The 45,208-nt window shown below is 68.2% G+C and carries 33 protein-coding genes; 17 read left to right on the forward strand and 16 right to left on the reverse strand.

Going from position 1 to position 45,208, the window contains the following annotated elements; all coding sequences use genetic code 11:
• Window positions 1-390: 390 nt before the first annotated feature.
• Together KEG57_RS49605 and KEG57_RS49610 are read right to left on the reverse strand one after the other, a co-directional pair.
• A complete protein-coding gene (locus KEG57_RS49605) occupies window positions 391-2,541 on the reverse strand; it encodes a PEGA domain-containing protein (protein ID WP_272425281.1) in 2,151 nt (716 codons plus the stop codon).
• A 316-nt stretch (window positions 2,542-2,857) separates the two neighbouring features.
• A complete protein-coding gene (locus KEG57_RS49610; protein ID WP_272425280.1) occupies window positions 2,858-5,536 on the reverse strand; it encodes a hypothetical protein in 2,679 nt (892 codons plus the stop codon).
• A 955-nt stretch (window positions 5,537-6,491) separates the two neighbouring features.
• Here KEG57_RS49610 and KEG57_RS49615 point away from each other — a divergent pair.
• The 7 genes from KEG57_RS49615 to KEG57_RS49645 all read left to right on the forward strand — a co-directional run bounded on the left by KEG57_RS49615 (window position 6,492) and on the right by KEG57_RS49645 (window position 12,654).
• A complete protein-coding gene (locus KEG57_RS49615; RefSeq protein WP_272428406.1) occupies window positions 6,492-6,821 on the forward strand; it encodes a four helix bundle protein in 330 nt (109 codons plus the stop codon).
• Window positions 6,822-7,035: 214 nt separating this feature from the next.
• The gene (locus KEG57_RS49620; RefSeq protein WP_272428405.1) at window positions 7,036-7,578 is read left to right on the forward strand and encodes an RNA polymerase sigma factor; all 543 of its coding nucleotides are present in this window, start codon (window positions 7,036-7,038) and stop codon (window positions 7,576-7,578) included.
• Window positions 7,579-7,721: 143 nt separating this feature from the next.
• Complete coding sequence (locus KEG57_RS49625) at window positions 7,722-8,528, forward strand: protein-L-isoaspartate(D-aspartate) O-methyltransferase (RefSeq protein WP_272428404.1); 807 nt, start codon at window positions 7,722-7,724, stop codon at window positions 8,526-8,528.
• A 175-nt stretch (window positions 8,529-8,703) separates the two neighbouring features.
• Window positions 8,704-9,405 carry a hypothetical protein gene (locus KEG57_RS49630; RefSeq protein ID WP_272428403.1) on the forward strand — a complete coding sequence of 234 codons (702 nt, stop codon included), beginning with the start codon at window positions 8,704-8,706 and terminating at the stop codon, window positions 9,403-9,405.
• A gap of 436 nt (window positions 9,406-9,841) precedes the next feature.
• Window positions 9,842-11,185, forward strand: coding sequence for a hypothetical protein (locus KEG57_RS49635; RefSeq protein ID WP_272459838.1), 1,344 nt, complete (start codon window positions 9,842-9,844; stop codon window positions 11,183-11,185).
• A gap of 237 nt (window positions 11,186-11,422) precedes the next feature.
• A complete protein-coding gene (locus KEG57_RS49640; protein ID WP_272459839.1) occupies window positions 11,423-12,103 on the forward strand; it encodes a hypothetical protein in 681 nt (226 codons plus the stop codon).
• An 11-nt stretch (window positions 12,104-12,114) separates the two neighbouring features.
• On the forward strand, window positions 12,115-12,654 hold the full coding sequence (locus KEG57_RS49645; RefSeq protein ID WP_272459840.1) for a GNAT family N-acetyltransferase: 540 nt from the start codon (window positions 12,115-12,117) through the stop codon (window positions 12,652-12,654).
• A gap of 6 nt (window positions 12,655-12,660) precedes the next feature.
• Here KEG57_RS49645 and KEG57_RS49650 read toward each other — a convergent pair whose 3' ends face one another.
• The gene (locus KEG57_RS49650) at window positions 12,661-13,311 is read right to left on the reverse strand and encodes a class I SAM-dependent methyltransferase (protein ID WP_272428401.1); all 651 of its coding nucleotides are present in this window, start codon (window positions 13,309-13,311) and stop codon (window positions 12,661-12,663) included.
• A gap of 53 nt (window positions 13,312-13,364) precedes the next feature.
• Window positions 13,365-13,826 carry a SpoIIAA family protein gene (locus tag KEG57_RS49655; protein WP_272428400.1) on the reverse strand — a complete coding sequence of 154 codons (462 nt, stop codon included), beginning with the start codon at window positions 13,824-13,826 and terminating at the stop codon, window positions 13,365-13,367.
• A gap of 64 nt (window positions 13,827-13,890) precedes the next feature.
• Between KEG57_RS49655 and KEG57_RS49660 the strand changes: the two genes are divergently transcribed.
• Both KEG57_RS49660 and KEG57_RS49665 read left to right on the forward strand, forming a co-directional pair.
• Window positions 13,891-14,217 (forward strand): hypothetical protein, encoded by a 327-nt coding sequence (locus tag KEG57_RS49660; protein WP_272459841.1) that lies wholly within the window; start codon window positions 13,891-13,893, stop codon window positions 14,215-14,217.
• Entirely contained in the window at window positions 14,214-14,798 is a 585-nt protein-coding gene (locus KEG57_RS49665; RefSeq protein ID WP_272459842.1) for a hypothetical protein, read from the forward strand. Before KEG57_RS49660 ends, KEG57_RS49665 begins: the two co-directional genes overlap by 4 nt.
• Window positions 14,799-14,841: 43 nt before the next feature.
• On the opposite strand, the gene KEG57_RS49670 is transcribed toward KEG57_RS49665, so the two are convergent.
• Window positions 14,842-15,729 (reverse strand): archaemetzincin, encoded by an 888-nt coding sequence (locus tag KEG57_RS49670; protein ID WP_272428397.1) that lies wholly within the window; start codon window positions 15,727-15,729, stop codon window positions 14,842-14,844.
• 128 nt (window positions 15,730-15,857) lie between these two features.
• On the opposite strand from KEG57_RS49670, the gene KEG57_RS49675 reads away from it, so the two are divergent.
• Together KEG57_RS49675 and KEG57_RS49680 are read left to right on the forward strand one after the other, a co-directional pair.
• Window positions 15,858-16,370 (forward strand): YciI family protein, encoded by a 513-nt coding sequence (locus KEG57_RS49675; protein ID WP_272428396.1) that lies wholly within the window; start codon window positions 15,858-15,860, stop codon window positions 16,368-16,370.
• A 1-nt stretch (window position 16,371) separates the two neighbouring features.
• Window positions 16,372-17,079 carry a hypothetical protein gene (locus tag KEG57_RS49680; protein WP_272459843.1) on the forward strand — a complete coding sequence of 236 codons (708 nt, stop codon included), beginning with the start codon at window positions 16,372-16,374 and terminating at the stop codon, window positions 17,077-17,079.
• Here KEG57_RS49680 and KEG57_RS49685 read toward each other — a convergent pair whose 3' ends face one another.
• Genes KEG57_RS49685 through KEG57_RS49695 form a run of 3 tightly spaced genes read right to left on the reverse strand, consistent with a single transcriptional unit; the run spans window position 17,080 to window position 20,040 of the window.
• Window positions 17,080-17,766 carry a DUF3750 domain-containing protein gene (locus KEG57_RS49685; protein WP_272459844.1) on the reverse strand — a complete coding sequence of 229 codons (687 nt, stop codon included), beginning with the start codon at window positions 17,764-17,766 and terminating at the stop codon, window positions 17,080-17,082.
• Window positions 17,763-18,560, reverse strand: coding sequence for a hydroxyethylthiazole kinase (gene thiM, locus KEG57_RS49690; protein WP_272459845.1), 798 nt, complete (start codon window positions 18,558-18,560; stop codon window positions 17,763-17,765). Before thiM ends, KEG57_RS49685 begins: the two co-directional genes overlap by 4 nt.
• Before the next feature lie 55 nt (window positions 18,561-18,615).
• Entirely contained in the window at window positions 18,616-20,040 is a 1,425-nt protein-coding gene (locus KEG57_RS49695) for an L-serine ammonia-lyase (RefSeq protein WP_272428392.1), read from the reverse strand.
• Window positions 20,041-20,392: 352 nt separating this feature from the next.
• Between KEG57_RS49695 and KEG57_RS49700 the strand changes: the two genes are divergently transcribed.
• The gene (locus KEG57_RS49700; RefSeq protein ID WP_272459846.1) at window positions 20,393-24,277 is read left to right on the forward strand and encodes an ATP-binding protein; all 3,885 of its coding nucleotides are present in this window, start codon (window positions 20,393-20,395) and stop codon (window positions 24,275-24,277) included.
• A 12-nt stretch (window positions 24,278-24,289) separates the two neighbouring features.
• Here the strand turns inward: KEG57_RS49700 and KEG57_RS49705 are convergent, their stop codons facing one another.
• The 4 genes from KEG57_RS49705 to KEG57_RS49720 all read right to left on the reverse strand — a co-directional run bounded on the left by KEG57_RS49705 (window position 24,290) and on the right by KEG57_RS49720 (window position 30,842).
• Window positions 24,290-24,913, reverse strand: coding sequence for a hypothetical protein (locus KEG57_RS49705; RefSeq protein ID WP_272459847.1), 624 nt, complete (start codon window positions 24,911-24,913; stop codon window positions 24,290-24,292).
• A gap of 186 nt (window positions 24,914-25,099) precedes the next feature.
• Complete coding sequence (locus tag KEG57_RS49710; protein WP_272459848.1) at window positions 25,100-26,260, reverse strand: sensor histidine kinase; 1,161 nt, start codon at window positions 26,258-26,260, stop codon at window positions 25,100-25,102.
• A 30-nt stretch (window positions 26,261-26,290) separates the two neighbouring features.
• Complete coding sequence (locus KEG57_RS49715) at window positions 26,291-29,395, reverse strand: PAS domain S-box protein (protein ID WP_272428388.1); 3,105 nt, start codon at window positions 29,393-29,395, stop codon at window positions 26,291-26,293.
• A 478-nt stretch (window positions 29,396-29,873) separates the two neighbouring features.
• On the reverse strand, window positions 29,874-30,842 hold the full coding sequence (locus KEG57_RS49720) for a ThuA domain-containing protein (protein ID WP_272459849.1): 969 nt from the start codon (window positions 30,840-30,842) through the stop codon (window positions 29,874-29,876).
• A 137-nt stretch (window positions 30,843-30,979) separates the two neighbouring features.
• Between KEG57_RS49720 and KEG57_RS49725 the strand changes: the two genes are divergently transcribed.
• Window positions 30,980-33,184 (forward strand): multiheme c-type cytochrome, encoded by a 2,205-nt coding sequence (locus KEG57_RS49725; protein WP_272459850.1) that lies wholly within the window; start codon window positions 30,980-30,982, stop codon window positions 33,182-33,184.
• A 121-nt stretch (window positions 33,185-33,305) separates the two neighbouring features.
• Window positions 33,306-33,812, forward strand: coding sequence for a DUF3421 domain-containing protein (locus KEG57_RS49730; RefSeq protein ID WP_272428385.1), 507 nt, complete (start codon window positions 33,306-33,308; stop codon window positions 33,810-33,812).
• Window positions 33,813-34,795: 983 nt separating this feature from the next.
• On the opposite strand, the gene KEG57_RS49735 is transcribed toward KEG57_RS49730, so the two are convergent.
• A complete protein-coding gene (locus KEG57_RS49735) occupies window positions 34,796-36,505 on the reverse strand; it encodes an ATP-binding protein (protein WP_272429046.1) in 1,710 nt (569 codons plus the stop codon).
• A gap of 181 nt (window positions 36,506-36,686) precedes the next feature.
• Window positions 36,687-38,294, reverse strand: coding sequence for a hypothetical protein (locus KEG57_RS49740; protein ID WP_272459851.1), 1,608 nt, complete (start codon window positions 38,292-38,294; stop codon window positions 36,687-36,689).
• Between the two features lie 56 nt (window positions 38,295-38,350).
• Here KEG57_RS49740 and KEG57_RS49745 point away from each other — a divergent pair, with 56 nt between their 5' ends.
• Complete coding sequence (locus KEG57_RS49745; protein WP_272459852.1) at window positions 38,351-40,609, forward strand: ArnT family glycosyltransferase; 2,259 nt, start codon at window positions 38,351-38,353, stop codon at window positions 40,607-40,609.
• On the opposite strand, the gene KEG57_RS49750 is transcribed toward KEG57_RS49745, so the two are convergent.
• Window positions 40,606-40,896 carry a hypothetical protein gene (locus KEG57_RS49750; protein WP_272429051.1) on the reverse strand — a complete coding sequence of 97 codons (291 nt, stop codon included), beginning with the start codon at window positions 40,894-40,896 and terminating at the stop codon, window positions 40,606-40,608. The two genes, KEG57_RS49745 and KEG57_RS49750, sit on opposite strands and share 4 nt — an antisense overlap.
• Before the next feature lie 5 nt (window positions 40,897-40,901).
• Entirely contained in the window at window positions 40,902-41,321 is a 420-nt protein-coding gene (locus tag KEG57_RS49755; RefSeq protein WP_272429053.1) for a hypothetical protein, read from the reverse strand.
• Window positions 41,322-41,470: 149 nt separating this feature from the next.
• Between KEG57_RS49755 and KEG57_RS49760 the strand changes: the two genes are divergently transcribed.
• Together KEG57_RS49760 and KEG57_RS49765 are read left to right on the forward strand one after the other, a co-directional pair.
• A complete protein-coding gene (locus KEG57_RS49760; protein WP_272429055.1) occupies window positions 41,471-41,893 on the forward strand; it encodes a mannose-binding lectin in 423 nt (140 codons plus the stop codon).
• A gap of 625 nt (window positions 41,894-42,518) precedes the next feature.
• Entirely contained in the window at window positions 42,519-44,582 is a 2,064-nt protein-coding gene (locus KEG57_RS49765) for an FG-GAP-like repeat-containing protein (RefSeq protein ID WP_272429056.1), read from the forward strand.
• The last annotated feature ends 626 nt before the right edge of the window (window positions 44,583-45,208 follow it).

Genomic DNA, 45,208 nt, shown 5'->3' on the forward strand with positions numbered 1-45,208 from the left:
CCCGGGCCCCGCGGGGGCTGTTCGCCCCTCGACCCGAACCAGGGCAAGCCCTGGACCGTTCGTGGAAGAACTGCGCATCGCGCAGTTCTTCCAACAGGCCGGTGGCAAGACCAGGAAGGTGCGTTGCACGCTGGCGACGGGCACGTTGCCTGTTGAATCGTCAGCGCCGCGGTCTTGATGGGCAGGGTCGTCGTTGGTCTTGACCTGGCCTGTTCGATGAACTGCGCGTTGCGCAGTTCATCGACCCCGGGTCCAGCGCTTGCGCTGGTCCAGGTCCAGGGGCGGATAGCCCCGGTGGGGCCTGGGGCAAAGCCCCAGCGCAGCGCCTCCCAGATGAGATTAATGCTCAGCTGCGAGGGAGAGGGGAGGAGAGCGAGGTGAGGGGCAGGTTCACTTGAACTTGACGGCGGCCGTCTTCGTCTCGCCGGCCTTCACGGTCACGCTCACCGTCTGCTTGCCCTTGTCGGGGTGGATGAACGTCACCGTGTGCGTACCGGCCGGCACGCTCACGCCGACCTTGGGCGTGCTGCCGAGCGGACGACCGTCGAGGACGACCTTCGAGACCGGGATCGAGTTGATGTTGAGCGTCCCGTTGCCCGTGGCCGGCGCCTTGTCGCCGCCCGACGCTGTCGACGCGGTCGCGGACGTGCCGCTCGACGTCGAGCCGCTCGACGTCGAGCCCGTCGCCGAGCCCGTGTCGGTCGCGGAGCCGCTCGCGGAGCCGCTCGCCGAGCCGCTCGCCGAGCCGCTCGCCACGGCGTCGTTCGTCGGCGCCTTGCCCGGCTCGTAGAGCGCGATGCGGATCGGCTTCTCGGCGAGGCCGTCGTCGAAGGTGAGATCTTGCGAGAAGTCGTCGAGGCCCTTCTTCGTGGCGACGAGCTTCCAGCCGGCCGTGGGATCGAGGTCGATCTTGACGGGCTGGTTCTTCCACTCCTTCTCGGGGATCTTCTTCTCTTCCTTCTTCGCGTTGACCAGCTTGACGGCCGCGCCTTCGGTCGCGAGCTCGAGCACGATCTGCCCGCGCAGCACCTTGAGCTTGATCGGGCCGATCTCCTTCAGCTTGCCGGCCTCGATGTCGACCGTCTGCTCGAGCCTGTCGTAGCGGTCGCCGGCCTCGAACTTGAGCTTGTGCGAGCCGGCCGTGATGTCCTTCAACTCGACCGGGAGCACGCCCTTATCCGTGCCGTCGATCCACACCTTCGTGTTCGGCGTCGCGGCGAGGATCTTCAGGCCCGTCACGTTCGCGCTCGCCGTTGCCGGCGCGGACGACGTCCCGGGCGCAGCGCCGCTGGTCTCGAGCGTGACCATGACGGGCGTCTCTTTGCCGGCCTCGACGACGGCCGAAACCTTCTCGTCCTTGCCGAGGTCCGTGACGATGACACGCACCGTTTTCTCGCCGGGGCCGAGCTCGGCGACCACGCAGGGCGTGGTGTCGCACTTCTTCTGGCCGTCGACGAAGATCTCCGCCTTGCTGATCGACGCGCCCTTCGACTGGATGTCGATCTTCAGCGAGCCCTTCTTCGGCAGGAACATGAAGACCCCGAGGCCGATGACCGCGACGAGCGCGACGGCGCCGAGGATGATGGCGATCTTGCTGCCGCCGGACGACGGCGCGGGCTGCACGCCGGGGATGCCGACCAGATCGGGGCGCGGGCGGATCGCCGTCGCCTCGGAGCGCGCCGTCATCGGCGCTTGCGAGGGCGGCATCGCGGGGACGGGCACCACGCCCGCGGAGGCGAGCGTCGTGGACACGCCGGGCGCCTGAGGCGGCGGCATCGCGGCGCCGGGCGGCAACGTGCCGAGCGTCGGAACCGCGACGGGCGGGGGCAGCGGCGCGGGGCGCGCGGAGCCACCCGAGCCGGAGAGCAGGGCCGCGGCCGCGCTGCTCATGGGAGGCATGCCGGCGGCGGGGCGCGGGCCGGTCGGGTGCGGGTCGCCTTTGCTCGCGTCGAAGACGTGGGTCGACTCTTCCTCGTCGTCCCAGTCCATGTCGACGGCCTTGCCGCCGGGGCCCACCTTCGCGGCGGGGGCTTCACCGGTCGGCGCGCCGGGGGGCGGCGGCAGCGGTACCGGCGCGGCGGCTCCGGGCGGCGGCGGCAGCGGCAGCGAGGAGTTGCCTGCGCCTGGCGGCGGCGGGAGCGGCACCGATGTGGCGGCTCCGGGCGGCGGCGGCAGCGGCACCGACGTGGCGGCTCCGGGCGGCGGCGCGGGGGGCATGGGAAGAGGCACCGACGTGGCGGCTCCCGGCGGCGGCGGCAGCGGGATCGAAGACGCGCCTGCGCCGGGCGGCGGCGGCAGGGGCGTCGCGATCCGCTGCGAGGGTGCCCCTGGCGGAGGGGGCAACGCGCTCGGGGGCGGGGGCAAGGGTCCGCCGCTTCCAGGCGGGGGCGGAAGGGGAACGGGTGCGACCCCGCCGAGCAGCGTGCTCTTGCGGGCAGCTCCCGAAGGGGGCGGCGGCATGAGTCCTGGCGTGGTGCTGCGAGGAGCCTTCTTCGCTAGCCCCTCGAAGACGTCCAGATCGCTGCCCTTATCATCGGCCATGTTCAGCCACTCCTCGACAGAATGCGACGTTACGCCGCGGACGACAGGAAACCCTTTCGCACATCTCGCGCGACGCGAGTAGAGGGTCGATGGGTCTCCGTGTTCGCACCGCGCCCAGGCGGGAAAACCGAGACACGCCTAGCCTAGCCGCGCTTGGCGTGCTTCGCGAATTTCTTCACATGATTCCGCGGAGTTCGTCCCTCGGTCCCAAGGGGGACGCCTCGCGTCCCCCTCTCGTCCGGGCAAAGCCCGGACGATTCACCCCCTAGAGGGAAGCTCGCGAAGCGAGCTTCCACGCACCGAACGGTGCGATCCGTCAGTTCGACGCCCCCTCAGCGGGGTCCTTCTGGGGCTTCTTGAAGTAGCGGATCCGCTTCTGTTGCAGCGGATACCACTTGTCGAAAGGCACGATGGGCGTGTCCTCCAGGAAGCGGCGGCCGCCGGGGGCCTCGGCGCGGGCGAGGCGCACGGCCGTCGGGCCCTGGGGCGGATGCACGGCCGCGCCGGCGAGATCCGTGTCGCCGCCGAGCGCCACCGCGAGCGGCTTCGCAAGAAGCAGCCGCGTGCTGCATCCCGCGTTCTTCAAGAGCGCGTCGAGCGCCTTTGCGTCGGCCGCGGAAGCATCCGCAGGCGTCAAGAGCTCGACGTAGAGGAGCATGCCGTCCTTGTCGTTCACGCCGACGGCGGCCGCGGCGACCGCGGCGTTCGGCGAGCCCGTTGCGAGGCGAACCGCGCCTTCGACGGGCGACTCCGCGCCGATCGCGAACGCGCCGGCCGAAGCCCAGAGCGACGCCGATCCCGCACCTGCATCGGCCGGGCCCGCATCGAGCACCGCCACGGTCTTGCCCGCGCTTTGCGCCGAGGCCTTCGCGGCCGCCACCGTGCGTGGATCGATCTTCACCACGCGCGCCTTGCGATCGGGCCGCGCCGCGTCGATGCGCAGCTCCGTCGAGGCGAGCGCATACGGAAAACCATGCTGCGGCAAGCCCTTCACGCGCCACTGTCCTTCGCCGTCGACGGGCGGTTGCGCGACGGGCGTGATCCCCGGGCCCGGCAGCACGTGGCGCAGCGTCATGTAGAAGTAGTCGCGTGCCTCGCGCTTGATGTAGCGCGGGAAGTTCATGAGGCCCATGCCGCGGATGAAGCGCCTGCCGCGGAACTTCCATCCGTCGATGCCGGAGACCGTGCCTTCCGACTCCCAGTCGTATTGCAAGGGCCTGCCGAGCGGATCCATCTCGCCTTCTTGCGCGACCTTGTAGAACTCGAGCCCGCTGTGACCCGCGTTCATGTCGAGCGCGATGCCGTACGAGCAGCGCGTCTGGATCATTGCCTGCGCGAGCCCTTCGGGGCCGAGATCCGCGCCGTAGAAGTACGCGACGAACTTCTCCTTCGTCAGGCAAATACCCGTGCGCACGGTGTGCGTCTTGTCCGCCCAACCCGGCGGCGTGCCGCCCCACCACGAGCGGTTGTACGGGTTGAACTTCTCGTCGAGCACCATGACCGTCATGTTCTGTCGGTACGACATCACGTTCGGCGGGATGCTCTGATCCTCGGGCCAGCTCCCGAACGCCGTGGAGCCATCACGCAGCACGGCGACGGTCGCGCCGTACGGCTTCGGCGGCAAGTAGACGACGCCGTCGGCCATCATGCCGAACTCGCCGTGCAGCGCTTGAAAGCCTGCGTTCGACGCAGCGACGACACGCTCGAGCACCGCGGGATCACGCGGGATGAGGCCCGGCCCAGCTTCACCCGTCGCGCCCTTCGGCTCGACCGTGCCGGCCATCATGTGGAGCTCCACCTGACGCGGATCCCATACGACGATGAACACGCGCGTCGTCTTGCGTGAGCGATCAGGGCGGATGTACGTCGTGACGAACGCGGGCGGCAGGCCCTCGATCCTTCGAATGAAGGGATCCTTGTCCTGCGGGTTCCACTGTCCCTCGCCGGGGAGCGCGGGCGTGATCCACGGATCGAGCGGCGCCGGTGGCCAGCCGATCTCGGGGTCCGTGGGCATCGTACGCGTGGGCGCTTCGAGCGTGGTTTGTCCGAGGTCCTCCGCGATCGCCTCGGCCGCGGCCTGCTCGCCGCCCATGCTCTCCTTCTGCCGCATGACGACCTCGAGGCCCGCGAACGCGACGGCCTTGATCGTCTGCATCGCCTCGTCGCCGATGACGTCACGCACGCGATCGACCGACCACGTGACGACGTTGCCCGGCCGCGCAATCTCCCCACTCTCGTGCGAGAGCCAAGCAGGGAGCGTCGCAGGGCCATCGAGCGGCACGCGTGCCTCGCGGGTTCCATCACGCACGACGAGCGTGGCTTCTTCGAGCGCGCATCGCACGTCACGCGCGGGCGCCTCGCCTTCCTTTGGTTCGGCCTCTTGCGCCGCGGCTTCGCCTTCGCCCTCGCCGAGCGTGAACGTGCGCTTGCCGATGCCGCGGAGTTGTCCCGTCTCCTGCGCGTTCGTGAGCGCGTTCTGCAATCGCTCGACGCGGGTCCAGCCCTCGGTCGCGAGTGCTTGTCCCGAGAGATCGAAGACGTGCACGGTGGGATGGCTGCCGGCGATGAGCGGGCTCGAGACGTAGGCCAGTCGTTCGCCACGGACGACGGGGCGCGACTCATCGGCGCCGCTCGTCTCGGTGAGATTGTAGGCCCCGCCGACATCGAGGAGGACGCCTTCGGGCGAGAGCTCGGCGTGCACGAGGTAGAGGTCGTTCGGCTCGCCTTGCGCAGGCGCGGCGCGGACGACGGCGCGGCTCTTCGCACCAAGCGCGCCCCAGACGCCACGCGGCGGATCGATCCAGGCCACGTCGTCGGCAGTGAGAACGAGGCCCTGCGACGCGAGCGCCGAGGCAAGCGCCGTGGACCTGTCCTTCGCGCCCAGGTTCGGGATGCCGCGGGGCAAGAACGTCGCAAGGGCGGCAGCGCCGAGCACGGTGAGCGCGACGTGGCGGCGTCCTTGTCGGACGAAGGTGGAGAGACGGGAGGTGGCCATGCCGCGTGGGGTTTGGGGCGTAGGACGCCGAAGGCGATCCGGAGCCCCAAGTGTCGACAGAACGCTCGAAGCCGATGGGACCTGCCCAACGCCGAGAAGGCGCGGAACGGCGCGGCAATATCATCGGTGCGGCGGAAGGGCCAACGTTTCGTCGGGGGGCGGAGGCGGGGCGGGTTTGGAAGCGGAAGCGGCCATGGAAGCCTCGTTCAATGGTGGACTTCCAGGAGCAAGGCGCAGATTGCCGTCGCATTTCCAGAAATCGAATCGTTCGGCGGGTGGGGGGGATCCACCGCATGGTGAGGTCAACCACACCGAAGGTCGGCGAAGACGCGAAGGACGCCTCGTGTGGTGCCTACACGCGACCACGAGGTAAGTTCACCCGGAATCCCTCGTCGACGAGACCCCGGAGGAGATCGGACCTCGTCGGGTGCCTGGTCGACGAGGCCCCGGAGGAGATCGGACCTCGTCGGGTGCCTGGTCGACGAGGCCCCGACGGAGTCCGATCAGGGCCGGGGTCTCGCGGACGAGGCAGGCGACGGAGTCCGATCAGGGCGGCGGTCTCGCGGACGAGGCAGGCGACGGAGTCCGATCACGGCGGGGGGCTCGCGGACGAGGCAGGTAGCGGAAGCGGGAGCGGAGGCGGAGGCGGAGGCGGAGGCGGAGGCGGAGGCGGAGGCGGAGGCGGAGGCGGAGGCGGAGGCGGAGGCGGAGGCGGAGGCGCGTGCGCGTGTGCGTGTGCGTGCGCGTGCGCTTGGGGAACGGTATGCAGGGGTTCCGCTCGGGGACGGCGAGCGTACCGTCGTGCTCGGCCTCTTCAAGGCCAAGCCGTGCTCCCCGTCCTCGCGCTTCGCGCTGCGGGCGGGTCCGCGCGGTGCTGCGCAGCCTTGAAGAGGCCTGCGCGCGACGGTGCGGGACGGGGGTCCCGGCGATTGGGCCGTCGGGCGGAGGAATCATCATGCTGAAGATCTACGAAGTCGTTTTGGCCATGGCGGGGGACGCGGCAAGCATTGCAGAACGGATTGAGCGAAAGGATTCGGATCTGGCGCGGCAGATGCGCAGGGCCATGCACAGCGTCGCGTTGAACGCGGCAGAAGGCATGGGCAACCACGCCGGAAACAAGCGGCAGCGCTACTCCTCCGCCCTCGGGTCGGCAAGGGAAGTGCTGGCCTGCGTCCAGGTCGCCCAAGCCATGCGCTATATCGGCACCGTCGATGCAAAGGTCCTCGACCGAATGGACCACGTCATCGCCACCCTCACCCGCCTCGTCTACCGCCGCGCCTCGTAGGAGAAGCCTCCCTCGCCCCTCTCCCGGGACGGGAGAGGGGCGAGGGGTGAGGTACGTTCAGCGTGGGTTCTCCCACGACTCCCCCGACGAACCAATCCGCTCTTTTCCAATTGCCTCGGGCCGCAATCCATGAGACAAAGCAAGCGACGCCAGCCGGTGCTACCAACACCGACCGGCGTCTCCCCACAACCCCGACAGACCCGGAGTCATGAGTATGGCTACGATACAGCTCCATCCGCCGCCGGCAAACTTTACGGCGGCGCACGCCCTGCTGGGGCGCCTTTACCTGGAACACCGCGATTTCCTGCGCCGCCTTCTTCTCGGACAGGCCATCCCTCCCAGCGACGTGGACGATGTTGTGCAGGAGGTCTTCCTCACGGCCTGGCGACGCCTCGAATGTCTTGTTACGCCGGAGCAGGCGCGCCCGTGGCTGCTGATGATTGGGCTCAACCGTGCGCGCAATCATCGAAAGCTGGCGCGTTGCGAACGGGAGGTACTCGCGGGCCTTTCGGATGACTTTCCCGAGCGGGAAGACGAAGCGGAGTCGACGGAGGCGCTCGTGCTGGCGACGTACGGGTTCTTCCGGCTCAAGCGACTCCTCTTGAAGATCGGCCCGCGCGCCCGTGCGGTCGTGGTGCCTTACCTGGAAGGCCGTTCGATCCGGGAGATCGCCGAAGCGCTCGGCATCAAGACGAAGACCGCCTACGCCCGCATCTCCCTCGCCCGACGGCACCTGCAAACGCTCGCGCTCGCCTGATCCGCAAGCGCACGCGCACGCGCAAGCGCAAGCGCACGCGCCTCCGCCTCCGCTCCCGCTTCCGTGTCCGCTTTCTCCGGTCGATGCCGCTCGTACGGTCGCCGTCGCTATGCACTGCGGAACGCGCGGCTTATGTTGTTCGAATGATGGGCCGTCTCTGTTGGTGCTGCCTGCTCTTGGCGCTCCCGTCGTGCGGTCCATCCTCCACCCCGCCCGCCCCCGATGACGAGCCGCCGGACGCCCTCGTCGAGAGCGTCGCTGCGCCGCCGCCCGCCGTCCGCGACGACACTGCCGAGGCGCGCACCCTGCGCGAGGACCTCGTCCGCGAGATCCGCCGCAGCCCGCCCTGGAGCGGCGCCACGTGGGACGGGCGCGTCCTCGGCGCCCTGCAAGCGACCCCCCGCCACCTCTTCGTGCCGGACGCCCCCATCGCCCTTGCGTACGAGGACCGCCCGCAGCCCATTGGCCATGGCCAGACGATCTCCCAGCCGACCGTCGTCGCGATCATGACGAACGCCCTCGAGCTCCGGGGTACGGAGCGCGTGCTGGAAATCGGCACGGGTTCGGGATACCAGGCGGCCGTGCTCGCGCTCCTGTCGCGGCGGGTCTTCACGATCGAGCTCGTCGCGCCCCTCGGCGAGGTCGCGCGAGAGCGTCTCGAAAAGCTCGGTTACTCCAATGTCGAGGTCCGCATCGGCGATGGATACGCAGGCTGGCCCGAGCAAGCGCCGTTCGATCGGATCCTGATCACGGCCGCGCCACCGGAGATCCCGCGCGCCCTCCTCGATCAGCTCGCAGAGGGCGGGATCCTGGTGGCGCCGGTGGGCGGGGAGGACGAGCCGCAGGAGCTCGTGCGGTTGACGAAGCGCAGCGGGCGAATCGCGAAGGAAAACCTGGCGCTGGTGAGGTTCGTGCCGATGGTGCCGGGCAACGCGAAGCCGAACCCCTGAGCTGCCCGGACCGAGGAGAGGCGAAGGAAAGGGCATCACGCTCGCGGCTCCGCTCCCGCTCCCGCCTCCGCTCCCGCCTCCGCTTCCGCTCCCCAATGACACCAGAATCACCTTGACCTTTTCCCCTCCCTCCGGTTTTCCTTCGAGCCGCACCTTTCTGGAAAGGATCCTCTCGATGGCAACCACCCCCGCATGGAAGCTCCGCCGCCTCGCGACTCGTGCCAAGCGCGTGCAGGCGCGCAGGGCTTCCGAGTCGCCCGTCATTGCCGCGTATGCGACCACCTTGCCCGGCAAGGCCACCGCATTCATCGCCGCATACGACGCCGCCGCGAAGTACGAAAACACCTGGCGACGTGAAATGCGCGAGGGCAAAGGGGCGGTCGCCGCCCTGCTCCGGCGCATTCAGAGCTGGTTGCCCCTGCTCGTGCGCGACGTCCCGGAGTTCGATGCTTCGACCTTCGGCGACAAGCCCGACGTGCCCGATGACGTCATCGAGGACGGGGGCCGGCTCGCCGAGGTATTGGAGGAATCGACCACGGCAGACGGCAAGCCGCTCACCTACAAGGTCGACGCGCTCAAAGAGCTGATTCCTTCTCTCGAAGCGGCGAACAAGGAATGGTCGGAGGCGGAAGCCGCGGACACGACGTACCAGAAGCTCCTGAAGGAGAGCCGCGCCACGGCGGTCGTGTTCGACAAGGAGCTCCAGACGTTCCGCCGGAGCCTCGCGCATGCCGTGGGTCGAAACGACAAAGATTTTCAAAAGTTGCGCGTCGAGCGGGCCTCCCAGAAGGACGACGACGACGACCCGGCGGCGCCCGCGACGCCCGCGCCCGTCACGCCCGCGGCCGAGGGCGCGGCGCTTCCGACGGGTCGGTAGGCTCGGGGCGATCGGGGGGGCGGTCCGGAAACCGGGGTGCGGGGTCCGGAAACCGGGGTGCGGGGTCCTTCGGTCGGTCGGCGGGGTCCTTTGCGCGGGGGGCGGGGGCCCCTGCGCCGGGGTGGCCTTCGCGGAGGAAGGTCGGCGGGGGCGGTTCGAGAGGGAGGCGCGCCGCTGACGAAGGGGCGCGGGGTGCTTGCGATCGGGAGGCGGCACGCGTCGCGGCGGGCCCGCGGCGCTTCGCGAGGGCGGGGGGGTCGGGCGTCGCCGCGTAGGGCTCCGGCGGCGGATCGGGCTTTTCGCGCTCGCGACCGCAAATGCGTCTGAGGCGCCCCTTTGTTGCGCCGCTCGTGCGACCTCGTGCACAAGGCTCGCCACGGAGAACGCAGGCCCGCTCACCGCCGCGGGGCGCTCGCGTTCACCTCGGGGTCCGCCGATGCTTCGTCGCGTCTTCGCCTGGTGTTTGCCGCTGCTCCTTCTCGTCCTGTGCGTGCCGTCTCTCGCCCGCGCGGAGATCCGCGTCTGTGTGCGGCTCCCGGGGCACCCGAAGATGGACCAGTGGGCCCTGTCGGGGAGCGCGACCGTGATGACCCAGAGCTGGCAGGTCTTCACGGCCAAGACCAACGGCCTCACGACCTTCGCCTACGACCCTTGGGCGCCGCCAGAAAACGTCCGGTTCTTGCCGCCGCCCTACAACAAGCTGCAATGTCCGAAGCCGCCGCCGCGTCCGGAGCCGGCGCCGGCGAAGAGCGCGCCGAAGGACCCGGCCGAGGAGAACAAGGCGGGAGCGGCGCCGGCCGCCGAGGCCTCGGAGCCGCCGAAGCCGCCGCCGGCGAAGGAGGAACAAGCGGAGGTCGTGCCGCCGGGCGTGAAGAAGATGCCCGAGCGGCCGCCGGAGAAGCCGCGACCCTCGCCGCCTCCGCCGCAAGGCGTGCTGTCGAACGAGCCGCTCTTGCCGTCAGAATCGACCTTGCCGAAGCGGGACGAGGTGCATCCGCCGAAGTGCGTGGACGAGCATTGCACGCTGGTGGATCGAGGCGGCGCGCTGCCGGAGCGCGTGTTTCGACCCGGGGCGCCGCTCTCCAGCGTGGCGTCCTGCGAGCAGACGAAGGAGGGGTGCAAGGGGGACGGGAAGCCGAAGACGCGTTTGGAGGAGATCGCTCAGGAGCTAGCGATCGCCGCCGCCATCGCGAACGGCGAGCTCAACGCAGACCTGTCGCGGAAGGGCGGCAAGCGGTTCGGCATCATCGGGGGCACGAACGAGGACGGGGTCGACAACCCGATCGTCCAGGCGGCGGTGGCGACCGCGGCGATCGCCTCGGGCGTGCTCCTCGGGCAGGCCGACAAGTTCGCCAAGAAGCTGGAGGAGGCGTGCGCGAAGAAGGCCCCGCTCATCATTCAGGGGACCGAGGAGCTGTCAAAGGAGACGGCGGAGTTCCTGGCCAAGCAATACGGGGCGGACATCGCGCATGCGCTGGAGCAGAACGGCGCGATCGGCGCGTACGAGGTGATGAGCAAGTTCACCAAGGACCTCGGAGGGGCGTACCAGGCGCATCACCTCCTGGAGAAGGCGATGGCCGGTAGGTGGGGACTCACGAAGGAGCTCGACAAGATACCGTCGGTGATCTTGACGGAGGCAAAGCACAAGGAGATCACGAACCGCCTCAAAGCCTTGACACCCCGTGCCCGTGACCTGAAGGAACTCTGGAGAAACTATCAGGACGCGTATGCAAACTATCCGCACTGGCTTGAGGCCATCAAACCCTACTTCTTCAAGTGAAGTTAGACTCGGCAGGACAAGGTCATGAAAACCGAGGTCCAGGTATTCTTCTATGGCGACCGCATTCCTGGGGGGGCCGAAGCTGTCCTTGGGCCCGCAGGATGCGGTCCCGATGTGGCAAAGGTGACGGACCGCGCTGCCCTTGGCGCGGTAGACGTCTGGGTCACGCTCGACGAAACCGATGAGCGTCTACCCATTCTCCTCCAGCTTCTCGAGCAACATGGCGAGAAGCGCTTGGTGTGGAGAAGGGACCGCTTCACCAACGCCGAGCTCGACGCAGCGCCGCTGCTCCACATCGATCCGAAACCCGAACTGCAGGTATTCGGCGGGCCCCGGGTCGGCACGACGTACGACGTCACGGACGCCTGCAAGGTCTGCGGAGCCGGTGCGCGGCAAACCTCCGCGTTGCTCATCAATGGCGAGGAGCTGAGCGCGCTGGAGGGGCGCCGCGCCGCATCCACGTATTACAGCGACCTCATCGTCGAGGAGCGGCTGGCAGGCCAACTCGCGTCGAGCGGCATCACCGGGCTCTCCTTTCGAGGCGTCTTCGCCGCGTTCGAGAGTCAGGTGCGCTTCCAGCTTCCCTGGCGGCAACTGTGCCCCGACAAGACGTTGCCCCCCATGTCGCCTCGCTCGACGGGCATCGCCCGACACAAGCATTGTGTATGCGGGCGAAGCGGCGTGACCGGCATGAACGAGCAGCCCACGCGGCTCGTCTACCGCGCCCGAGACCTCGCCGAGATGCAGGACGTCAACCTCACCTGGGAATGGTTCGGCGAGCCGAGGTTCAACGGCGACGTGAGCGACGCCCTCTTCCCGTACCCCTGGTTCCTCGTCACCCCCAAGGTCTGGCGCATCTTCCAGGGCGCCGGCGTCACCGAGTTCGAGTGGATCCCGATCCGCCTCGAAGAGAGCTAGACTCCCCACCCATGCCTCCGCCCCTCACCTTCCGCCCCCTCACCGAGGCCGACTTTCCCTTGATGCACACCTGGCTCACGCGCCCCCACGTCGCCGAATGGTGGCAGCCCACGCCGACCCTCGACGAGCTCCGCGACGAGTACCTCCCGTGCCTCGCGGAGGCCGGCACCTTACCGCTCGACGCTCCGGGCGGCGCCATTCCGTACCTCGCATGCGAGGACGGAAAGCCTTTCGCCTACATCCAGGCCTATCGGGTCATGGCGAGCCAGGCCGACGGCTGGTGGCTCGACGAGACGGACCCGTGCGCGCTTGGCATCGACCAGTTCATCGCCGACGCCGATCGTATCGGCAAAGGCCTCGGTACCCGCATGATCCGGGCGTTTCTACATTTTCTGTTCGCCGATCCGCGCGTGACCAAGGTGCAGACCGATCCGGATCCGACGAATGGCCGCGCGGTGGCTTGTTGTCGCAAGGCGGGCTTTCGCGACGTTGCGGTGGTCGAGACGCCGGATGGTCCGTTGCTCTTGATGACCATCCACCGCGGCGCCTGAAATCTCTCAATCGATCGACGTCTCGCCGCGCAGATACGCAAGGGGCCCGAACAGCGTGTAAAGCCGCGAGGTCTCCTCGACGCGCGTGAACCCCGCGGCGCGCATCAGCTCGGGCAGGCGCCCGTCGAGGTTGTCGCGGAGGTGCCCGACACGTCGCAGGGCGCCCGCGGCGAGCTGGCCTGCCAAAGAGCGCGGCGGGCCGAGGTCCGCCACGTGAAGCTCGCCGCCCGGCGCGAGGACACGCGCCATTTCGCGAAAGGCCGCCGTCTTGTCGGCCAGGGAGAGGTGGTGGAGCACGAGGCTCGTGACCACACGATCGAACGAGGCGTCGGGGAAGGGGAGGCGCTGGGCAAATCCCTCGCGGAGCTCGACGTCCACGCCCGCGGCCGCGGCCTTCTGGCGGGCCATGGCGAGAATCTTCGGGTCGCCGTCGAGGCCGACCACCACGGCCTGGGGGATCCGCTGCTTGAGCAAGAGCACGAGCGTGCCCGTGCCGGCGCCGACGTCGAGGACGCGGTGGCCGGGCCGGACGTCGGAAAGGTCGATCAGGCGCTCCTTGAAGGCGCGCTCGCGCGTCACGGCGCGGATGAACGGGTCGTAGAAGCGCGTGAGCGCGCCGTGTCCGAGGGCGTGAATGTAGGGCTGTTCCGTGTGCATCGGCGTGGCTCCTCCTGAGGGTACGCCCTGCCGACGCACGGTGGGCGCGCTTATTACAGCTCTTTTCCGGCCGCCCCGTCGGCGCGCTGCCCGGCGCTCGCGTGGGGGCCGGGGCGGGCGCGGCGTTCGGCCTCGATCCACGCGCGCGCCTCGCGCTCGTCCGCGAGGAAGACGAACGGCACGTGGGTCTTGTGGCGCCAGAAGAGCCGCACGGCCTTGATGGCCAGCGTGGCGAGGACGCGCTGCGAGAATCCGCCGCCGATGAGTACGATCCCCCGCAAAAACGCGCGGGCGTCGCGCTCGGAGAGCAGGCGCCGGGCCTCCGGCGCGATGCCGTCGAGGTGCGTGAGGTCGACGAGCCAGAAGATCGGGCCCTGCTTTGCGTGGAGCTCGATCACGTCGAGCGCGGTCGCGAACTCGTCACGGGAGATGGGGCCGACGGCGCGGGTGTGGAGCAGATCGGGCGCCTCGAAACGGTTCCAGTGCGTGCCGACGCGTTCCCAGGTATCGTCCATGCGCTCCCACGTCCATCCATCGTTCCCGGCACGACGCAAGTCCATCCGGGATGAGCTTCAAACAATGCCACATTCAGCCTTTGTTTTCGCGCGCCACCTCGTCCCCATCGCCGCCGCGCTCGCCTCCGTGCCCCCGACGCGGGCCTCGTGGCTCCTCGCCGGCGCCGCGCTCGTGAGCGCCTGGATTCCCGGCAACGCCGGTCAGGTCGTGAGCGCCGTTTCGGGAAACAAGCCCGTCGATCGAGGCGCCCTCTACCGCTTGCTCGGCGCCTCCGCCGTGACGCTCGTGCTCGGCGCCGCGGGCTTTTTCAAGGTGCCCGACGCTTCGGCCGTGGCCCTTCCCACGGCGGTCTTGGGGCTCGTCGCGCTCGGCGCCTCCGTGCTCGGGTGAGCAGCGGGCCGTCGCTCGCCGAGACGGCCGCGGAGGCGGCGGCCACGCCGGAAGAGCAGGCGGTCCTGTACCCGCAGGTCGGTGTCCCCATCGGCGAGCCGACGAACCTCACCGCGGGCCAGCAATGGGAGCGGGACCGCGTCGCCGAGCAGGTCAACACGCGCGGCCAGATTGCCGCCGCCGGGTACGTCGTAGGGCTCGTGATCGAATCGTCCGCCGCGCTCTTCGCGGCGATGGTGTTCGCCGCGATCATGGTCGCCTCCGAGGCGCCGTCGTTTTGGGCCTGGGAAGGAGCCGGCGCGTTTGCGCTCGCGTTCGGCGCCGCGGGCGCCGCCGTCGCGCGGGTTTCTTCTCCCGACGAGGGGGAGCCTTTGACGGCCTTCGGTGGCGTCCTGCTCATCGCCTTCGTGGCGATCGCAATCGCGGTGGCGAACGGGTGGACCGTCATGCTCGCGGGCGCACCGATGGTCGTGCTCTCGATGCTCGTCACCATCATCCGGCCCGCGCGCCATCGCCGCGCCGTGGACATGATCCTCTGCCTCGTCGCGATTGCGACGGGCGTGGGGGTCGCCTTCTTCTGAGACATCCGGTCCGGGCTTCCTGAGCCCCGCGCCCCCTGCGATTTTAGGCCCGAATTTCCCCGAGCCGCTCGGCGACCCAGGCCGCCTCGTCGTCGAGCCCCGCACCTTCGTAGAATCGCTCGAGCGCCTCGTACCGCCGGATCACGTCGAACCCGATCGCGTGCTGAAGCTTCCGCAGGCACACGGGGCAGACGTGTTGCGGGCGCGCGTCGGCCTCCTCGATGTGGTTCGACCCATTCATGAGGCACGAGAAATAAATGCAGTGACGCAGGCCGAACATGTGCCCGACCTCGTGGACGAGCACCTTGATCATGCGGCGCAGCACGAGCTTTTCGTCGCCGGGGTGGAAGGGCTCGTCGTCGAAGGCCGGGTCGTACCGCGCGAAGCTGAAGACGCCGACGCGGTGGCGCGGCGTGGCTATGCCGAATACGAAGTTCCAGGACTCGTCGGGATAGAGATCCTCGCCGGTGATGGCCGCGAGCGCAAACACGTCCGGGGGCAATCGTTGCTTCAGGAAGGCGAGGATGTGCGGCGTGTAGAGCTGGACCTTCCCCGTGTGCGGGTTGATGCGCGTCCGCATGCCGACCTCCGCGAGCGGGACGCGCGGGAGCAGGCGCGCCGGCAGAGCATAAAAAGCCTCGAGGGCGTCGCGGAGGAGCCCGGGCCGCGGAATGCCCGGTCGCGCCGGCACGCCGAGCGGGAGGAGCGCGAGCGTGCGGCGAGTTTCGTCGGGGACGAGCGGCTTTTCCGCGACGAATTCGGCATATTTCTGGCCGCGTTCGGGGTGGCACGCGAGCCAGTCGCCCTCGGCCGGCTGCGGCATGGGCTCGAATCCCGCGCCCGAGAGCGCGCGGCGGAGCTCGGGCGAGACGCTTCCGAGGGGGCCGAGCGCGACGATCTGGGCGGGCGTGAGGCGAGGAGGTGCGGTCATCGAGCGCCGACAGGATGCTACACGAGGCACGGCTATCGACAACCCCTCGGGCGTGCGCTGCTTCGAGCTTGCTTTTCAGTTCCCCGACGCGAGTGACATCCGGTAGGCCGTCCCGTATCCTGCCCAGGATGCCTCCGCGCCAAACCCGCTCCTCCTCCCTCGTCCCCACGTTGGCCGCGGCGCTCCTCCTCGCGGGGTGCGCCGCCTCCGGTCCCTCCTCGCCGGCCGAACGTTGCCCCGAGGCACCCGCACAGCCCGCGCCCGCCGCCGCCGCGCCCGCGGCACCCGCGGCCGATGGGCCCATGGAATTCGAGAAGTATGAGCTCGTTTTGCTTCGCCGGGGTCCGCGGGCGAACGAGATTCCGGAGGCCGAGCTCGCGGCGATCCAGAAGGCCCACATCGCGCACCTCGACAAGATGGCCGAGGAGGGGGCGATCGTCGCGGCCGGGCCGTTCGATGACCAATCCGACGACTCGTTCCGCGGCCTCGCCCTCTATCGCGTGGGCTCCGTGGAGGAGGCGCGGGCGCTCGCCGAGCAGGATCCCGCAGTGAAGGCCGGTCGATTGCGCGTCGAGGTCATGACCTGGATGACGGCCAAAGGATACGTGACGTTCCCCAAGGCGAAGCCGCGGAAACCCTGACATGAGCGCGGGACGAGCAAAAAAAACGGCCCTCGCCGGGCTCGTGGCGGCCTCCGCGCTCGTGAGCGTTTCGGCCTCGGCGCAGGAGGAAGAGCTCCCCGGCGTCGAGGATCGCCGGTATGGCCTCGCCAGCGTGAACATGTTCCTCCGGTACACGCAGGTCCGCGATCCCGAGGCCATGCACAATCTGTCGAGCCTCCTCATGGGCGGGCTCTCCGCGCGTGCCCTGTATGGAAAGCGGATCGCCTATGCGTTTGGCCTGGGGCTCGAATTCGGCGCCGGCGGGGCGCCGGGATTCGGGTTCGGGTTCGAGCTGTATCCGGCCGGCGTCGCGGTCGCGATCGGGCCGTCGGGGTACTTCGGTATCTTCGGCGGGATCGGCGTGAATGGCGTGACGGCGCGCGTGCCCATGACGCTCGTGCTGCCGGCCGAAGTTCGGCTGGAGCTCGACGTGACGAAGCGCGCGCGGGTCGGAGCACTCTTCGCGGTGGGATGGACGCCGGCGGACGACGTGCGGCAAACCCGCGCGGGGCTTTTCCCGTTCGTCGACGAGAACACGATGGCCCTCACGGCGCGGTTCGGGAAAACGTTCGAGAAATACGGCAACTTGATGGGCCGCGGTTATTTCTTTCGCCTCGAGCGGCGCGAGCAGATGCGGACGGTCTCTCTCGGGCTCGTGTTCGGCTGGGAGCTCGAGGTGGCGAATTGATCATCGATCGTCGAAGCCGAGCCGGCCCGGGTTGACGGGCAGGATGAGCGCCGGCGGCCACCAATCCACGCCGATCGTCAAGCCGAGAACATGCAGCTCCACGCCCTCCGTCAGGCCGAGCTTCACGCCCGCGATCCACGTGTCGAATTGCACGCCCGTGCCGCCGCTCGTCAGCGATACGCCGATCGGCCCGCGATAATCCTTGCCGATGGCCGTCGACGGCAGATCGACCGGGATGTTGCAGCGCCGGAGCATCTGATCGACGTAGGTATTGCTGTTCGGGCCGGGCATCGGAAAATAATCGGGGTGCTCCTCGTTGTACCGCGGCGTCTCCTCGTCGAGGCATTCGACCATCTTCCGGATCGAGCCCCGATCCTTCTCGACGAGGCCATGGAGCGCCACGTCCCCCTCGCCGAAATAGTCGAGCGGCCGCGACGTCGTCTCCTTGAATGCACGCGAGAGCAGCTCGTACCGGAGCAGCGGGCCCTGATCCGCGACGTTCACGATGATCCAGGCGTGCCGCGCCACCATCGTGATCGGCTCGGGCATCTCGCCGCTGAGGACGGCGACGTAAGGTTTCTCCGCGGGCGGCAAGGTGGTCGGGCGTCGCAGGACGACACAACCGGCGCTCGACGTGAGCGCGGCCGCGGCGAGCACGACATGGGCGAGGAGGCGGGCTTGGTTCACACGAACCTCACGCGCGCGAGGGTGGCTTCGTCGAGCTGATAGAGGGCGTCGAGCAGGTTCATTTGCAGGCTGCCAGGGCCTTGGCTGCGCTCCGCGGCGATCTCGCCCGCGACGCCGAGCACGGCCATGGCGTGCGCGGCGGCGACGAGCGGATCGGGTTCCACCCCGAGGAAGGCCCCGACGAGCGCGCTCGCCGTGCATCCGAGGCCCGTCACCCGCGTCATCATGGGGTGGCCGTTGCGGATGCCGAGCAGCTTGTCGCCGTCGGTCACGTAATCGACGGCGCCGCTCACCACGACCACGCATTTGTAGGTCTGCGCGAGCTGCCGCGCCGGCTCGATCGCGGCTTGCGACGGCTCGGTGCTGTCGACGCCGCGCGTGGCCTTCGCGTTCACGGCCGCGAGGGCGAGGACCTCGGAGGCGTTCGCCCGGATGACCGTGGGCCCGATCTGGGCGAGCTGATCCGAGACGCGCGTCCGGAGCGGCGTCGCGCCGACCCCGACCGGATCGAGCACCCAGGGTTTGTCGAGCTCGTTCGCGCGGCTGGCGCAGAGCCGCATCGCCGTGATCCACGGCGACGAGAGCGTTCCGATGTTGATCACGAGCGACGAGGCGATGGCCACGAAATCCTCGACCTCCTCGGCCGCGTGCACCATTGCCGGCGCGGCGCCGAGCGAAAGGAGGGCGTTCGCCGTGGTGTTCATCACGACGTAATTCGTGATGTTGTGCACGAGCGGTTTGCCCGCCCGGACCTTCTGCACCGATTCCCAGACTGCGCGCGCGTGATTTCCCATGCCTGCCGCCTGCTCGAAGGGCCGATAGTTTGGACAACCGGGTGCGTCTGTCAACCTAGCATTCGGGAATGCCGACGCTCACGTCGATGCTCGTGTCGACGGGTGCTTCGAGGACGTGGACGGCGAGGCCGCCGCGCGCGGTCTCCTTGTACTTTTCCTTCATGTCGGCGCCCGTGTCCCGCATCGTCTTGATGACCTTGTCGAGAGCCACGAAATGGCGGCCGTCGCCGCGGAGCGAGAGGCGCGCGGCCTGGATGGCCTTGATCGCGGCCATCGCGTTGCGCTCGATGCACGGCACCTGCACGAGTCCGCCGATCGGATCGCAGGTGAGGCCGAGGTTGTGCTCCATCGCGATCTCGGCCGCGTTCTCCACATGGGCGGGGCTGCCGCCGAGGACCTCGCAGAGCGCGCCCGCCGCCATCGAGCAGGCCGAGCCCACCTCGCCCTGACAACCCACGTCCGCGCCGCTGATCGAGGCGTTCTCTTTGTAAAGCACCCCGATCGCCCCGGCCGTGAGCAAAAATCGGACGACGCCGTCGTCCGTCGAGTGGGGGATGAACCGCCGATAATAATGGAGCACGGCCGGGATGATGCCCGCCGCGCCGTTCGTCGGGGCCGTGACCACGCGCCCGCCGGCGGCGTTCTCCTCGCTCACCGCGAGCGCGTAGAGGCTCACCCAATCCATCGCCGTCAAGGGATCTCGCAGGCCCGCCTCGGGGTTTTCGAGCAGATTCCGGTAAAGCCCCGGCGCGCGCCTTTGCACGTGCAGGCCCCCGGGCAACGTGCCCTCCGTGCGCAGGCCGCGCTGCACGCAGGCCTGCATGACCTGCCAGATGCGCAAGAGCCCCGCCCGCGTCTCCGCCTCGGGCCGGAAGATCGACTCGTTCGCGAGCATCAAGTCGCTGATCGAGAGTCCGCGCGCGGCGCAGGCGGCGAGCAGGTCCGCGGCCGTGCGGAACGGGTAGGGAAACCCAGCCTTCGGGGCCTCTGTCGGCGTGTCCGCGCCCGCCTCGGGGTCGTCGACCACGAAGCCACCGCCGACCGAATAATAGACGCGCGTGTCGAGGACCTCGCCGTCCGCGTTCGTCGCGGTGAATCGCATGCCGTTCGGATGGAACGGCAAGGTTTTTCGGGAGAAGAGGATCTGGGAGGGCAGCGCGAAATCGATCTCTTTGCGGCCGAGCAGAGCGAGCCGGCCCGTGGACTTCACCGCGCCCACGTACGCCTCGACGCGCTCGACGTCGACCCCGTCCGGCGTTTCGCCGCGGAGGCCGAGGATCACGGCCTTGTCGCTGCCGTGGCCCTTGCCCGTGGCGCCGAGCGAGCCGAAGAGCTCGGCCTTCACCTTGGCCGTTCGTTCGAACAACCCTCGCTGCTCGAGTCCCAGGGCAAACGTGCGCGCGGCCCGCATCGGCCCCACGGTGTGCGAGCTCGACGGTCCGATGCCGATCTTGAACAGATCGAAGGTGCTGATGGTCATCGCGGGCGGAGTGTACTCCCGTTCAGGACGCGAGGTGGGGCGAAGCGCGGGGAGGCGTTCACCTTCGCCGCGTCCGGGCAGGCTGTTCGTCCGGGCCCCCCATCCGAGGAGCGCTGGCAGGAGGGCCCGGTCGAGGCGCTGTATATCCGCGCCAAACCCTTGTTTGTCGCGTGGGGAGGCGTGCATGTGCCCAAAACGGCGGCGGCGAACAATGGCGAGAACGTGAAGAACAAGGCAGGCGAGATCGACCCGGACGTGACTTTCCGATTCCTGGCAAAAATCGAGAAGTCGTCCTGAACAGCTCGTTTTTCCGCCCTAGCATGATGAGCGTACGTCCATTAAAGCTGGATTCATGGCTCGGGTTGGGGTCCAGGGTTCAGCGGTCGAGGGCTGCCTCGCCGGCGGCGGGGAGATGGGCGCACTGATGCGCTCGTTCGACTGGTCGCGGACGTCGCTCGGCCCGGTCGCGGGCTGGCCGACGAGCCTCAAGACGATGGCGGGCGTGGTGCTCAACACGCGCTTTCCGATGCTGATCTGGTGGGGGCCCGATCTCATCCACGCGGTCTACAACGACAGCTACCGGCCCTTCCTGTGCAACAAGCACCCCGCGTCGCTCGGCGCTCCCGCGAACGAGGTGTGGGCCGAGATCTGGGGCGTCGTCGGTCCCATGGCGCGCGGCGTGCTCGAAGGCGGGCCCGCGACGTGGAGCGAGCATCTGCTGCTCTGGATGCAGCGGCGCGGGTTCGTCGAGGAGACGTACTTCAGCTTTTCGTACAGCCCGGTCCCGCGCGATGACGGTCGCGTGGGCGGCGTGCTCGTGACCGTGCACGAGACGACCGAGCAGATCCAGGACGACCGGCAGCTCCGCATGCTGCGTGATCTCGCGGCGCGCGCCGCGGATGCAAAATCGGCCGAGGAGGCATGCCGCACGGCCGCCGAGATCTTCGCGACGAACGAGGCGGATCTGCCGTTCACGTTGCTCTACCTCGCCGACGGGCGCGAAGGCGAAGCGCGGCTCGTCGGCGAGAGCGGGCTCGCCCGATACGATGGCCCGGCCAAACCCGCGAGCGTGCCGATCCGGGGCGATACCTCGCAGGCCGCGTGGCCGCTCGCCGAGGCGGCGCGCACGGGGCGCGAGGTGCTCGTGGACGACCTCGCAGGAAGGTTCGGCGCGCTTCCCGCAAGCCGCTGGGGCAGCCCGCCGGAGCGCGCATTCGTCCTGCCCCTCGTGCGCACCGGGCAACCCGAGCCGTACGGCTTCCTCGTGGCCGGCATGAGCCCGCATCGTTTGCTCGACGACCGGTACTGCGGGCTCTTCCGGCTCTCGGCCGATCAGGTCGTCACGACGATCGGCAACGCGCGCGCCCACGAGGAGGCGCGCGCGCACGCCGAGGCGCTCGCCATGATCGACCGCGCGAAGACGGCTTTTTTCAGCAATGCGAGCCACGAGCTGCGCACGCCGCTCACGTTGATCCTCGGGCCGGTCGAGGACGCGCTCGCCTCGGGCACGGGGACGCTCGGCGGCGAGGCCCTGCGGTGGGTGCATCGGAGCACGATGCGGCTCGCGAAGCTCGTGAACGCGCTGCTCGACTTCTCGCGGATCGAGGCCGGCCGCATTCAAGCCGCGTACGAGCCGATCGATCTCGCGGCGCTGACGATCGATCTCGCGAGCGCGTTTCGTTCGGCCTTCGAACGGGCCGGGCTCGCGTTCGACGTCGACTGCACGACGCTCGAGGAGCCAGTCTTCGTCGACCGCGACATGTGGGAGAAGATCGTGCTGAACCTGCTCTCGAACGCGCTCAAGTTCACGTTCGAGGGGAAGGTGCGCGTGGCCCTGCAGGCGGTGGGGAACCACGTGGAGCTCACGGTCGAGGACACGGGCACGGGCATCGCCGAGGACGAATTGCCGCGGCTTTTCGATCGGTTCCATCGCATCCAGGGCGCGCGGTCGCGCACGCACGAAGGCTCGGGCATCGGGCTCGCGCTGGTGCAAGAGCTCGTGCGGTTGCACGGAGGGCGCATCCAGGTCGCGAGCGAGCTCGGCAAGGGGACGAGGTTTTCCGTGGTGATTCCGCTCGGCGCGGCGCACCTGCCCGCCGATCGCGTTCGCGCCGAGCCAGCGCCGGCCTCGAGTCGGTCCGGCGTGGTGGCGCCGTACGTGGAAGAGGCGTTGCGGTGGCTGCCCGGCGCGGACGCGGATGGCGACGAGGCGCCGATCTCGGAGCGTTTCCTATCGGAGTCTTCGATCGGCGCACTCGCCCCGAACCCGAACGCGCGCATCCTGCTCGTGGACGACAACGCCGACATGCGCGCGTACGTCAGGCGCATTCTCGGCGAGCATTGGAAGGTGGAGGCGGTCGCGGACGGCGCAGCGGCGCTCGAAGCCGCGCGCGCGTCGCGACCGGACCTCGTGCTCACGGACGTGATGATGCCGAACCTCGACGGCTTCGGGCTCTTGCGCGCGCTGCGCGACGACGCGTCGCTCTGCGACGTGCCGGTGATCATGCTTTCGGCGCGCGCGGGCGAGGAATCACGCGTCGAAGGTCTCCAGGCGGGCGCGGACGACTACCTGCCCAAGCCGTTCTCGGCGCGCGAGCTCGTGGCGCGGATCACGGTCCACCTGCAGATCGCGGAGCTGCGGATGAGCGCGGTGCGGGAGCGGACGAAGATGCACGCGCTCTTCATGCAAGCGCCGGTGGCGATCGCGTCGCTGCGCGGGCCGCGGTACGTCTTCGAGCTGGCGAATCCGCGCTACGAGGTGATGGTGGGCAAGGAGCACCTGGTGGGGCGTGCGTACGCCGAGGTGTTCCCCGAGCTCGCGAATCACCCGATCATCGGCATCATCGACCGGGTGTACACGACCGGCACGCCGTACGTGACCGACGAGGAGCGGCTCGACATCGATCGCGGCAGCGGCCACGTGGAGGAATCGTACTTCAGCTTCAACCTGTGCGCGGTGCGCGGTGAGTCCGGGGAGCCGGAGGGGCTCTTGTGCGTGGCCATCGACGTGACGGATCGGATGCGAGCCCGCAAGCGCCTGGAGGACGCGATGAAGGAGCGGGGGGAGCTGCTCGTGCGGGAGCAGGAGGCGCGGCGGCAGGCGGAGTCGGCGAACCGTTCGAAGGACGAGTTTTTGGCAATGCTGGGGCACGAGCTGCGCAATCCGCTCGCGCCGATCACGACGGCGCTGCACTTGATGCGGATGCGCATCGGCGACGCGGGCGCGCGGGAGCGAGCGGTGATCGAGCGGCAGGTGAAACACCTGACGCAGCTCGTGGACGATCTCCTGGACGTCTCGCGCATCACGCGGGGCAAGGTGGAGCTGAAGAAGGAGCGAATCGAGATCGCGGAGGTGGTGGCGAAGGCGATCGAAATGGCGAGTCCGCTCCTGGAGCAGAGGCGGCACCACCTGACGGTCGAGGTGCCGTCGCGGGGGCTCTTGGTGGACGGGGACGGGACGCGCCTCGCGCAGGTGATGTCGAATTTGCTGACGAACTCCGCGAAGTACACGGAGTCGGGCGGGCAGATCGCGGTGGAAGCGGAGCGGCGGGAGCGCGACATCGAGATTCGGGTACGCGACAATGGTATCGGGATCGCCCCGGACGTGCTGCCGACGGTGTTCGATTTTTTCGTGCAGGACCGACAGGCGCTCGATCGAGCGCAGGGAGGGCTCGGGCTCGGTCTGGCGATCGTGCGGAATCTGGTGACGATGCACGGGGGGACGGTGTCGGCGCGGAGCGAAGGGAAGGGGAGGGGGAGCGAATTCACGGTGCGGCTCCCGGCGGCCGCGGGGCTCGCGGAGGTGGAGGCGGCGCGGGCGCGGGTGAGGGCGCCGATGAAGGCTCAGGGCGGGGGCGGGCATCGAATTCTGGTGGTGGACGACAACGAAGATGCGGCGGCATTGCTGGCGGAGTCGCTGGGGAGCTTGGGGTATCAGACGCGGGTGGCTTCGGATGGGCCGTCGGCCTTGCGGGTGGCGGAGAAGTTTCGGCCGGACATTGCGCTGCTCGATATCGGTTTGCCGGTGATGGATGGGTACGAGCTGGCGCATCGATTGCGGGAGCGGCCGGAGCTCACGAGGTTGCGGTTGATCGCGGTGACGGGGTATGGGCAGGAGTCGGATCGGTCACTCTCGCGCGAGGCAGGGTTCGACGCGCATCTGGTGAAGCCGGTGCAGTTCGACCGGCTGGCGGGGCTTTTCGCGGAGATGTTCGGGCAGGAGGGGGAGGCGGAATAGCAGCCGCGGCAGCTAAAACGCCGTCCAGAACCGGCTTCGCTTCGTCCGCGCGCTCTGTCGCGAGCCCTCCCCTTCCTTCTTGTCCGGCCCGAGCGCGACGCCGAGGACGAACGAGCCGCGGAAGAAGTATTCATCCTCTTCCAGCCGCTGTCCCGTCGAGATGTGCTGCCAGGTGACCCCGTGGGGTGTGAAATCGACCTGCAAGCCAATCACGAAGAAATCGAGGATGAATGCGGTGCGGAGCCCGGTGGTGAACGCGACGTCGTGGTTGTCGACGATCTTGTAATCGGGCACGTTGACGGTCTGGAGATCGAGCGGGAAACGCGCGCCGAAGAAAGGCCGGAGCTCGAAGATGTCCGCGAACTTGATGGACCAGCTCCCGTGCACCGCCGGTCCGAGGTACCGATACGTGCCGAAGGTGCCTGCGTAGTTGACGCCGTAATCGAACGTGCCGCCCAGGCAGATGGCGTCGAGGACCCGGAGTTCCAGCGTGCCGCCGACCCCGGCCTCGGTCCCGGCGCCGCCGTGGACCGTCGCGACGAACCGATGGCCCTTGTCACGAGCCGAAGCCGCGGGCAAGAGCGCGAAGAAGCCGAGCAGCGCGGACGCGATTTGCGCAAATCGAAGTCGAGTCATGGGAACCCTCCATCGGGCCATTCGTTCCGGGATGTGGAAAGGAAGCTCGTCCCAAGAATGGAGGTGGGCGCGACCCCAGCGACGCTCATCCGACGAGCCGTGGAATCCGGCCGACGAGAGGCGCTCTGGGGACGACGAGGCGAGGGTGGTGCGGCGGCCGAGATACCGGCCGGGGAGATCATTTCATCACGTCACCTCGACGTAGGTCGCGGGCCGGGGCTGCTTTTCCGCCAGAAAACACGGGAGCTCGACGATGGATCGGGTCCCCTCGGGGGAGGATTCGAGCCGCAGGGCGGCGCCCTCGTATTTGAGCTCGAGGCGCCTCCGGACCGAGCGCAGGCCGAACGCGCCGGAGCGTGGGGGCGCCTGGGGGATTCCGGGGCCGTTGTCCTCGATCGTGCAGACGAGGCGCGCGGCGGCTTCGTTTTCGGCGGGGGTCACGACGGCGCGAACGAGCACGGTTCCGCCGCCGCCGCGCCTCCGCAGGGCTCCATGCTTGACGGCATTCTCGACGAGCGGCTGGAGGAGGAGTCGCGGGAGGAGGGCGTTCTCGGCGGGGCTCTCGATCTCCCACTGGAAGCGGAGGGATCCGGCGTGGCGCGATTCGAGGATGTCGGCATAACGGCGGAGCCACGCGATCTCCTCGTCGAGCGTCTGCATCTCGTCGGCGTCGTGGAGTGCGTCGCGGAGGAGATCCCCGAGGCAAGCGAGGAGGCGGCGAGCTTCGCGGGGATCCTGCGTGACGAGGCCGGCGATGGCGTTGAGGGTGTTCAGGAGGAAATGGGGCTCGAGCTGGGCGCGCAGATGCGCGAGCTCGGCGGCCGCGCGGAGCTTTTCGGCTTCGAGCTTGAGCTTTTCGGTTTCGAGGGCACGGAGGCGCGCATCCTCGGCCGCGAAGGGATACACGAACGCGAGGGCCCAGACGGCGCACATGATGAGGCCATAGACAACACCAAAGGCCGCGAGGATGCTGTAGGGGGCCCTGCGCTCGGGCTGCATGCCGAGGCTCGGGAAGCTCAGGGCCACGTAGACGATGGCCAAGGTGGACGTCGCGCCGACGACGGCGGCGACGAGGAGGCTGACGAGGAGGGTTCGCCCCGAGGCAAGTCGTCTCCGCGTGGCCCAATGGAAGCTGGCGGAGAGGGCAAACATGAGGAGAGGGATGGTGACGAGGAGGAATGTAATGCGGAGGGCGATGTCGCTTTCGGGCTGGCGGCTGACGGCGGAGGGGAGGATCTGGAGGACCATGACGCCGAAGACGACGGCGGTGCCGACGGCCCAGCGTCTCCAGCCGAAGAATTGGGTGTAGAGCGGGGAGGTGCTCACCACGTTGTCGGGCTCGCGCATGACGGGAGAGTAGACTGGCGGGGCCCCGGTTCAAGCGCTGGCGCTCCATCTTGCAGACTCGGCCGTCGGCACGGTGAAATGGAACGCGCTGCCATGTCCAGGTTTGCTCTCGACCCAGATCCTCCCGCCATGCGCCTCGACGATCCCCTTGGCGATCGCCAGACCCAACCCTGACCCGAGCCTCGCGGTCTCCTTGGCCTGCCAGTAACGCTCGAAGAGGTGGGGCATCTGCGCCTCGGGGATGCCAGGGCCGGTATCCGAAACGCAGACTTCGATGTTGCGCCCCGAATGACGGGCGTGGACCGTGACGATCCCCCCTTCCGGCGTGAACTTGATCGCATTGCCCAAGAGATTCGAGAGGACCTGCATGATCCGATCGTGATCCGCGAGGATTCGCGGGAGGTCGGGCTCGAGCTCCTGCACGACGTGAATCGACCTCGCCGCGCTGAGGGCCTCGATGGATTCGCAACAGATGTCGATGATCGCCCGAACATCATGGACGTCGGGCTCGACGGTGAAGGTCCCCGACTGGATCTTGGCAAAATCCAGAATGCTCATGATCAACCGTTGCATGACCATGGCCGAGCGGTCGACGCTGTCCGCTATCTTCGACAACCGAGCCTTTACCTCCGGATCGATGGTGCGAAGTTTCTTCAGCAAACGCGCGTTCATGAGGATGGCCGCGAGCGGGTTTTTCAGATCGTGCGACACGATGGCCACGACGTCTTCCCGCGTTCGAATCGCCTCACGGAGCTGTGTTTCGATGTTCTTTCGCGCCGTGACGTCGCGGATGATCGCGGTGACCTGCAGCTCGCCGTCGACGATCCCCGGGCTCAGGGAAACGTCGATGGGAAACTCGCTCCCGTCTCTTCGTGCCGCGTAAAGATCGAGGCCCGCGCCCATCGGACGAGCGTGAGGATCCGTGACGTATTCGGTCCTGTGACCGACGTGCCGTCCCCTGCACCGCTCGGGGAGCAACATCTCCACCGGCTGCTCGATCACCTCTTCAGGCTCGTAGCCGAACAGAGATTCGATTTGCTTGTTCACGAGCTTGATGCGCCCCCGGGCATCGACCACCACGATCCCGTCGTGCGCGCTCTCCACGAGGCTTCGATAGCGCCTCTCGGCGACCTCACGCGCGCGCTCCGCCCGTTTTCGCGCGCTGATGTCGCGAACGAAGCTCAAGAGCCTCCCGTCCGGGCAGAATTTGGCGCTGATCTCGACCGGCAGGTAATGACCGTCCTTCTTCCGCAGGTCCCATTCGGCGACGTCGACGGTTCCAGGCTCGGAGAGGCGCCTCGTGGCCGCCTCGAAACGCGACGTGGCGTCGGGTGGAATCATGTCGAGGAGCGCTGTCCCGACGAGCTCGTCCCTGGAAAAACCAAGCATCCCGCATCCTGCGCCATTCACGTCGATGCAGCGCCCCTCCGTGTCGGTGACGAAGATCCCGTCGGCCGCGAGCTCGACGAGATCGCGATACCTCTGCTCGCTGCGCCGGAGAGCCTCCTCGCTCGTTCTCTTTGCAGTGATGTCCTCGTACACCGCGACGAGGACGAGCCCGTGCTCGGGGTGGCAGAACTGCGACGCCGTGGCCCGACACCAGAACGGCGTTCCGTCCTTCCGAACGTTCTGGATCTCGTAGGTCCCGACGTTTTGCGCGAGAATGGTCGACACGAGCCGGCGCGCGACCTCCTGCGAGCCTCCGGGGACGTCTTCGGAATTCAGGATCGAGACGTGCCTCCCGATGAGCTCTCCGGGGGCATATCCGAACATGGCTTCGAACTTAGGATTGGCGTGAACGATCGACCCATCGGAGGCCTTCACGAGGCACGCTCCTTCGGCCATGTTGTGCAGGATCTCCGCTTGAAGAGCCACCTGCTGTGTGCGCTGCTCGACCCGCCTCTCGAGCTCCGCGTTGGCCTCTTTCAGCGCCTCTTCCGCGAGCTTTCTCTGCGTGATGTCCTCGACGAACATCAGAATTCCGCCGATCGCGTCGCCGTCCTCGTGCCAGGGACGAACCTCCCACCGAATCCATGTGATGGTGCCATTGGCTCGCTCGAAACGATCCTCTTCGCAGCGCTCGACCGCGCCGGCGAGACAGCGACGGTGCACCTCTTTCCAGCGTTCTGGTACCTCGGGGAAGACCTCGTAATGAGTCTTGCCGACGCATTCCACCTTCTCCAGGCGAAAGTCGGAGATCCATCGACGGCTCACCCAGAGGTACTTCATGTCGCGATCGAACATCGCGACGGCTCCGGAGGCGTGGTCGATCATGAGCTTCAGGTGATAGGCGGCCTTCTCCCGCGCATCGTCCAGTCGATTGAGCTTCTCCGAGGTCCGCCATATGATGGCGGACAGGATCGTCGTTCCGAATGCGACGACGACCGCGAGCGAGAAGCTCAGATCGAAGAACTGGCGGGTCCCCCCGAGCTGAACGAGGAGGCCCAGCATCACCAGCGTCAGGATGGACGCTGGCAAAAGTCGTTTTGCCAAGAGGCCACCGGACTTGTCGCTCACGAAAACGGACATGACACCGACGTGAGGTCGAGCGAAAAGCAGGCCGAGCGAGAGCAGCGTGAACGCAACTTCGGTGTGGATCGCCACGCTGGAGTGGTAGAAAACCGCGGCCATGACGCGGGCGTCGTAAAGAAATCTCAAGAGACCCAGCATGGAGAGGAACAGGCAGAGGAGAATGGGGACTTGCCACATCCAACTCCGGCGCTTGGAGAGCTGCATGGCGATGAGCGAAAGGCCCAGCGACATGAATTTCAGAGCCGTGATCGGCGCCATTCGCCCCGGCGGGGTCTGAAATGAGGTGGATTCCCGATCGGCGACGAGCGCCTCGTCGATACGAAGATCGAGCCCCCCCAGGTACTCGGCGAGCGTCGCGGCGCCCAGGCACGTCACGAGGCCTCCGCAGAGCAAGAGGAGAATGTATCTCTCTTTCGAGCGAACCTTGGCCGTTTCCTCGGCGTGAAGCACGAGGAGGGCGAGCCCCATCGACGCGAAGGAAGCTGCCGTGTTCACCTTCATCGCCGGGTAGCGCATCACCATGCGCTTCAGCACCTCCACATCGAAGGCCCAGCCCATCATCACGAGCACCGCGATCACGAGCACGACCCCCCCGAGTGCCATCGACGCTCTCTGGTAGGATGAGACGAGCCGGCTGCAAGATTCGGTGTCGCCCTTCGTGCCCATCCCCTCTCCCCCTCGCAATGAACTGCTGCTCCAGCTATCCAGGAACACGGTTGTCGTCCGCGCGACAGCGAAAGGACGATCGCTGCCGTGCGAAGAACACGGTCAGCCCGCCCGTTTCCTCGCCGGGACCCATCCGGACCACCGGAGACCAGCGCTCGAGCGCCGCAGGCCGCTCGGGTCTCGTACGGAGGTTTTGGGGTCGCTTCGACATGACCGGTACGGTATGTCGTAGCACGTCGGTCGTTGTCGTATCGCCGATTTGCCCGCTTCTGGGGCGCGGATGCGCTTGCTGGCGATAGCGGGACGGTTCAGGTCGCTGCTCTGCGCGACGTTGGGGAGGACGATTCCGCTCGCTTGGCAGGCATCGGAGCAGACGAGGCGACTGCGGGAGAACGAGGACGCCGAAGGGCCGACGTCAGTTCGGCGTTGGAATGGTCACTTGACAGTTCTTCGCGGGCGTCAACCACTTGATCGCATTCAGCCAGAACAGCTCGAGTTGGTATTCCGGGTGCTCCGTCCATTCACTGTCGTACGTGATCCATTCGTCGCCCCACATGAGCACGTGACCGCTGCCCACTTCCTGGGCCTTGAGCAGGTCGTACCCTTGTTCCGTGGCGAGCGTCTGCCCCGTCCCCTCGACCGGATACCCATTGTCGACGCCGATCCTCGTCACGCCGTTCGTCACGGGATGGGTCACCCAGTTCGTGACGGGGATGGTCGCTTCCCCGTTCTTCGGGAGAATTTGCTGCGCGCCATAGCTCATGGCGAAGGCTCCGAGCAACGTATTCACGTTCGTCCGCTCGGTGGGGTCGGCATACCCGATGAGCGTCATGAAGCCGCCCCCCGCCTTGACCCACTCGCTCAAGGCCTCGACCTCGGCGGCCGAATACGTCCGGCCGAGCTCGCTCAGATTCTGCGCCACGATGACCTGATATTTGTCGAGCAGGTCCTTCGTGAGCACCTGGTCGTTCAGGGAGACGGCCCCGTTGTCGCTTCGGGCGTCGAGCCACGAGGCGAACACGTCCCCATTGCCCCAGACGCCGGCCAGCCCGAGCGTCGCGATGCGCAGACAATCGCAGATGCCGTCGTTGCCCACGTCGACGTTGTCGATCGTCCCGTCGTTGTCGTTGTCGATGCCGTCGCAAACCTCGGTCCCGCCGCCGCCACCCCCCGTGCCATTCCCCGCGCCCCCACTTCCGACGAAAGCTCCCCCGACGTTGTCGCCGCCTTGTCCGGCGCCGCCTTGTCCGGCACCACCTTGTCCCGTACCGGTCGCGCTCGAGCTTGCGCCCGATCCGCCGGTCGATGTCCCGCTGCCTTGTCCGCAGCCAGAGGCGAGCACGAAAATGACGGTGGCGAGCTGAAGGGCATAAGAACGTTGCATTCCCGTAGTATAATCGGTCGTGCGTCCGGCGCGCAATCCCGATTCGGGGCAAGGGTCGTGCTGTCCTCCGAAGCAGCAGCATGCTCGGGCCTCCTGCTCTCTTGCCCCCGCGCGAAAGCTCGGCGAGCATGCCTTCCATGCGCAGGCAGAGCGCCCTCCTCGGCACCGTCCTCCTCTCATCGCTCGTCCTGGCGATTTCCTGCGCTCCTTCCAGCGGCACTCCCGATCCGCCCCCGAAGACCGCAGCTCCCGCGGACGATCCCACCCGCGCCCGCATCTTCGCCACCTTGCCTCAATCCAAGCTCGAGCTCGCCCCGGCCGAGACCGTCCTGAAAGGAAAACACCGCGGCAAGGAGATGGCGGATGGCAGCGAGTGCGAGGGGTGCCACGCCGACGTCGCCGCTGCCTTCCGCGGCAGCGCGCATGCGTTCGCTTCGTTCAACAACCCGGTTTACCGGGCCGCCGTCGATCGGTTCCGCGCCGACGTCGACCACGCGAAGAGCAAGTTCTGCGGCGGTTGTCACGACATCTCCCTCCTCGTCGACGGCGGCATGGACAAGGCCATCGAGCCCTCGGATACCCGCGCCCACGCCGGGATCGGGTGCCGCACGTGCCACGGCATCGAGGAGGCGCGCATCGATGGAAACGGGAGTTATACGCTCACCGCCGAGCCGTTCCCCCTGCCCACGAAGGGCGACCCGAGGAGCATCGCCGCGCATAAAGCCCGCGCCGCGAGCCCCGCGCTCCGGACGACCGCGCTCTGCGCGAGCTGCCATCGGGCCTTCTTGAACGAGGGGACCGGGAACGCGCATCACCTCATCGGGCAGGACGACATGACGCCGTGGCAACAATCGGTGTTTGCCGGCTCGCGCGTGCACGCCCTCGACGAGGAAGTGCCCGAGCAGGATTGCCGGGGCTGCCATATGCCGCGGATCCGCGCCGACCGGGGAGATCCCGCGGCGAAGGACGGGAAGATCGCATCGCACGCATTTCTCGGTGGGCATACGTGGCTCGCGGCCATCCGGAAGGATCCGGACGTCCTCGCGAAGACACGCGCTTTCCTCGAAGGATCCGTCTCCATCGATATCGCCGCCGTCATCGGCGCGGATGGGCATCGGACGCTGCCCGCGGACGGGGCGCCCATGGCCGCGGGCGAGCGGGTCGTGCTCGCCGTGGCGCTGCGCAATGAACGCGTCGGGCACAGGTTCCCCGGCGGGACGATGGACGCGGCGGATGCGTGGGTCGAGGTCGAGGTGCGGGACGCGAACGGCGCGCTCGTGGCCGAGGCGGGGCTCGAGCACGAGGCGACGGGCGACGATCCGACGGCGCATCGGCTGCGCGCATTGCAGGTCGGCGACGATGGAAAACCGCGGCTCGAACGGCAGACGGAGCAATTTCGGGCGCCGGTCTTCAATCACACGATCCCGCCGCGGGGCGCACAGGTCGTCGAATACGGGCTCGAAACGCCCGTCGGCGTGGCGTTCCCGCTCCGGGTGATTGCGCGATTGCGGCACCGGACGCGGAGCCTGCCGGTGTTTCACGCGGCGTGCGAGGCGTCGAAGAGCGAGCGCGGGAAGGCGTTCCGCGCCGCGGGATTCGATCTCGACGGCTGCACGCCCGAGCCCGTGACGAAGGTGGCCGAGACCGAGGTATGGATCGGTCCGGGATCGGCCGGGCGGAAGCCGGAGAAACCGGGCAAGCCGACGTGGCGAAGGCTCTACGATCACGGGCTTGGGATGATCGGGGCGCTCCAGGAGCGGCGCGACGAGGCCGGGCCGAGCCTGGTCGCGGCGCTTGCGGAGGCCGAGGCCACGGGGGAGGCGCGGCCAAAGGCGGTGGTGATGGCGGCGCTCGCCTTGCTCGCGAGTCGGCAAGGGCGCGTGGACGAGGCCATGGGTTGGCTCGACAAGCTCGCGCCACTCGCGCCGGATCACCCGGCGATTCCGTATCTGCGCGGCGAGGCGCTCTCGCAGGTATGGCGATTCGAGAAGGCGGCGCCGCCGCTCGCCGAGGCGGCCGAGCGCGCGCCGGGCGATGACGCGGCATGGGTGATGCTCGCCGTCGCGCGGGGGAGCGCGGCCGATGCGCGGGGCGCGCTTTGGGCGGCGCGGCGAGGGCTCGTGGTGCAGCCGCGGGATCACGATCTTTTGCGCGTGCAGGCGCTCTCGCTCGCGGCGCTGTCGGCGCCCGAGGCCGAGGTTTCGGCGGCGTGGGAGGCGTGGCAGAAGGTGCGGCCCGCGGACGTGATCCCGCGGGTGAAGGCGAAATGCAGCCGCGACGTGCCCGGATGCGCGCTCGAGCGGAGCCCGGTGCACGTGCATCCGCTTCGAATGCGGCGTTAGAATATCACCTCGAGCGAGAAATTCCGAGATTCCGCCGCCCACGCAGAGGATGCGGCCGTACTCGTTCGCGCGGCTCGGGCGTTGCATGCCTTCGCCTTGGAGGTGGAGAATGCCGATCTGGATGCAACGCAAGCTCGTGGGTGGGTTGGCTCTTCTCGCAGGGCTCGGTGCCTCGGGGCTTTGGCTTCGTTCGGCGATCGCGCAGCCGGAGGGATTCTCTTGGGTCTTCGGGATGAACGGTTACGTGCCTGCGGGTGCGATTCCCGGCGGCTCGGAGCCTGGGCGCGTTTTGTACATCTGCCACGGGTGGTACGAGGGAGGGCTGCACCCGGGAAAGATCGTGGGACAGAACTGCAACATCGGCTGGGGAGGGCGAGAAGTTCTCCTCAATGCGTACGAGGTCCTCGTGGGCGATCCGGGGCGCGTGCAGTGGGTCGACGCGAGCAACGGGTGGATCCCGCCAGGGGCTGTGTCGGGCGGTTACGAGTCCGGTCGTCCCAGTTTGTACATTTGCCGGGCGCAATACCGCGGCTGGCAACCCGGAAAGGTCGTGGGAGAAAACTGCAACTTCGGATATGGCGGAGACGAGAAGCTGTCCCCCTCCTACCAGGTCCTCACCGCACACTAGGACATCGATCGGTTTGCAACCGCTCGATGTCCTAGCTCTTTTGTCCCGAGGGGGACGCCTCGCGTCCCCCTCTCGTCCGGGCAAAGCCCGGCCGATTCACCCCCCGAGGGAAGATCGCTTCGCGATCTTCCGAGCATCGAACCGGTCGATGCTCTAGGGGCTTGCTGCCATCGGTCGCCTCCAGCGCGTGGCGCGCGGCGCGCATCGCTACGCGAGGCGCGTCCACGTCGTGGCGGAGGGCGCGGAAACGTGACGCGAGGCACGTCCACGTCGTGGCGGAGGGCGCGGAAACGTGGCGCGAGGCGCGTCCACGTCGTGGCGGAGGGCGCGGAAACGTGACGCGAGGCGCGTCCACGTCGTGGCGGAGGGTGCGGAAACGTGACGCGAGGCACGTCCACGTCGTGGCGGAGGGCGCGGAAACGTGGCGTGACGCGTGTCCGCGCCATGGCCGCGCGACGGGCAACGATGCCGCGCCCTCGTCCATCCCGTGCGGCGCGCTCGCGTAGCGATGCGCGACGCGCGCCACGTGCCAACCACCGCCCGCGCCACGAACCGAACCACTCGACGATCACGCGGCCATAATGCGTGCTCTCGCGCACTCACGACGTGGAGAGCGGGGGCGAGACGGCGGGCGGGGCGTAGACCCGGGGCGCTGCCCCGGACCCGGCGGGGGCTCTTCGCCCCTCGACCCGAACCAGGGCCAGCCCTGGACCTCAGGGGGAAGAACTGCGCGATGCGCAGTTCTTCCCACAGGCCGGTGGCAAGACCTCGAAGGCGCGTTTCAACCTGGCGACGGGTCTTGCCAGCAGAAGCGTCAGCGCTGTCTTGGTGGGCAAGGTCGTCGCTGGTCTTGACCCGGCCTGTTCGATGAACTGCGCATCGCGCAGTTCATCGACCCCGAGTCCAGCGCTTGCGCTGGTCCGGGTGCAGGGGCGGACAGCCCCTGCTGGGGTCTGGGGCAAAGCCCCAGCGAGGCGGCGCCGTCAGGAGGCGCGCGCGGTCACGGCGGCGCGGCTCTTCGGGAGCGTGACGGTGAAGGTCGAGCCCTCGCCGGGCAGGCTTGCGAGCGAGATGGCGCCGCCGTGGGCCTCGACGATCTGGCGTACGATGTAAAGGCCGAGGCCGAGGCCGCCGTAATGGCGGGACGAGACCGCGCGCTCGAATCGGTCGAAGATGTGCGCCTGCCGGTCCTCGGGGATGCCGATTCCGCGGTCCTCGACGCAGAGCCACGCCTGCGTATCGTCGCCCGTGGCCCGCACGCGGACGGGCTTGCCGGCGCCGTACTTGAGCGCATTGCCGAGGAGGTTCGTCACGACCTGGCGCAGCCTCGCCCGATCCCACATGCCCCGCACCGGCCGCTCCGCCTCGACGACGAGCGAGCCGCCCGTGCGCGCGATCTCCTCGCGCAGCTCGCCGGCCGCCTCGCGCGTGAGGGCCGCGAGATCCACCTCTTCGAGCTCCAGATCGAGGTGCCCGGCTTCGAGGCGCGAGACGTCGAGCAGCCGGTCGATGAGGTGGAGCAGGTGCTTGCTTTGCCGGTCGCTCGTCTCGAGCAGGCGCTCGATCAGCGGCGCGGGCATTCGATCGAGCTTGCCCGCGCGCGCATGCCGGAGGAGCGCCTCGATGCCGAGCCTTAGCGAGGTGCAAGGCGTGCGTAGCTCGTGCGAGGCGATCGAGAGGAACTCGTCGCGCGCGCGGATGGCCTCTTGCGACTCCTCGTAGAGGCGCGCATTCGCGAGCGCGAGCGCCGCGTGGTGGCCGAGGTCCTCGGCGAGCGTGAGGTCGGCCGCGCAGGCCGGCGAGGAGCCGGGCATGCGGGCGAGGGTGATCGCGCCGAGCGTGCGGCCGCGCGCGACGAGCGGCACGGCGACGTACGAGGAGAGGCCGAGCGCGCGCACGAGAGCCTCGCAGCTCGGATCACGCGTCCCGAGTGCGGCGAGGCGGGCGTCCGTGGTATCGGGGACCGCGGGGCAAAGCAGCGGCTGGCCGAAGCGGACGACGTGGGAGACGCCGCCGGGCAAATCGGGCTCGACGCGGATGGAGCCGGGTTTGGCGAGGGCCTCGCGCGCCGGATCGACGTGGGCGAGGGCGCCGAGGTGCACGCCGCCCTGGCCGTCGACGGTCCACACCGCGCACCAATCGGCGGCGAAGGGGACACAAAGATGCGCGAGCCGGGTCGCCGTATCCTCGTAATCGAGCGTGCCCGAGAGAATACGCGTCGTCTCGGCGAGGAAGGCGCTCCTTCGCTCGGCGCGCTCGGCGGCTGCGCGGGCGGCCTGCTCTTTTTCGAGGAGCCGATCGCGCTCTTCCTCGGCGCGCCGCCTGTCCGTGATGTCGCGGCCGAGCACGACGAGGCCGCGGCGCCGCCCGTCCGGATAAAAGAGCGGGACCTTGTACACGTCGTACGTCCGGATCGACCCATCGGGCCGCGGCACGTTTTCCTCGACGCGGGAGAGCTTGCCCGCGTCCCAGGCCACGCTGTCGGTATCCGGGCAGACGAGCAAGGCTTCGCGATAGAAGGGCGTGAACGCCGAGAGCTCGGCCTCGCTCTTGTTCTGGTAATCGACGCCTTCGAGGCCGAACACTTCGAGCCCGGCGCGATTGACCTGGAGCCAGCGGCCCTCGCCATCCTTCATGAAAATGGGATCGGGCGAGGCCTCGATGAGCGTCCGAAGCTGCTCGGCGTTGGACATCCCTTGCTCCGGAGAAGTCGACTCCTCCGGCGTGAACCTGGTCGGCTCGGCGCGTGCCCCGGAAGCCGGCGCGTGCTCCTGCCGGGCCTCGCGATCCCTCGGGGCACTTCGCATCATTGCCGCCATGATCGCGCAGCCTAGCCCCTGGCGTCAGAGACGCAAGGAAGCGATGGCGGCCGGCTCACCGGCGATCGAGCGGCCCCTGGCCCGATTTTCGTCGGTAGAGCCACCACGTGCCCACGTGATTCACCGGGACAATCGAGGGATCCTCGCGAAACATGCCGTCCGGCGAAGTTCGGCTACGAACGAGGAACCAATCGAAAAACCTGCCATTCTGGAGAGGCCGAAACTTGTGCGGCGTCCATTCCCATCGCGTGGGGACGTGCGGCGGAATGACGGCCGAGGGCTCGGCTCGGCTCCGATACACGAGCGGCGAGGCGCCGAAGACGGCGAAATGGAAGCTGAGCCAGCCGCCCTTGTCCGCCTGCACGTAGGCCGGCAAATGGATGAAGGGGGTGTTTTTCTTGGTCGAGCCCCCGTGGTCGAAGACGAGATACATGAGGCGCGGGGCGCGCGGAATGTCCTCGACGATGCGGTGGAAGTCCTCGGTCGCCCGGTCGAAGACGCGGTAGTTCGTGGCGATGGCGCGCGAGAGGCCGATCGGCGCGAGGGCAAGCGCGAGGACGAGCGGGGCGCGGAGCAGGGGCGCGCGGGGGAGATCGGGCAGGAGGGCGAGCGCGAGGAAGGCGAGGGCCGTGGCCTCGCGCGGGTAGACGTACCACCAGACGCCCTGCTGCATCGGGAGCATCAGGAACGAAAGGAGGAACGCGCCTGCGCAGCCGAGGGCGAGGACGTGGCTGCCCAAGACGAAGGACCAGGCGCGGCGGTTCCAGGCGCTCGCGCGGCCCGAGAGCGCGAACGCGACGAGCGAGATCAGCGCGACGAGGCCGAGGGTGCGGTAATTCGTGACGATCGCCGCGGCCTCGATCGGATCGTGGAAGCCGCCTTCGAGCAGGAGCGGGCGGATCTCGTCGAGGCGGTGGGTATCGAACTGCGAGAGGTCGATCGGCCCGCCGATGGCCGCCGGCCGGACGCGCGTCCACACGGCGAAGAGCACGAGCGGCGGGACGAGCGGCGCGAGGATCGGCCGGAAGCGCCCTGTCGCCGGGTACATCACGACGGCCGCGGCGACGACGCCCGCGATGGCGAACGGGAAGCGGAAGACGTGCGTGAAGAAGAGCAGGACGAGGACGGCGGAGAGCGTGATCTGCCGGCGCCGCGAGGGCGCGTCGAGGAGCAGGAGCGTCACGCCGATCGTCATCGCGAAGAGGCCGAGCGCGCCGACGAAGTTGAGAAAGCCCCAGTGCGTGAGGTGGCTCCACGCGAACGGCAGGCCTGCGAGGCCGAGGAGCGGGCTCTTCTTCATGCCGTGGAAGAGCACGGCAAGGCCCGCGGGCAGGAGCGCGAGCATGGCCACGGCCGCGATCTTCACGGCCACGTGCGCGGGCACGAGGAACATGAAGAGCGCGCCGATCACGTACGAGGACATGTACGGGACCGCGAGCGGGTGCAGTTCGAACTGATCCCGCAGGTGGTAGCTCGGATCGAAAAAATGCCGCAGCGCGCCGGTCTGCGCGGCGTGGAACGGGAGATCCGTCATCGGCGCGTACCGCGCGGCCGTGAACGGGTAGGCGATGACGTAGAGGGACGCGGCCAGCGCGACGATCGCGAGGGCGGATCCAGCGGGATTTTTCTGCAGGGCGGCCGCGAACCGCTTTCCGAGACGCACGGGGGCGGCAAGTTACCACGCCCTTTGCGCTTGCCATCCGCTACCCTCCCGCGCGCATGATCCCGAGGCTCTCGCTCCGCTTGCCCCAAGGCTCGGACGGGCTGCCCGTGGCGAGCGCGCGCGAGGCGCGGATCGCCCGGGCGCTCGTCATCGTGGCCACGGCGTGGTTTCTCCTCGTCGCCGCGTGGGAGATGCTCGGGCCCGTGCTCAACGGGCACTGGGCCTCGACCGCGAGCATGGGGATCATCGCGGAGAACATGCTGCGCTGGGGGATCCCGGGCCCGGTCTGGGAGTACACCGAGGCGCGGCCCGGCCCGGAGCTCTACTACTGCCACCACCCGTGGGGGATCTTCTGGGTGACGGCGTTCGTCATGAAGATCGTGGGCCGGCACGACGTCGTCTGCCGCCTCGCCGCGATCCTCCTCTCGGCCGCGACGCCACCCTTGCTCTACGCGATCGGCCGCTCGATCTGGCGACCCGCGGCGGGCGCGGCGGCGGCCGTCGCTTTCGTCGTCCTTCCGATCACACTCGCCTTCGCGAGCTTCAACGCGCTCGAAGTGCCGCTCATGTTCTGGTCGCTCCTCGCGATCTACGGCTGGGTGCGGCTCGTCCAGACGTGGCGAAGGCGCTTCCTCGTCGTGAGCGCGGCAGGCCTCTTCATGGCGCTGCATTCGGACTGGCCGGCGTTCGTGCTCGCGGGGCAGTGGCTCGGCTTCGGGCTTTTCCGCGCCTACCTCGGCGGTCGCCGCTTCTTCGGGCCGCTCCACGAGCGCCGGTACGCCGAGCTCTGGATCACGTGGGCCGTGCTGTCCGTGCTCACCGGGGTCCTCTACCTCGCGATCTTCCAGAAGGCCGGCAAACTCGGCGATCTGCTCTCGGTCTACGGATCTCGCTCGGCGGGCAACGCGGTGCCGCTTTCGGCCGTGCTCGCGAGCCGGCGGTACTGGATCGAGCTCTCGTTCACGCCGATCGCGATCCTGCTCGGGAAGATCGCGGCCGTCGTGTGCGTGCTGCGCCTGCTCCTCACGCGCGCCGAGGTCGAGCTCGCGCCGCTCCTCGTGCTCGGCATGGCGACGTTCCAGTACATCGTCTTCAAGCAGGGCGCCGACATTCACGTGTTCTGGCCGCAGCCGTTCGGCGCGTACTTCGCGCTCGCGATGGGCGCGCTCGTGGCCACGCTCGCGCCGGCGTTCGAGCGCCTCGGCGCCCTCGCGCGTCGCGTGCGGCGGCTGCCTGCGGACAGCACGTTCGAGGGCGGGATCGTCGCGCTGGGCATCCTGCTCGTGCCGCTCGGGTTCGTCCTGCGCGACGGCGCGCCTGCGGTGCTCTACGCGCGGCAGACGGGCGGGCGCTTCAACGAGAAGGGAAACCTCATCGACTCGGACGGCGACAAGACCGTGTTTCTGCGCTGGCTCGCTTCACGCCTCCCGCGCGACGCCACGGCCCTTCTGCACGAGAGCATGCACGCGACGTGGGCGCAGGTCTGGTCCCTCGGCGGGCGTGTGGTGAAGGTCAACCCACCGGTGCCGACGGGGCCGCTTCCGGGGCGCGCCAGCGTGTTCGTGATGGACAGCCGCTACGTGCCGGAGGCGCAGCTCGCGGCCGTGACGAAGCGGTTTCACGTGACGGCCGTGGGCCCGTTCTGGGCCGTGTTCCCGGGCGAGACGTTCGCGCCGATCGACGCGTACGTGTTCGAGGAGCGCGAGCCGACCGCGCTCGAGTGGATGTTCGTGAGCGCGACGGAGCCCGTGCGTACGATCGTGCCGGACGCGTATGCGACGTGGGAGCAGCGTGTGCACTGGGAGCAGGAGGCGACGCCGCCCGCGGAGCCGCCGCGGACGTTCGAACAGAAACGAATCGCGCACAACGTGGCCGTGACGCAGGGCGACGCGGCGCGGGCGGAGGCGCTCTTCGCGGAGATCACGCGCGAGCTCCGGCCGATCGGCGCGGCGTACGAGGACGGGCCCGAGATCGTGGGTGCGTCGTACCGGACGGGCGCGCGTTCGCGCCTCGACTTGTTCGTCCGGGCGTCGGGCCCGCTCGCGCCGGGGACGACGTTCACCGTGCGATCGAAGGTCCTTGCAGGTGCAAGGTTCTCGACGACGATGCCGGATCCGACGACGCGCGAGGTGGCATTGCCGCTCGTGGTGCCGGTCGAGCGGATGCGAAAAGGGTTTCTTTACGTGGATCCGGTGACGATCGTGAAGAGGCCCGGCGCGGAGGTCTTCCACGCGGCGCTGCTCGGGCGGGGGAAGTCGATGAAGCTCGCGCGGCCCGCGGGGGCGAATGCGATCGAGGTCTTGCGGCTGGATTAGGGGCCCTGGCAGCCCTTGCCCATGAGCGGGCCCATGCTGCCGTCTTTCTCGATGAAACGCACGTCCTCGCAAGCCTGGTTCGGCTCGCAGTCGGCGTCGGTCGCGCATTCCTTGAGGCACTGACCCTCGTTGTTCGCGAACGTGCCTGCCGGGCACGAGGGCGCGGGCGCGGCCTTTTGATCCGACGCGGCGCCGCTGTCGACCGGCGGGGGCGTCGTGTTGCTACACCCGAGGGCGGCGCCAAAAACGAGGGCGGCGAGGGCGACGGCAAACGTGTGTTTTTTCATGGCGATCACATGCAGCTCCAGGAGAAGTAGACGATCTCGCCGCCCGCAAAGAGTTTTTCGTACTTGGCCGGTATGGGGGGCACGGCTTTTCCGGCGAGCTGCGGGGTGAGATCGACCTCGTTGTCGGGGGAGCCGTCCGCGATGCCCGCCTTCACGACCTTCCCGTCCTGAATCGTGATCCATGCATCCCCGGTGCGGCCCTTTCGGTCCTCGTTGCAGATCGCCGGGTGCACGAAGGTCTGCAGCTTCCACTTGTAGGCGTCTTCGGCCTCGTCTTGATGGAACTGCCGCGCGAGCTCCTCCCGCTCGGCCGGCGTGAGCGCCGCGGCCGCGGGGTTGTCTGCCTCGGCCGGCGTTTTGTCCGGCGGCGTGCTCGACGCGCAAGCCGCCAAGAGAAGCGCGAAGGTCCCTGTTCTCCAGATCATGGCGCGATAGGAAGACAAAGCCCGTCGCGGGTGTCAAGGGGCCGCGAGGTCGGCGGGTGGAGCAGGCCGTCAAGCGCTGCCGGACGGCCTGTCGGGCCGCATATCCGGGGGGAGGGCGCGAGGGATGGTCCCGGCCCGAAAGGAGCACCATGTCGAGAAAGTTTGCCATTTCATTTGCGGCCGTGGCTCTGACCGGACTGTTCGCGGCGGGCGTCGCCGATGCGCGTGGCGCATTCGAGGATTCCTGCGACAGCATCCGGATCTTCAATCACACGAACCTGTCGGCGAATTGCAAGATGCGGAATGGCAATGTCCATTTCGGGGCCCACATCGATCTGAACCAGTACCTCGCGAACGACGACGGCAGGCTGGTATGGCGCCGGGGCGGGAATTTCGGGGCCACGTGCAGCAACATCACCGTGATCCATCCGCAGATCGGGCGGATGGGGGCCACTTGCAGGCAGCGAAATGGGATGACCGTCTTTGCGTTCATCCAGCTCGGTGAGCATATCGCCAACATCGACGGGAACCTCACCATCGTCGAGTTTGGCCCGCAGCATGATGAGCTATAACAGGCCGCTCCGCCCGCTGGGGCCGTGCCCGTTGCTCTCCTCTCCTCGCCTTGCTCGAACCGAGCTCGAAACCGGGACCGTTCCCGGCTTCCTTCTCGCTCGGTGATGACGCACCGCAGAACATCCCCACCACCCTCCTAGCTCGATGAGCCGGCGCCAGGGAGTTCCGACGTTATTTCCGTCGGATTCGTGCGCTTCCGTCGTGGCCATATCGAACGATGCTACGTTCGCGCGCAGACATGGGGGGGACCCACGAGGTCCCATGGGCGTCAGCTCGAGTAAGTCCCGCGTCGCGAGAAGCGCGACATTGCCAGGAAGATCAACGACAACCCCAGGCAGACCGCACCACCCGGCTCTTTCTGATGGCTGCGTGCCGAGGCGGCCGCGCGGCCGACGCGGAAAGAGAACGGGAAGCACGAGACGACCGAAGGCAAGCCACTCTGCCTGACGTTTGGCGCTCGTATTGGTGAACGACGATAAAGAACGCGGCTGCTCGCGCCATTTTCACGGGGATTTTCGCCTCGCCCGGGCCCGGCATGGATCCCGACGGGGAGCCCCTTTCGACGGCGCAACGTGTTGCGCCCCCTTACTGCTTGATCGCCAACTGGCGATGATGGAGAGATCGATGCACATCGGAAAAACATACATCTATACGATCACCTCGCTGCTCATGCTCGGCTGTGGCCCCGTGGAGGGGACGGATGGAGGCGGCGACGACGGCGAGGTCGGAGCCGCGGTCCAGGCTATGAACCTCCAGGATTACAACGGGTACTGGTTCGAGGCCCCGGCGAACAACACCATCCCCGTGTGCTGGAGGAACCCGAGCAGCGAGTTCGCGACCGAGAAGCAGATCATCCGGGAGGCGGTCGAGGCGAGCTGGCAAGCCATGTCGGCCCTCGAATTCACCGGCTGGAACACGTGCCCCGCCACGGGCAACTACCTGTCGGTCGAGCTCTTCGACGAGCCGACGCTCGATAAGTGGATGGCGGGCCGCGTGGAGCCGGCAGAATATGGGCTCGCATCGCTGCACAACGTGGCGACGGAGACCCATCCGAGCGTCAGGCTGACATATAACCTGACAGGCGCGGTTCCGACCCCCAACCAGCAGATCCGAAACCTGGCCGTCCACGAGTTCGGGCATGCGCTCGGGTTCCATCACGAAGAAGACCGGGAGGACGCCGGCGAGTGTCACAAGGTGCCCACAATAGACGCTACTTGGCGCGTTGAAAACCTGGACCTCACCGAGCTCGATCCCTGGGGCCTCATGACGCACAGATCCTGCCGCGGCGGCAATGACAGCGGCACGCGTCCGTCTGGCATGGAGCACCTCGCGAACCAGGTCATTCACGGCTCCCCGAGCCAGTGGACGCACTTGACGCGCAACTACTGTATCAGCGCCGGCGAGACCCTGTACATCGGCGACTTCAACGGCGACGGCCTCGACGACCTCTTGTGCAATCAGTCGGGCGACGGCGAGATGCTCATCGACTACGCCGACATATGGGGTAAGTTCTGGGGCTCCGAATGGAATTTGGTGGGACGGAACTTCTGCCTGGCGGGGAGCGAAAAGCTCTACGTCGGCGACTTCAACGGCGACCTCCACGACGACCTGCTCTGCAACCAGTCCGATGATGGCGACATGTTCATCGACCTCGCCGACGCGGAGGGCCAGTTCGAGGGCTCCGACTGGCCGCTCGGGGGACGGAACTTCTGCGCGTCGGCGGGCGATAAGCTCTACGTCGGCAAGTTCAACAGCGACAACCGCGCCGACCTGCTCTGCAACAAGTCGAACGGCGACATGATCGTCGACTATGCCGACACGAGCGGGCGTTTCTTGAGCGACGGGAACGAATGGACGGATACCGCTCGCAATTTCTGCGTGTCAGCGAGCGAGAAGCTCTACGTCGGCGATTTCAACGGCGACGGCCGCGACGACCTGCTCTGCAATCAGTCCGACGGCGAGATGCTCATCGACTTCGCCGACACGGCCGGCAAGTTCGAGGGCTCGAACTGGGTCCAGGTCCGCAACTTCTGCCACAACGGCGGCCAGCTCCATGTCGCGGACTTCAACGGCGATCAGCGCCAGGATCTCGCCTGTTTCGACCCGTCCGACGGCTGGATTCGCTTCGAGCTCGCCGACAAGAACGGGCGCTTCGACGAGATGGACATGGGCCCGACCCCCGCGCCGCAGGCCGACGCGCGCGGTCCCCTCGCGGGCTGGTGCAAGAACGCGACGCTCCTCGTGGGGCAGTTCAACAACGTCAGCGTCGGGCGTGTCCATCTGCCTGGTCGCGCCGATCTCCTGTGCCAGAAGTCGACCGGCTCGATGTCCCTCCAGTACGACTTCTCCATGCCGGCGCTCTCCGAGACCGGCGTGTCGGTCGGCTCGGGCGGCTGGGTGCACTACGGTCCCTTCACGATCGCGATCGGCGGCGAGCTGAACGCGTTCCTCACGCGTCCGATCCCCGTGGGCGGGCTCCCGGCCGGCGACGCGGACCTGTACGTGAGGAAGGACGTGCAGCCGACCCTGAGCTCCTACGATTGCCGAAGCAACGGCACGACGTCGTTCGAGCGCTGCAGCCTGACGGATGCCGGCACCTATTACGTCTCGATCTACGGCGCGAGCGCCACGACCGGGCTCGGCGCGCAGGTGTTCCTCGAGTCCCTTGGGATCTTCACCAATCCGTGACGCGGCCGCTGCCTGGGCCGTTCGCCAGGAATGCCACCGCATTCTGGCGAACGGCCCTCGTACGATTCTGCCATTCTCACCGATCGTACCCGCGACCTGACGCGTGACGAGCTCGAGCTACGGGCCTAGCCCTTCGCCCTCGCCGTGCTCCTCGAGGACGTCGATGTATTCGCCGACCTTGTTTCCTGCATGGGAGAGATGGGCGCACCGGGGAGGCGGGAGCGTCAACGACCGGGCATGACAGGTGCGCGGCTCTCGGCGTTCGTCCTTCACCGGCTGGGGCGGCGGCCTTGGCCGTCAAGACCTGCCAGCTCTGGGTCATCACGGTCGCGCTCCCCGACAGGGCCCACGGGGCCATCTTCGGGTGCCCGGGGAGCCGCACACAGACGCGGATCTCCGCGCGGACGAGAGACGGCACACACAGGACGAGAAGGACTGCGAGGAGGACGAGGGCCCCAGGGCGACGACGCATGCGAGCCTGGTCACCGAAGGCAGGCGGGCGGGGCAACTTTCCACCCAAACTGCACGCCGACCCGTCTGGCGCCGATCCTGAAAGGCTGAACCGCCCGCCGACCCTTCCTTGCCGAAAAAACGGTTCCGTTTTTTGTCGCCCGACCCTTCCTTTA

The organism is Polyangium jinanense (assembly GCF_028435365.1).

What these genes read in the sequence shown, in the direction of transcription:
- KEG57_RS49605 (WP_272425281.1), bottom strand. Translation starts at nt 2,541, where the DNA reads ATGGCCGATGATAAGGGCAGCGATCTGGACGTCTTCGAGGGGCTAGCG.
- KEG57_RS49610 (WP_272425280.1), bottom strand. Translation starts at nt 5,536, where the DNA reads ATGGCCACCTCCCGTCTCTCCACCTTCGTCCGACAAGGACGCCGCCAC.
- KEG57_RS49615 (WP_272428406.1), top strand. Translation starts at nt 6,492, where the DNA reads ATGCTGAAGATCTACGAAGTCGTTTTGGCCATGGCGGGGGACGCGGCA.
- KEG57_RS49620 (WP_272428405.1), top strand. Translation starts at nt 7,036, where the DNA reads ATGGCTACGATACAGCTCCATCCGCCGCCGGCAAACTTTACGGCGGCG.
- KEG57_RS49625 (WP_272428404.1), top strand. Translation starts at nt 7,722, where the DNA reads ATGATGGGCCGTCTCTGTTGGTGCTGCCTGCTCTTGGCGCTCCCGTCG.
- KEG57_RS49630 (WP_272428403.1), top strand. Translation starts at nt 8,704, where the DNA reads ATGGCAACCACCCCCGCATGGAAGCTCCGCCGCCTCGCGACTCGTGCC.
- KEG57_RS49635 (WP_272459838.1), top strand. Translation starts at nt 9,842, where the DNA reads ATGCTTCGTCGCGTCTTCGCCTGGTGTTTGCCGCTGCTCCTTCTCGTC.
- KEG57_RS49645 (WP_272459840.1), top strand. Translation starts at nt 12,115, where the DNA reads ATGCCTCCGCCCCTCACCTTCCGCCCCCTCACCGAGGCCGACTTTCCC.
- KEG57_RS49650 (WP_272428401.1), bottom strand. Translation starts at nt 13,311, where the DNA reads ATGCACACGGAACAGCCCTACATTCACGCCCTCGGACACGGCGCGCTC.
- KEG57_RS49655 (WP_272428400.1), bottom strand. Translation starts at nt 13,826, where the DNA reads ATGGACGATACCTGGGAACGCGTCGGCACGCACTGGAACCGTTTCGAG.
- KEG57_RS49660 (WP_272459841.1), top strand. Translation starts at nt 13,891, where the DNA reads ATGCCACATTCAGCCTTTGTTTTCGCGCGCCACCTCGTCCCCATCGCC.
- KEG57_RS49670 (WP_272428397.1), bottom strand. Translation starts at nt 15,729, where the DNA reads ATGACCGCACCTCCTCGCCTCACGCCCGCCCAGATCGTCGCGCTCGGC.
- KEG57_RS49675 (WP_272428396.1), top strand. Translation starts at nt 15,858, where the DNA reads ATGCCTCCGCGCCAAACCCGCTCCTCCTCCCTCGTCCCCACGTTGGCC.
- KEG57_RS49680 (WP_272459843.1), top strand. Translation starts at nt 16,372, where the DNA reads ATGAGCGCGGGACGAGCAAAAAAAACGGCCCTCGCCGGGCTCGTGGCG.
- thiM (WP_272459845.1), bottom strand. Translation starts at nt 18,560, where the DNA reads ATGGGAAATCACGCGCGCGCAGTCTGGGAATCGGTGCAGAAGGTCCGG.
- KEG57_RS49695 (WP_272428392.1), bottom strand. Translation starts at nt 20,040, where the DNA reads ATGACCATCAGCACCTTCGATCTGTTCAAGATCGGCATCGGACCGTCG.
- KEG57_RS49700 (WP_272459846.1), top strand. Translation starts at nt 20,393, where the DNA reads ATGGCTCGGGTTGGGGTCCAGGGTTCAGCGGTCGAGGGCTGCCTCGCC.
- KEG57_RS49705 (WP_272459847.1), bottom strand. Translation starts at nt 24,913, where the DNA reads ATGACTCGACTTCGATTTGCGCAAATCGCGTCCGCGCTGCTCGGCTTC.
- KEG57_RS49710 (WP_272459848.1), bottom strand. Translation starts at nt 26,260, where the DNA reads ATGCGCGAGCCCGACAACGTGGTGAGCACCTCCCCGCTCTACACCCAA.
- KEG57_RS49715 (WP_272428388.1), bottom strand. Translation starts at nt 29,395, where the DNA reads ATGGCACTCGGGGGGGTCGTGCTCGTGATCGCGGTGCTCGTGATGATG.
- KEG57_RS49720 (WP_272459849.1), bottom strand. Translation starts at nt 30,842, where the DNA reads ATGCAACGTTCTTATGCCCTTCAGCTCGCCACCGTCATTTTCGTGCTC.
- KEG57_RS49725 (WP_272459850.1), top strand. Translation starts at nt 30,980, where the DNA reads ATGCGCAGGCAGAGCGCCCTCCTCGGCACCGTCCTCCTCTCATCGCTC.
- KEG57_RS49730 (WP_272428385.1), top strand. Translation starts at nt 33,306, where the DNA reads ATGCAACGCAAGCTCGTGGGTGGGTTGGCTCTTCTCGCAGGGCTCGGT.
- KEG57_RS49735 (WP_272429046.1), bottom strand. Translation starts at nt 36,505, where the DNA reads ATGTCCAACGCCGAGCAGCTTCGGACGCTCATCGAGGCCTCGCCCGAT.
- KEG57_RS49745 (WP_272459852.1), top strand. Translation starts at nt 38,351, where the DNA reads ATGATCCCGAGGCTCTCGCTCCGCTTGCCCCAAGGCTCGGACGGGCTG.
- KEG57_RS49750 (WP_272429051.1), bottom strand. Translation starts at nt 40,896, where the DNA reads ATGAAAAAACACACGTTTGCCGTCGCCCTCGCCGCCCTCGTTTTTGGC.
- KEG57_RS49755 (WP_272429053.1), bottom strand. Translation starts at nt 41,321, where the DNA reads ATGATCTGGAGAACAGGGACCTTCGCGCTTCTCTTGGCGGCTTGCGCG.
- KEG57_RS49760 (WP_272429055.1), top strand. Translation starts at nt 41,471, where the DNA reads ATGTCGAGAAAGTTTGCCATTTCATTTGCGGCCGTGGCTCTGACCGGA.
- KEG57_RS49765 (WP_272429056.1), top strand. Translation starts at nt 42,519, where the DNA reads ATGCACATCGGAAAAACATACATCTATACGATCACCTCGCTGCTCATG.